This window comes from Methanoculleus chikugoensis (assembly GCF_900095385.1).
GTDB lineage: Archaea > Halobacteriota > Methanomicrobia > Methanomicrobiales > Methanoculleaceae > Methanoculleus > Methanoculleus chikugoensis_A.
On the sequence record NZ_FMID01000029.1, the window covers coordinates 1 to 49,614 of the forward strand.

At 59.5% G+C, this 49,614-nt stretch carries 45 protein-coding genes, 3 tRNA genes and 1 pseudogene; 34 read left to right on the plus strand and 15 right to left on the minus strand.

The genetic code is table 11. From position 1 onward, the window contains the following. Positions 1-397: 397 nt before the first annotated feature. A tRNA-Ser gene (locus tag L21_RS06120) sits at positions 398-482 on the minus strand. Between the two features lie 51 nt (positions 483-533). Between L21_RS06120 and L21_RS06125 the strand changes: the two genes are divergently transcribed. Beyond that, on the plus strand, positions 534-737 hold the full coding sequence (locus tag L21_RS06125) for a thiamine S protein (RefSeq protein ID WP_074369615.1): 204 nt from the start codon (positions 534-536) through the stop codon (positions 735-737). Position 738: 1 nt separating this feature from the next. Here the strand turns inward: L21_RS06125 and thsA are convergent, their stop codons facing one another. From thsA to L21_RS06150, 5 genes are all read right to left on the minus strand, one after another. Further along, complete coding sequence (thsA, locus tag L21_RS06130; protein WP_074369616.1) at positions 739-2,328, minus strand: thermosome subunit alpha; 1,590 nt, start codon at positions 2,326-2,328, stop codon at positions 739-741. Positions 2,329-2,541: 213 nt separating this feature from the next. Beyond that, a complete protein-coding gene (locus L21_RS06135; RefSeq protein WP_074369617.1) occupies positions 2,542-3,156 on the minus strand; it encodes an orotate phosphoribosyltransferase-like protein in 615 nt (204 codons plus the stop codon). A gap of 21 nt (positions 3,157-3,177) precedes the next feature. After that, positions 3,178-3,633: an NOB1 family endonuclease gene (locus L21_RS06140; RefSeq protein WP_074369618.1), complete on the minus strand. Its 456-nt coding sequence runs from the start codon at positions 3,631-3,633 to the stop codon at positions 3,178-3,180. Then, positions 3,630-4,616, minus strand: a complete 987-nt coding sequence (gene rtcA / locus L21_RS06145) for an RNA 3'-terminal phosphate cyclase (protein ID WP_074369619.1) — start codon at positions 4,614-4,616, stop codon at positions 3,630-3,632. Before rtcA ends, L21_RS06140 begins: the two co-directional genes overlap by 4 nt. Beyond that, on the minus strand, positions 4,603-5,460 hold the full coding sequence (locus tag L21_RS06150) for a ribose-phosphate diphosphokinase (RefSeq protein WP_074369620.1): 858 nt from the start codon (positions 5,458-5,460) through the stop codon (positions 4,603-4,605). Before L21_RS06150 ends, rtcA begins: the two co-directional genes overlap by 14 nt. Positions 5,461-5,541: 81 nt before the next feature. On the opposite strand from L21_RS06150, the gene lonB reads away from it, so the two are divergent. From lonB to L21_RS06175, 5 genes are all read left to right on the plus strand, one after another. Continuing rightward, on the plus strand, positions 5,542-7,479 hold the full coding sequence (lonB, locus tag L21_RS06155) for an ATP-dependent protease LonB (protein WP_074369621.1): 1,938 nt from the start codon (positions 5,542-5,544) through the stop codon (positions 7,477-7,479). A gap of 6 nt (positions 7,480-7,485) precedes the next feature. After that, positions 7,486-8,814 carry a TldD/PmbA family protein gene (locus L21_RS06160; RefSeq protein WP_074369622.1) on the plus strand — a complete coding sequence of 443 codons (1,329 nt, stop codon included), beginning with the start codon at positions 7,486-7,488 and terminating at the stop codon, positions 8,812-8,814. Further along, on the plus strand, positions 8,811-10,103 hold the full coding sequence (locus tag L21_RS06165; RefSeq protein WP_074369623.1) for a TldD/PmbA family protein: 1,293 nt from the start codon (positions 8,811-8,813) through the stop codon (positions 10,101-10,103). The genes L21_RS06160 and L21_RS06165 overlap by 4 nt, the downstream gene beginning before the upstream one ends. After that, positions 10,104-10,367 carry a pro-sigmaK processing inhibitor BofA family protein gene (locus L21_RS06170; RefSeq protein WP_074369624.1) on the plus strand — a complete coding sequence of 88 codons (264 nt, stop codon included), beginning with the start codon at positions 10,104-10,106 and terminating at the stop codon, positions 10,365-10,367. A 600-nt stretch (positions 10,368-10,967) separates the two neighbouring features. Beyond that, positions 10,968-11,522 (plus strand): ferric reductase-like transmembrane domain-containing protein, encoded by a 555-nt coding sequence (locus L21_RS06175; protein WP_074369625.1) that lies wholly within the window; start codon positions 10,968-10,970, stop codon positions 11,520-11,522. A gap of 62 nt (positions 11,523-11,584) precedes the next feature. Here L21_RS06175 and L21_RS06180 read toward each other — a convergent pair whose 3' ends face one another. Next, positions 11,585-12,265: a KaiC domain-containing protein gene (locus L21_RS06180; RefSeq protein WP_256712517.1), complete on the minus strand. Its 681-nt coding sequence runs from the start codon at positions 12,263-12,265 to the stop codon at positions 11,585-11,587. Positions 12,266-12,276: 11 nt separating this feature from the next. Continuing rightward, positions 12,277-13,113 (minus strand): RAD55 family ATPase, encoded by an 837-nt coding sequence (locus L21_RS06185; protein ID WP_074369627.1) that lies wholly within the window; start codon positions 13,111-13,113, stop codon positions 12,277-12,279. A gap of 269 nt (positions 13,114-13,382) precedes the next feature. On the opposite strand from L21_RS06185, the gene L21_RS06190 reads away from it, so the two are divergent. The 14 genes from L21_RS06190 (at position 13,383) to L21_RS06250 (ending at position 27,297) form a co-directional block, all read left to right on the plus strand. Beyond that, positions 13,383-14,993 carry a type II/IV secretion system ATPase subunit gene (locus L21_RS06190; RefSeq protein WP_074369628.1) on the plus strand — a complete coding sequence of 537 codons (1,611 nt, stop codon included), beginning with the start codon at positions 13,383-13,385 and terminating at the stop codon, positions 14,991-14,993. A 14-nt stretch (positions 14,994-15,007) separates the two neighbouring features. Next, positions 15,008-16,933 (plus strand): type II secretion system F family protein, encoded by a 1,926-nt coding sequence (locus L21_RS06195; protein ID WP_074369656.1) that lies wholly within the window; start codon positions 15,008-15,010, stop codon positions 16,931-16,933. Between the two features lie 136 nt (positions 16,934-17,069). Further along, complete coding sequence (locus tag L21_RS14080; RefSeq protein ID WP_178377690.1) at positions 17,070-17,222, plus strand: hypothetical protein; 153 nt, start codon at positions 17,070-17,072, stop codon at positions 17,220-17,222. Beyond that, positions 17,206-17,742, plus strand: a complete 537-nt coding sequence (locus L21_RS06200; protein ID WP_074369629.1) for an alpha/beta hydrolase — start codon at positions 17,206-17,208, stop codon at positions 17,740-17,742. Before L21_RS14080 ends, L21_RS06200 begins: the two co-directional genes overlap by 17 nt. Positions 17,743-17,793: 51 nt before the next feature. Continuing rightward, positions 17,794-18,123 carry a V-type ATPase subunit subunit G family protein gene (locus tag L21_RS06205; protein ID WP_074369630.1) on the plus strand — a complete coding sequence of 110 codons (330 nt, stop codon included), beginning with the start codon at positions 17,794-17,796 and terminating at the stop codon, positions 18,121-18,123. Continuing rightward, positions 18,110-20,071: a V-type ATP synthase subunit I gene (locus L21_RS06210; RefSeq protein WP_074369631.1), complete on the plus strand. Its 1,962-nt coding sequence runs from the start codon at positions 18,110-18,112 to the stop codon at positions 20,069-20,071. The genes L21_RS06205 and L21_RS06210 overlap by 14 nt, the downstream gene beginning before the upstream one ends. A 4-nt stretch (positions 20,072-20,075) precedes the next feature. Continuing rightward, positions 20,076-20,324 carry an ATPase gene (locus L21_RS06215; protein WP_074369632.1) on the plus strand — a complete coding sequence of 83 codons (249 nt, stop codon included), beginning with the start codon at positions 20,076-20,078 and terminating at the stop codon, positions 20,322-20,324. An 11-nt stretch (positions 20,325-20,335) separates the two neighbouring features. Beyond that, the gene (locus L21_RS06220; protein WP_074369633.1) at positions 20,336-20,914 is read left to right on the plus strand and encodes a V-type ATP synthase subunit E family protein; all 579 of its coding nucleotides are present in this window, start codon (positions 20,336-20,338) and stop codon (positions 20,912-20,914) included. Between the two features lie 13 nt (positions 20,915-20,927). After that, positions 20,928-21,983 (plus strand): V-type ATP synthase subunit C, encoded by a 1,056-nt coding sequence (locus L21_RS06225; protein WP_074369634.1) that lies wholly within the window; start codon positions 20,928-20,930, stop codon positions 21,981-21,983. Position 21,984: 1 nt separating this feature from the next. After that, entirely contained in the window at positions 21,985-22,287 is a 303-nt protein-coding gene (locus tag L21_RS06230) for a V-type ATP synthase subunit F (protein ID WP_074369635.1), read from the plus strand. Next, the gene (locus L21_RS06235) at positions 22,287-24,041 is read left to right on the plus strand and encodes an ATP synthase subunit A (RefSeq protein ID WP_074369636.1); all 1,755 of its coding nucleotides are present in this window, start codon (positions 22,287-22,289) and stop codon (positions 24,039-24,041) included. The genes L21_RS06230 and L21_RS06235 overlap by 1 nt, the downstream gene beginning before the upstream one ends. Positions 24,042-24,043: 2 nt before the next feature. Next, on the plus strand, positions 24,044-25,429 hold the full coding sequence (locus tag L21_RS06240; protein ID WP_074369657.1) for an ATP synthase subunit B: 1,386 nt from the start codon (positions 24,044-24,046) through the stop codon (positions 25,427-25,429). Positions 25,430-25,435: 6 nt separating this feature from the next. Then, positions 25,436-26,062, plus strand: a complete 627-nt coding sequence (locus tag L21_RS06245) for a V-type ATP synthase subunit D (RefSeq protein ID WP_074369637.1) — start codon at positions 25,436-25,438, stop codon at positions 26,060-26,062. Positions 26,063-26,082: 20 nt separating this feature from the next. Then, on the plus strand, positions 26,083-27,297 hold the full coding sequence (locus tag L21_RS06250; protein WP_074369638.1) for a phosphoglycerate kinase: 1,215 nt from the start codon (positions 26,083-26,085) through the stop codon (positions 27,295-27,297). Between the two features lie 917 nt (positions 27,298-28,214). Here the strand turns inward: L21_RS06250 and L21_RS06255 are convergent. The 4 genes from L21_RS06255 to minD all read right to left on the minus strand — a co-directional run bounded on the left by L21_RS06255 (position 28,215) and on the right by minD (position 30,239). Next, positions 28,215-29,072 (minus strand): damage-control phosphatase ARMT1 family protein, encoded by an 858-nt coding sequence (locus L21_RS06255; protein ID WP_074369639.1) that lies wholly within the window; start codon positions 29,070-29,072, stop codon positions 28,215-28,217. Between the two features lie 42 nt (positions 29,073-29,114). Then, positions 29,115-29,188: transfer RNA gene (locus L21_RS06260), tRNA-Pro, on the minus strand. A 62-nt stretch (positions 29,189-29,250) separates the two neighbouring features. Beyond that, a complete protein-coding gene (locus tag L21_RS06265; RefSeq protein ID WP_143727224.1) occupies positions 29,251-29,457 on the minus strand; it encodes a hypothetical protein in 207 nt (68 codons plus the stop codon). Next, complete coding sequence (gene minD / locus L21_RS06270; RefSeq protein WP_074369640.1) at positions 29,454-30,239, minus strand: cell division ATPase MinD; 786 nt, start codon at positions 30,237-30,239, stop codon at positions 29,454-29,456. Before minD ends, L21_RS06265 begins: the two co-directional genes overlap by 4 nt. A gap of 356 nt (positions 30,240-30,595) precedes the next feature. Here minD and L21_RS06275 point away from each other — a divergent pair, with 356 nt between their 5' ends. Together L21_RS06275 and L21_RS06280 are read left to right on the plus strand one after the other, a co-directional pair. Next, complete coding sequence (locus L21_RS06275; RefSeq protein WP_256712529.1) at positions 30,596-30,958, plus strand: roadblock/LC7 domain-containing protein; 363 nt, start codon at positions 30,596-30,598, stop codon at positions 30,956-30,958. Continuing rightward, a complete protein-coding gene (locus tag L21_RS06280) occupies positions 30,958-31,593 on the plus strand; it encodes a response regulator (RefSeq protein ID WP_074369641.1) in 636 nt (211 codons plus the stop codon). The genes L21_RS06275 and L21_RS06280 overlap by 1 nt, the downstream gene beginning before the upstream one ends. A gap of 78 nt (positions 31,594-31,671) precedes the next feature. Here the strand turns inward: L21_RS06280 and L21_RS06285 are convergent, their stop codons facing one another. After that, positions 31,672-32,103, minus strand: a complete 432-nt coding sequence (locus L21_RS06285; RefSeq protein ID WP_074369642.1) for a phosphate-starvation-inducible PsiE family protein — start codon at positions 32,101-32,103, stop codon at positions 31,672-31,674. A gap of 190 nt (positions 32,104-32,293) precedes the next feature. On the opposite strand from L21_RS06285, the gene L21_RS06290 reads away from it, so the two are divergent. The 12 genes from L21_RS06290 to L21_RS13540 all read left to right on the plus strand — a co-directional run bounded on the left by L21_RS06290 (position 32,294) and on the right by L21_RS13540 (position 46,521). Continuing rightward, positions 32,294-32,367: transfer RNA gene (locus L21_RS06290), tRNA-Lys, on the plus strand. Between the two features lie 78 nt (positions 32,368-32,445). Beyond that, positions 32,446-32,697 carry a DNA-directed RNA polymerase subunit H gene (locus L21_RS06295; protein WP_074369643.1) on the plus strand — a complete coding sequence of 84 codons (252 nt, stop codon included), beginning with the start codon at positions 32,446-32,448 and terminating at the stop codon, positions 32,695-32,697. Between the two features lie 43 nt (positions 32,698-32,740). Beyond that, complete coding sequence (locus tag L21_RS06300) at positions 32,741-34,282, plus strand: DNA-directed RNA polymerase subunit B'' (RefSeq protein WP_074369644.1); 1,542 nt, start codon at positions 32,741-32,743, stop codon at positions 34,280-34,282. Then, complete coding sequence (gene rpoB, locus L21_RS06305; RefSeq protein ID WP_074369645.1) at positions 34,279-36,093, plus strand: DNA-directed RNA polymerase subunit B; 1,815 nt, start codon at positions 34,279-34,281, stop codon at positions 36,091-36,093. Before L21_RS06300 ends, rpoB begins: the two co-directional genes overlap by 4 nt. Before the next feature lie 21 nt (positions 36,094-36,114). Continuing rightward, positions 36,115-38,763 carry a DNA-directed RNA polymerase subunit A' gene (locus tag L21_RS06310; RefSeq protein WP_074369646.1) on the plus strand — a complete coding sequence of 883 codons (2,649 nt, stop codon included), beginning with the start codon at positions 36,115-36,117 and terminating at the stop codon, positions 38,761-38,763. Between the two features lie 8 nt (positions 38,764-38,771). After that, positions 38,772-39,932, plus strand: a complete 1,161-nt coding sequence (gene rpoA2 / locus L21_RS06315) for a DNA-directed RNA polymerase subunit A'' (protein WP_394329527.1) — start codon at positions 38,772-38,774, stop codon at positions 39,930-39,932. 11 nt (positions 39,933-39,943) lie between these two features. Continuing rightward, positions 39,944-40,231 carry a 50S ribosomal protein L30e gene (locus tag L21_RS06320; RefSeq protein WP_074369648.1) on the plus strand — a complete coding sequence of 96 codons (288 nt, stop codon included), beginning with the start codon at positions 39,944-39,946 and terminating at the stop codon, positions 40,229-40,231. A 3-nt stretch (positions 40,232-40,234) separates the two neighbouring features. Further along, positions 40,235-40,684: a NusA-like transcription termination signal-binding factor gene (locus tag L21_RS06325; RefSeq protein ID WP_074369649.1), complete on the plus strand. Its 450-nt coding sequence runs from the start codon at positions 40,235-40,237 to the stop codon at positions 40,682-40,684. A 233-nt stretch (positions 40,685-40,917) separates the two neighbouring features. Beyond that, entirely contained in the window at positions 40,918-42,408 is a 1,491-nt protein-coding gene (locus tag L21_RS06330; protein ID WP_143727225.1) for a hypothetical protein, read from the plus strand. Positions 42,409-42,554: 146 nt separating this feature from the next. Continuing rightward, on the plus strand, positions 42,555-43,139 hold the full coding sequence (locus L21_RS06335; RefSeq protein WP_074369651.1) for a GNAT family N-acetyltransferase: 585 nt from the start codon (positions 42,555-42,557) through the stop codon (positions 43,137-43,139). A gap of 15 nt (positions 43,140-43,154) precedes the next feature. Then, positions 43,155-43,670, plus strand: coding sequence for a GNAT family N-acetyltransferase (locus L21_RS06340; RefSeq protein WP_074369652.1), 516 nt, complete (start codon positions 43,155-43,157; stop codon positions 43,668-43,670). Between the two features lie 403 nt (positions 43,671-44,073). After that, complete coding sequence (locus L21_RS13540; RefSeq protein ID WP_083608829.1) at positions 44,074-46,521, plus strand: tetratricopeptide repeat protein; 2,448 nt, start codon at positions 44,074-44,076, stop codon at positions 46,519-46,521. A 485-nt stretch (positions 46,522-47,006) separates the two neighbouring features. Here L21_RS13540 and L21_RS06355 read toward each other — a convergent pair. Continuing rightward, positions 47,007-48,166, minus strand: a pseudogene (locus L21_RS06355) (IS256 family transposase). Between the two features lie 81 nt (positions 48,167-48,247). Next, on the minus strand, positions 48,248-49,614 hold a 1,367-nt coding region (locus L21_RS13545; RefSeq protein ID WP_218600632.1), incomplete at its 5' end, for an ATP-binding protein.

Sequence of the window (49,614 nt, forward strand, 5' to 3'; positions counted from 1 at the left end):
AAATATCATCTTTTGGAAATATCCCCGGCCGGCAGCGGTACCGGTGTTTCAGGGTATTTCGGACTCCGGGTGCACAGTTCCTGGACCTGTGCCGGAGCGCTCGGGAGGATAAGGCAAAGGAGTCTGAATCTCTCGGGGGGAGCTCGCCCCCGGAAGATCCCGCCTCGTCATCCATTCATCGGACGCTGCCGCTAGATAGATCGGGAATGCCGCACGCCAGGGGATACCGGCGAGATATCCCCCGCTCATCTCAGGGATCAGCACCCCGAACCCCATAGCGGCTGCCTGATAGCCGAACCGAGGACTCCGGCGCGGGCGATGCTGAAGAGGTCTGTCTGCTAATATTGCGTACAGGGAATTGCGATGAACTGCTTGAACGTTGAACTCTCAAAACGGACGCCGAGGGGGAGATTTGAACTCCCGAGGTGCCAGGCACCAGTGGCTTTCGAGGCCACCGCCTTCCCGGACTAGACTACCTCGGCACAGAATCAGCCTAGAGTATTTAGGCTCTACGACTATAATAGTATCGAGATATGCTCTGTCGATTCACCCTTATCCCGGACGGCGACGTGCTGGTCTACCGCGGGCGGCCGGGCGACACGTATGAGACCGCCCTCCTCTCCTTCGGGCTCAATCCGGATACGGCGCTGATATTCCGTCGCGGACGGAGCGTTCCGCAGGACGAAGAAATAACAGGGGAAGAAGCCGGGATCTTCCTGGCCTCTTCGCGCGGGTGACTTATTGTGCGGCCGGCTTTCCGGTCTGGGTGATCATCATGTCGTCGACGCGGACGAGGAGCATGGCCGTCTCGGTCGCGCTCTTAATCGCCTGGGTCTTCACCCGCTCGGGCTCGATGACCCCGGCCTCAAGCATGTCGACGATCTCGCCGGTGTAGACGTTGAGCCCGGCGTACTTCGCGCCGTCGGCGTGGGCCTTCCGGAGAGCGACGACCTTGTCGATGGTGTCGAACCCGGAGTTCTCCGCGAGAGTTCTCGGGATGACCTCGAACGCGTTCGCAAACGCTTCGATGGCAAGTTGGGCCCGGCCGCCGACGGTTGCGGCGTAGTCGCGGATGCGCATCTGGAGTTCGGTCTCGACCGCTCCGCCGCCGACGACAAACTTACCGTCCTCGATGGCGTCCTGGATGACCCGGGCCGCGTCGTAGACCGCCCGCTCGAGTTCGTCAAGCAGGAGCTGGGAGGTGCCGCGCAGGAGGACCGTGACGGCCTTCGGGTTGTCGCACCCGGAGATGATCGTCAGGTCGGCGTCGGGGACCTCCTCGGCTGCTTCGGCGTGGCCGAGCGTCTCCCCGGTGAGTTCCTCGGGCTTGTTGACGATGGTGCCGCAGAGTGCTCTCGCGGCGAACTTCATATCCTCTTCTTTCACGTCCTCGACGGCGTAGACGCCGTGCTTGGCAAGGTAGTACTGCACCGCGTCGGCGATCCCCTTCTGGCAGAGGACGACGTTCGCACCGGCGGCAACGATCTGCTCGGCAAGTTTCCGGAGGGACTCGCGTTCCTGCTCGGAGAACGCCTTCATCTGGTCGGAGGAGGTGATCTTGATCTTCGACTTCACCTGGGTCTTCGTGATCTCGAGCGGCTGGGCGAGCAGGGCGACTTTAGCGTCCGTGACCTTATCGGGCATCTGCTCGAATACGCGCTTCTTGTCGATGACGATGCCCCGGATCAGTTCGGCGTCGTCCATCGAGTCGCCGACCTGCTTCTTGATCTTGATATCGTCCTCGTCCACGGCGTAGGTGCCCCGGCCGGTCTCGGTCGCGACCTGCTGCACCGCGTCCACCACGATGCCGGAGATCCGGTCCTTGATCGCCTCGATGGACTTTCCGGTCATGGCGGTTCCGGCGAGTTTGATGAGGTTCTCCCGGTCGTCGGCACTGATGGCGATGGCCAGGTCATCGAGGATCGAGAGAGCCTTCTCCATGCCGAGCTGGTAACCGTTCGCGATGATGGTGGGATGAACCTCCTGGGCGAGCAGCGTCTCCGCCTCTTCCATAAGGGACCCCACGAGCACGGTCGCGGTCGTGGTGCCGTCGCCGACCTCGTCGTCCTGGGTCTCCGCAACCTCAACGACCAGCTTGCCGCCGGGGTGCTGCACGGACATCTCGTGCAGGATGGTTGCCCCGTCGTTCGTGATCACCACATCGCCGGTGGAGCTGACCAGCATCTTGTCCATTCCCCTGGGACCGAGTGTCGTCCGAACGGCGGCCGCAATTGCCTTTGCAGCCATGATATTCGAGCGTTGCGCCTCGAACCCGCGAGTGCGCTCAACATTGTCCCGTAAAATAATGATGGGCTGTCCAGCAAGCATTGTATAATCCTCCTTTGCTCGTTAGGTTTGTTCAGAGGTTCTATATAAATTAGTCGATGGTGGCCGGCCTTCCCCGGACGTCCGGACCGAACGGCGGTGATGCATCATCCGTCAGCCGCTGCTACGCGCCCGGACACCCCACACGGGGCGCCGTCCGTTTCACCGCTCCCGCTGGAGCGCGATCCGGGCGTATCGAAAAAAGTGGCGGGCCGTTCACCCGAGCCTCGATATCACGAAGAGCGAGTGGACCGGGACCCCCTCGACCTCCCGGACGCCCCGCTTGTCGAAGAGCGACCAGACCGCCATCGGCGTGGCCCCGTGCTGCCGGAGGAACGCAATCGTCTCGGAGAGCGTCGTCCCGGTCGTGACGACATCGTCGACGATGATGCACCGCTGTCCGGTGATCGCGGAGAAGGTGCCCGAGAGCGATCCGGTGGGGGTCTCGCTCCGGCTGTGCTTCGCCGGGAGGTAGACCGCGAGTTTCAGCCCCTCTTCTGCGGCGATGAGGGTGGCGAGCGGGGCGCCCGACGGCGCGATCCCGACGACTGTGTCGGGAAGGTCGTCGACGGCGCGTACGACGCTTCCTTCCGCCAGGTAGAGGAAGCGTTTGAGCATCATCATCGCCATGTCGTTTAAAAGAACGCCGTGGCTCCCTACGGCCGCCCAGTCGATGTGGACGTCTTTTGGCGCCTCCATACCCTTCTGCTGGGTGAGCAGCCAGGTGACCGTCTCCATCGAGAGACCCAGCTCGTCGGAGATCTGGCCCGGGGTGTGCCCTTCTGCCTGGAGCGCTTTTGCCTTCGTGATCAGTTCTTCGAGCGCGGACATGAAGAAAAGATATCCGGGTGATTATTTAAGTTTTCTTTTGATTGGTGCGCCGCAGATCGGGCAGTCTCCCGGCTCCTTCCAGTACCGCCCGCACCCGCTGCACCGGTAGCGCCACCGGATCGGCCGGGCTGGCCGTTGCCTGATGCTCCGGGTCTCGATGCCGAGACGATGAGCGACGTTCTGGACGGCGAAGTCGTCGGTGACGAGGACGGCCGAGAGTTCCAGCGCGAGCGCAAGGATATCCCGGTCGGTTCCGGAGAGCACCCCGGCATCTCCGGTCCGGAGCGCGGCGGCATCAACCCGCGAGAGGTCTTCCTCGCGCGGCTCCCGAACCCTGAGCCCCGCGGCCGAAAGAACCTCGAACCGGCATTTCGCGTGGGTGTCGGAGAGTTCCGCGACGACCGACGGCGTGGTCGCGATCGGGCCGTCGAGGGGGATCTCCGCAAAAAAGGCCGAGGCGTCGAGGACGAGTGTCATGCGGAGAACCTCACGGCATCGTCCTTTCGGCACCGGATCGCGTACCCGAACTCGGAGAGGAGAGAGCCTGCGGTCTCTGCGTGCATCGAGAGGGTATGGGTGCTGTACTCGCCCCCGTAGAGGGCGAGGTAGACGAGGAGCTGGTCGGCGAGATGGACGTCGACCGTGCCGGGGCTGCGGCACTCGTCGGCGAGTTCCCGTGCCGCCGTCCGGCCCACCTCTTCGGCGGGAAGCCCCCGCCTCCCGAGCGCGACGGCTCCCTTCGCACCGTTCCATGCCGTGACCGAACTCCCGACGCTTGCCCCGCTCCCGCGGGAGTCGAGGACGGCGGTGCAGGAGAGCCTGAGTTCCCGGTTCAGGAGATCGCGTGCGGCCGTTGCCTGGCGCTCCACGACGTGCGCGGGGAGGCCGGCCGAAGAGGATACGATCCCGCAGCCCGCCTCCTCCCCTTCCGGGATCGCGATCGGGGCCGGGCGGGACGGCTCCACCCTGACGCGCACCCGCCCCCCTCCGCGGGGATAATACCCCCTCTCGAGCACCGTGATCTCGATCGAGGCCCCGGCGCGGCGGAGCACCGGCGCGAGGACGTGCTCTAGGTAGTCGATGGTCGGGCTCCACGGCACCTCGGTTCCGCCCGAGACGGTGATGCTCCCGCCGGCGGCGAGGGCGACCGGGAGCCACGCCTGGACGATGAGGGGTATGCTCCCGGCGGTGCCGGGGTCGATCGCGAGGTCCGTCCGCCGGATCAGGCCGGGGGTAAACGAGATCTCCCTGCTTCCCGGCGAGAGGCCCGTGCATTCTGCGTCGCAGGCCCCGGCGACCGCCCGGACTGCGGCGATGTGCTGGGGAGCGAGCCCGGGATTCTTCCGGTTCTGCCGGATCCTCGTCACGGTGACCGGTTCGGCGGAGAGCGCCGATAAGGCGACCGCCAGACGGAGGATCTGCCCGCCCCCCTCGAGGTGTGATCCGTCAACGGTGAGCATCTTCTTTGATCGCGGTGACGATAGCGCTTGCAGCCGATATGAAACTTGAGGCGTTCTCGTAGGTGTCGCTGGAGACGACCGAAGAGACTCCCGCCGCCCGCAGGCGGGTGTAGGCGCCGCTCGTGAGCACCCCGTGGACGCAGGCGGCGTGGATGGACGCGGCTCCCTGCTCCCGGAGCATGCAGGCGGCGGTCGCGAGGGTTCCGCCGGTGGATATGATATCGTCCACGATCACGGCGTCCCGGCCGGCCGCATCGATGGTCTTCGGAGCAATCCTGACCTCCTCGCCCGAGAGCCGGGTCTTCTCGAGGTGATCGCAGTCCCACCCGCCGACCGCCGCGACGTCCGAAGCGAAGTCGATCGCGCCCTCGTCCGGGGCGAGGATCAGGGGGTTTTTCAGGCGCAGGTCGCCGATGTAGCCTCCGACGGCCGGGGCGATGGTGACGTTCTTTGCCGGGACACCGAAGTGGCTCAGCACGCCCGGGTCGTGGATGTTGACGACGTAGATCCGCTCGATGCCGGTCGAGAGGGCCCGTGCGACGGCCCGGGCGCTGATCGGTTCGCCCGGGGAGAAACGTTTGTCCTGCCGGGAGTAGCCGAGATACGGAACCACCAGCGTGTTCCTCGAATGATCGGCGGCATCGATAGCGAGAAGAGTCTGCATGAACATATCGTTGTCCACGATGCTGCTGACGATCAGGGTTTCGTCGTCCAGTTCTCCGCACTTAAGATACAGTTCCCCGTCGGGAAATCGGGTGAATTTCGTCTCGACCAGTGAGACTCCCAGTCTTTCGGCGACGCGGGCTGCGAGAACCTGGGACCGTTCCGTGCTGATTATTCTCATGAAACACCTTTGGTAGAAAGTATTTGAACGAGGATGAATAAATTATATAAGTACCAGTGCAGCAAAGAGGTAAACTCGACGATGGATTCGACGCAAACACCAGAAATTCCCAACATTGAGCTCACGAACGACGAACTGGAGGAGACGGATGTCTTTTCCGGCCTTGAGCTGAGCGCATCGTCGGATATCGACGTACCCCCGAATCTCATCGACCAGGTCATCGGCCAGGAGCATGCCGTCGAGGTGATCCGGAAGGCCGCCGTCCAGCGCAGGCACGTGATGATGATCGGCACCCCCGGGACCGGCAAATCGATGCTGGCGAAGGCGATGGCCGAGCTCCTCCCGAAAGAGGAACTACAGGACATCCTGGTCTACCCGAATCCTGAGGATAACAATAACCCCATCATCAGGACCGTCCCCTCCGGCCGCGGCAAGCAGATCGTGAACGCCCACAAGGTGGAGGCGCGCAAGAAGATCCAGATGCGGAGCACCCTCATCATGCTCCTCATCATCGGCATCATCGGCTACGCGATCATCACCTACCAGTGGCTCATGGGCGTCATCGCCGCCGCATTCGTCTTCATGGCGCTGAAGTATTCGATGCCCCGCGAGGAGGCGATGGTGCCGAAACTCCTGATATCCCACGACCCGAACACCACGGCGCCCTTCATCGACGCCACCGGTTCGCACGCGGGCGCCCTGCTCGGCGACGTCCGGCACGACCCCTTCCAGAGCGGCGGGCTTGAGACGCCGTCCCACGATCGCGTCGAGGGAGGGGCCATCCACCGGGCGCACGGCGGGGTGCTCTTCATCGACGAGATCAACACCCTCACCCCCCATTCCCAGCAGAACCTGCTGACCGCGCTCCAGGAGGGCACCTTCCCGATCACCGGCCAGAGCGAGCGCTCGAGCGGCGCGATGGTCCGGACGGAACCGGTTCCCTGCCGGTTCGTGATGATCGCGGCGGGCAACCTCGACGCCATCCAGGGGATGCACCCGGCGCTCCGGTCGCGTATCCGGGGCTACGGCTACGAGGTCTACATGCGCGAGACGATGGAGGACACCCCGGAGAACCGGAAGAAGTTCCTCCGGTTCATCGCGCAGGAGGTCAAGAACGACGGGAAGATCCCCCACTTCGACCGCGCGGCCATGCTTGAGGTGCTCCGCGAGGCCCGGCGCCGCTCGAACCGGAAGGGTCACCTGACCCTGAAACTTCGTGACATGGGCGGGTTGATCCGGGTGGCGGGAGACCTCGCCCGGCAGGAGGGCGCGGAGTTCACCACGGCAAAGCACGTCCTCGCCGCGAAATCGGCATCCCGCTCGATCGAGGACCAGATCTCCGACGAGTACATCCGGCGGAGCCGCGACTACGACATCACCGTCATCGAGGGCACCCGGGTGGGCCGGGTGAACGGGCTTGCGGTGATGGGGAGCGACTCGGGATCGGTGCTCCCCATCATGGCCGAGGTGACCCCGATCCAGGGAGCGGCCGGCACGGTCATTGCGACCGGTATGCTGAAAGATATCGCCAAGGAGTCGATAACGAACGTCAGTGCCCTCATCAAGAAGTTCACGGGGAAGGATATCCGGAACATGGACATCCATGTCCAGTTCATCGGCACCTACGGCGGTGTCGAGGGAGACTCGGCCTCCGTGACCGTGGCGACGGCGGTGATCAGTGCCATCGAGAATATCCCGGTGCGCCAGGACGTTGCGATGACCGGCTCTCTCTCGGTCAGGGGCGACGTCCTCCCCATCGGTGGGGTCACCTACAAGATCGAGGCGGCGGCAAAAGCCGGGATCAGGAAGGTGATCATCCCGCGGTCGAACCTCGACGACGTTCTGATCGAGGAGCGCTACCGCACGATGGTCGAGGTGGTGCCGGTCGATCACATCGAGGAGGTCCTCCAGAACGCGCTCGTCCCCGAGAACCGGGACGGATTCCTCTCGAAGCTCCGGAAACTGGCGGTCAACCCGACCGGTCTCTTCGATCCGAACGTCGGGCGTTCCATGGTCTGATAGGTTATGGCTGAAGTACGCTACTACGATATCCGGTGCGTACGCGGCGAGATCACCCTGGTCGATATCGACAACGGGGTGGTCGAGTCCGCGGGCACTTCATTTTTCGACAAAGCCGTGATCCGGGTGCTCGGATCGAAAGGATGGGGTGTCCTCACCCGCGATCACGTCGATATCGATTCGAAACGCGAGGTTGAGCGTCTCGTCGAAGCGGCATCGCGCCTTGCGGCCGTTACGGAGGATCACCTCGACCTTGCCGACGCGCCGCGCGGCGTGCTCCCGGTTCCTCCTCTCAAGGAAGACCCGCGGGACGTCGATCTCGAGGAGAAGACCCGGCTGCTTGCCGGGATCGAGGAGGCGGCACGCGTCGCCGGGGTGGGAAACACCCGGGCGCGCTACACCGAGGGGATCGACGCGGTCCGGTTCTTGGATTCGAGCGGGAACGAGTACTCTTACGAGGCCGTCCGGTCCGGATTCTCGGTCGTCGCCATCGCTTCCAGAAACGGGGTGATGCAGATGGGGAGCGAACGCGACCACATCACGACAGGGTTCAACCTCCGGAACAAGCAGGAGTTCGGCCGGAAGGCAGGCGAGGTCGCGGTATCCCTGCTCGACGCGAAGATTCCGAAGGGCGGGACGAAACGGGCGGTGCTCGACCCGGAGCTTGCGGGCGTCTTCACCCACGAAGCGGTCGGCCACGCGAGCGAGGGCGACCTCGTCCGCGAAGGCGCATCGGTTCTCGGCGGGAAGATCGGCGAACGTATCGGCTGTGCGGGGCTCGTCATCGTCGACGACCCCTCCCTCCCCGAGTTCGGGTTCATCCCCGTTGACGCCGAGGGCGTCGCAGTAGAGCGGACAGAGATCGTCCGCGACGGCATCCTTTCCTCCTATCTCCACAACCGCGAGACCCTTGCGGCGGTCGGGAACGGGGTTCCCGGCCACGCCCGGTCGGAGCACGGGGCGCCGCCGATCGTCCGGATGAGCAACACCTTCATCGAGAACGGCGACGCGGCCTACGACGAGATCCTCGAGGAGTGCCGGGACGGCATCCTCCTGATCGGATCAAGAGGCGGACAGGTCGACCCCGGCCGCGGCGTCTTCCAGTTCAATGCGGAGTACGGCTACCTCATCGAAAACGGCGAGAAGGCCGGTATGGTCCGGGACGTCTCGCTCTCGGGTGAGATCCTCTCGACGCTTCACAACATCGTCCTGGTCGGCAACGACCGGAAGATGAGCCCGGGATACTGCGGGAAAGGCGGGCAGAGCGTCCCGGTCAGCGACGGGGCGCCTCATCTCCTGCTCGAGAACGCAACCATCGGGGGGCGCGGCGAATGAACGGCGAAGATCTGATCGAGAGGATTCTCCGGGAGGGCGAACGCCGGGCGGACGAGGTCGAGGTCTTCTACGCCCGGGGACTGAGCGTCGCCGCCGAGATCAAGAAAGGGATCCTCGGGAACGCCGAGGAGTCGGAAGCCTGGAGCATGGCCGTCCGGACGGTCAAGGACGGGCGGATCGGGTTCTCGGCCACGAGCGACCCCGACCGGTGGAAGGAATGCCTGGACGCGGCGCTCGCGAGCGGTCGGCTCGCCACCCCGCAACAGTGGGGCGGGTTCCCGAAACCGGCCGATCTCGCGGGCACTCCTTCCGCGGCCGACGGGGATCTCGTCGTCGCGGTGGAGGATGCGGCGCGCATGGTCGCGGAGCTCCTCTCCGGAGCGGCGGAGCACCCGGTGGAAGTCGTCGGCGGGAGCGCTGATCTCGCCCGGTCGTACCTTGCTATCGCGAACTCAAGCGGCGTCTTCTACGGCATGGACCGGACGGTGGCGGCGGTCTCCCTCGAGGCGATCCGGGAGCAGTCCACGGGTTACGAGTTCGACGCCTCCCCGTTCCTCGCCGATATCGATGCCCGGTCGGTCGGCGAACAGGCTGCTTCGCTTGCCGCTCGATCTCTCGGGGGCAGCGATCTCAAGACCGGCCGCTACGACGTCGTCCTCTCCCCGATAGCGGCCGCAAGCCTCATCGGGCAGGTTCTCCTCCCGGCCCTCTCCGGGCGGAACGTGAAGGCCGGCCGGTCGTTCCTTGCGGACAAGGTCGGCGAAGAGGTCTTCGACGAGCGCCTCTCCGTCTACGACGACCCGTTTGCTCCCGGCCTCGGGAGCACGGCCTTCGATGCGGAGGGCGTCCCGACCCGCCGCCTGGTCTTCGTGGAGCAGGGGGTGCTGCGGCGGTTCGCCTACGATCTCAAGACCGGTTACCGTTACGGCGAGGGGAGCACGGGGAGCGCCGTCCGTTCCGGGAGCGAAGGGCCCGGGATCGGCGTGCACAACCTCTTCATCGACGGGCCGCGGGTGAAAGAGCCCGGCGACGAGCGGGCAATCTGGATCCACGACGTCGTGGGCGCCCATACCGCGAACCCGTTCTCCGGCGACTTCTCGGTGGAGATCTCGAACCCCTTCTGGATGGAGGGCGGGGAACCGGTCGAACCCATCCGGACGGCGATGCTCTCCGGGAACGTCTTTGAGATGCTTGCGGGTATCGGGGGGCTCGGGAATGACTCAAGACGCGTCGGACGGTTGACGATTCCATCAATACGGTTAAATAACCAGCAGATCATTGGTAAATAGATGATGGAAGAGATCCTTGCCATCCTTCTCGCGGTCGCGATAGCCGCGACGCTCTACTACCTGATGAAGAAGGCCATGACGCTCGTCATCAACGCCGTCGCCGGGCTCATCACGCTGGGGCTCCTGAACCACTTCGACGTCCTCAGCTGGTTTGGGGCACCCGACATCCAGATCAACCTGGTGACGGTTCTCATCTGCGCTCTTGCAGGGCTGCCGGGCGCCCTGGTTCTTGTCCTGCTCCACCTCGTCGGGATTGCGATCTGAGAAGGTTATCAAGGTCCGCGGGGTTTCACTCGCTTTTTGGAGGCCGGAGTTTTTCTCCAGCCCCCGTTCCCTATCTGGCCTCTACTTAAAGGGTGTCTGGATATCCTATTTCATGTGTCACGAAAGGCAAAGCGAGTAAAATCCCATTACTGTGGACCACGGGGATATTGCCCGGGGGAATGACTGTCCGAAGGACAGGAGCAGGAGTTCGAGCACTGTCAGGAGCGAGTTGGGGACAGGAGAGGGGGGGCACGCCCCCCTCCCCGTCAGCCCCACCCCCCATGGCGATACTCCCACGGAATCCGTGCCGGGGGCGCAACCAAAGGGAGGGCAGGCCGCGCGATGTGAGGGGAGCGCCCATGACTCTGTGGAATTACGTGGTCTCATGCGAGGTGCGACTGCCTGAAGGGCGAGAGCAGGAGCACCGAAAGGGCGACTTGCGACAAGCAGGATGTCTACTCTGGAGCCGTAAGATCCTCCCGTCCCCATCCGGGCCGAACCCCTTATCCCTCACCGTGAGTCTTCTGGAATTGTGGCCCCGACCCGGGCGGGTGCGCTCTTTGCAGCCGTCATCATGGCCCTGTATGCGCTTGTTGCGCGGTGGTTCTGACAGAACCCGCGGATGACCTGTTCAACGTCCTAGCGCGTCTTGCCGCCCTGTGGGGCTTTCTTTCCCTCGGCATCGCAACCCTTCTAACGCCGTTCCTCCGGGAGATCATGAAGGTCCTCGGCGGACCGTTTCTCCCGGTGCACCATACCTTCGCCGCCGTCCGTCTTCTCCTCCCCACGCTGCACCCGGTGATCATTGCCATAGGAGCGCTGATCCCTGTCGCGTTCATCCCGGTCTTCTCCCCGCGGGAGCGGTCCTGGGCGCTCGCGGGCCGGCCTGCCCTGTATCTCCTCTACATCGCGTTTGCCGGCGTGCTGCTCCGAAGAAGCATCCCGAAGTACTGGCGGTGGGTGCACGGGCTGATGTACGTCGTGCTCCTCTTCGCCGTCGTCCACGGGAACCTGATCGGGACGGACTTTGAGAACCCGATCATACGGGTGCTCTTCAATACGCTCATCGTCCTCGTCGTCGTAGCGTTCGCCCTCAAACGCTGGCGGATGGCGCAGAAGAAGAGGGCCGCGTCCGGCCGGAGGTCGAGAGCGTAGAGCCGGCCCGTCGCAGTTCGCACCTGCCGGTGCTCATGCTCCGCTTCTGCGAAGCATCGCACCTAGAACAGACTCGCCTCTGAGTAGACCGTGATCTCGTCTTCGTGGATCTCGAACGGCTTGATCTCCCGGGAATGGGCCGACCGGCGCATCTTCACGACCTCGAGGACCAGGTACACCTCGGTGAGTCCCCGGGAGCGGACATACCGGAGGAGAACCACCGTATCCGCCAGGTACTCCACGAGGCCGTACCTGCTCCCGTACTGATTTGCCGGGCTGGTCTCGCTCGTCAGCACAAGGGTGCAGTCTTCGTCCCGCATCACCTCGATGAGCCGGAACATCTCCTGCCGCCTGTCGGCCTCGTCCTCGAAGAGCCCCTCGAAGAGCGATATCGGGTCGATGATCACCCTCGAGGCGCCCGTGCTCTCGATGAGAGCGGGGAGCTCGCTCTTGATGCTGCTGACCGCGAGGTTGAAGTCGGTCGGGTCCAGCCGGAGAAGGTAGAACCGGTCGTCGAAGGCCTCCATGTCCCACCCTTTCTGCGCCATGGTGGCCTGGAGAAGTTCCTCCCGTTCTTCGAGGCTGATGTAGATCACCTTCTCGCCACGGCAGAGTCCTTCGTATGCGAACTGGAGGGCGAATGACGTCTTCCCGGTGCCGTAGGTGCCGACGATCGCGCAGATGCTCTTCTCGAGAAGTCCCCCCGAGAGCATCGCGTCCAGCCCTTCGACTCCGAAACTCACCCGGTTTGCCGTTATATCACCATCCTGATGTTCTGCACCTCGAATCCTTCCGTCGCCGAGATCGAGACGGCGAACTTCACCAGGTTCCTGGCCTCGAGGCGGGGCATTACGCCCCGGAACTTCTCGAAGTACATAACCCGCTGCCGGCGCTGTGCACCGCTCTCCTCCCAGCGGAAGAGGGCCGTGGCGTCGACGCAGTCGGCGATCTCAAGTTCTCTTCTTCTCTCCAGGATGCCGGACGTGAGCAGAAGATAGATCGTGGAGTTCCGGCGCTTTGCGGCGCGCTGCAACCCGCGCAGGAAGGCGATGAATGCATGCCAGCGTCTCCCTTCGTTGAGCGGCGGCGCGATATCGGTGAGCGAATCAAGGATAATTAAGCTGTTCCTGGGGCACTGATCGATCGCCCGGGCGAGTTCTGCAAGGACATCGCCGTTTTCTTTGCGTTGTTTCTTCTGCAGTCGTTCGATAACGCTTCCCTCCCCGTACCAGTCGGGGGGAACGATACTGGCGTCGAAGTAGAGCTCCGAGAGGTCGTGGAAGACAATCTCCTTCCCGAGGCGATCATAGAGAGCAGGATTGAACGAGAGGGCTATCTCCTTCAGGATATCCTCCTGCATCCTGGTGAACGTCACGTACGAGATGCACTCCGGGAGCAGGAGATGCTCGCCGGCCACCCCGTCCCGCTTCAGCCGGGAGAGCCGTATGAGCGACGTCTGCACGAATTCGACGTTGCCGGCACCAGGTTCCCCGAGGAGCAGCACCGCCGATCCCGGCGGAACGCCCCCTTCCAACACGGGATCGAGCGAGGCGATACCCGTCGGCACCCGTACCTGGAGAGCGTCGTGCATATCACATTGTCTATATAAGGAAAACGATTAAAGCGTTCTGGTTCTGCGCAATATCCGGAGAATCTATAACCCCCCGGGGCGCCGTCGCGAAGAAAAAGCATATTTATATTATTCGCCGCCACATTCCCTAGTATCTCAGGCCGCTCCGGGGCATCGCGACCCCGGATGGGAACTCACAACAGATGGGTCACAGAGAACATGCAGAAATCCGTCAGTAATCCAGGGATTGCGAAGATTTTTACGGACATGTTTCAGGTGCGGATGTCGCGATGATATCGGAAAGCGATAACCCGGCTTCCCGTTTTCTTGAACGCGTTCTCCGTTCCCGGAGACGCGACGTCCCTCCCGGCGAGTATAACCCTGAGGCGCACGGATTCCTCGCGGAAGCGGAGCTCTCTTCAGCTTACGAAGAACTTGAGCGCTACTGGGTCACCGAGGGCCTCGCGCTCGTCGTGATAGCCCGCAACAGAGAGACGAACCACGTCGAGTATCTTCTCTTCGAGCCGGTGCTCTCGGACCTCGAGTACGAACTCCTTGAGAGGCTCTTTGCGGACCTTCGCGACGTCCTGATCCTCGACGATCACGACCCGGCCACCGACCGCCGGGCAGTCCTCGCGAGGAAGATACAGGACCTGCTCGCGGAGTACGGCCTCGCTCTTCCCGACACTTCGATATTCCGGATCCGCTACTACCTCGAACGCAACTTCCTCGGCTGGTCGCGTATCGACGCCCTGATGAGAGATCCCGGGATCGAGGATATCTCCTGCGACGGCACGAAGATCCCCCTCTTCCTCTACCACCGGAAGTATCAGAACATCAGGACGACGATCCGGTTCGACGAGCCGGCCTTGAACTCACTCGCGATCACGCTCGCCCAGCGTTCGGGCAAACACGTCTCCATAGGGAGCCCGCTCGTAGACGCGACCCTCCCCGACGGTTCGAGGCTGCAGCTTGCGTTCGGCAATGAAGTCACCCCCCGCGGGACGTCGTTCACCATCCGGAAGTTCCGTGAGACGCCGTTTACGCCCGTGGAACTGATCGAATCGAACACCTTCGACGTCGACCAGATCGTCTACTTCTGGATGGCGATTGAGAACAACAAGAGTCTGCTCTTTGTCGGCGGCACGGCGTCGGGAAAGACCACCTCACTCAACGCGGTCGCCCTCTTCATCCCCCCTCTCTCAAAGATCGTCTCCATCGAGGACACCCGGGAGATCACGCTCTACCACGAGAACTGGATTGCGAGCGTCACGCGGGATACCGTCTCGGAGGGAACCGGCACCACCGTCATCGAGATGTTCGAGCTCCTCAAGGCCGCGATGCGGCAGCGCCCCGAGTACATCCTGGTCGGGGAGGTCAGGGGAAGCGAGGCCCAGACACTCTTTCAGGCGATGAACACCGGGCACACGACGTTCTCCACGATGCATGCAAGCGACGTCGATGCGGCAATCCATCGCCTGGGGAGCGAACCGCTCAACGTGCCGAGGAACATGCTCCAGGCGCTCGACGTCATATCGGTTCAGGCGCTCACCCACCGGGGGCGCGACCGCGTGAGAAGGTGCCGTGAGATCGTCGAGCTCACCGGGATCGACCCCCTCACCGGGAACTTCCAGGTGAACACGGTCTTCGAGTACGACCCCGTGGCCGACACGTTCTCCTATTCCGGGCGATCCCGGATATTTACCGAGATCATGGAGTATCGCGGCTGGAGCCGGAGCCGGCTCGAGGAAGAACTCCGGATCCGGCGAACCGTCCTGCTTGCGATGCATGAGCAGGGAATCAGGGACTACCGGGCGGTTGCCCGGATCATCCAGACCTGGACGGTCCAGCGCGACCGCGTGCTTGCCTCCCTTGACGACCTGGGTGAGTTGATCCGGTGAGGCCGCCTTTCTGCGTGCAGTTCCGCCGCTTCATCCGCCGTAGGGTGGAGGGGGATCCCCTGCGCTACCGCGACCTCCACAACGCCCTCGTCGCGGCGAACATGGGGATCACGCTTGACCGCTACCTCCTGCGCACGTTCTTCGCGTCCGGGCTTTTCGGCCTCTTTTGCGCGATAGCGGGATTCTTCGTGATGAATCTCCTCTCGCTCCCAGAGTTCCATATCGGGATCCATAACATCTTTCGTCTCGGTATACCGGCGCTCGAACTGACCGGGACCGCGGTCATGATCCTCCAGGTCGTTCTAACCGCAGTCATCTTCGTCCTCGCTGCCGACGCAGCCTACCTCTTCTTCCTGTATTACCCGTCTCTCGTGAAGAAGAACCGGGCGACCCGGATCAACCTGCTGCTGCACAACGCGGTCTCCTACATGTATGCCCTGCGCCGGGGCGGCGCACAGATGGTGACGATATTCCGGTCGATCAGCGAGAACGCGGCGATCTACGGCGAAGTGGTTCACGAGTTCAGGCGGGTCGTCCGGGACACCGACTACTTCGGCTACGACCTGATCACGGCGCTCCGGCACCTGCAGGAGACGACCCCGTCGGAGAAACTGCAGGAGTTCGTCCAGGATCTCATCTCGGTGATCGAGAGCGGTGGGGACGTACTCGCGTTCCTTGAAACCCGGGTGCGGGTGTACCAGGAGGATGCCCGGTTCGAGCAGAAGACCTTCCTCTCCACGCTTCAGATGGCGGCCGAGTCGTATGTGGTGCTCTTTGTCGCGGCCCCGCTCTTCCTCATCATCGTCATGGTCGTCATGGGTTTTGTGAGCACCGCTCCCGTGATGCAACTCTCGATCGTCATCTACCTCCTCGTTCCGGTCGGATCGCTCTTCTTCATCCTCGCAATCGATGCCGTCTCGATCAAGACCGAGACGGTCGAGAAGTATACGGAGACGAGATGGCTCCATGAGTTCGACGACGTCCGGGTCGATAAGCAGGCCGGAAACGAGCCGCTTTTCCGGAGACTGGAGCGCTACGATAAGATGAAAGCGTTCCGATCCTTCCTGCGCCACCCCCTCCGGGCGTTCCTCATCGAGCCGAACCGGACGCTTTACGTGACGGTGCCGGTCGCGCTCGCGTACGTCCTTCTCACCCTCCTCGCGACCCCGGCCTATCCCGATGTCGAGATCCTCATCGACGTGCTGGACGACCACCTGATCGTGGCGCTCCTCATCGTCCTCCTTCCCTTCGGCATCTTTCACCAGCTCTGGAGAGAGAAGGTGATGGACCTCGAGGCGAGCATCCCCGAGTTCCTGCACCGTCTCTCCGGGATAAACCAGGTGGGTCTGACCCTCGCGCAGGCGATCCAGGTCCTCGTAAAGGCCGATCTCGGTGTATTGACCTACGAGATCAGGAAGATCCAGCGCGACATCGATTGGGGTGCGAGCGTCCAGGAAGCGCTTGTCCGGTTCGAGGTCCGGATACGCACCCCCACCATAGCCCGGGTGGTCACCCTGATCACGACGGCGAGCCGGATGACCGGCGATATCGGCGAAGTGCTGAACATCGCAGCCCGCGATGCAGCGATCTCGGAGAACCTCAAACGCGAGAGACGGTCCGAGATGTTCATCTACACCGCCATCGTCTACCTGGTCTTCATCGTCTTCCTCTTCGTCGTGGCCGTCATCGATACCCAGTTCCTCTCTGTGCTCGCCGAGATCAACGCCCTCGCCGCCGGCGACCCGGTCGCCGGCCCGGTGCCTCTCGGGAACACCCCGATCATAACCTTCGAACGCCTCCTCTACCACGGCTGCCTCATCCAGGCGCTCTTCTCCGGCCTGATCGCCGGGCAGATGGGGGAGGGATCGCTCCGGGCGGGCGTCAAGCACGCGGCCGTGATGCTCATCATCGCGCTCGTGGTCTTCACCGTCGTCATCTAGGGCCGCGACATCTCACGACATCCGGGCAATGCGGCGCTCCCTCCGCCGGGCCAACCCCCTCTCTTCCGCTACCCGCCCGGGGTGCCGCGATAGGGTTTTATCCTCTGCCCGCCACTCTCTCTTCTGGTGATGCCAGATGTGTACAGTCGGTGGACCGGTCGACATTGAGTTCAACGAGCGGGTGAAAGGCAAGAATTACCGCTGCAAAGAGTGCGGCGAGCGGTTCAAGGGCATAGGAAAGCGGCCGATGTGCCCGAGTTGCCAGTCCGAAGATGTCGAAGAACTCTGAAAACAGCGCTTCCGGGGTCTCCCCCACCGGGGCGGGCGCGATCACCGTCCCCCTCGGCGGCGAACCTCTCATCATCCGGGGAGAACGCTCTTTTCTGCTTGTGGCGAAAGCCGGCTCACGGTTTACGCTCTTCATCGAGGCCCCGGACGACGAGTACTGCCAGGGGGTCGACCCCGACGATCTGGTCGCGGTCTCCATGCCGGAAGGCGGACCCATCGAGCAGGCACGCATGATGCTCGAGCTGGTCCGGCGCTACCATATACCGCTTGTTGTCCTCCCGAAAGGTCATCCGGGTTCGAAGCGGCTCTCGATGGTCGTTTCTGTCGCCCCGGCGATCCTTTTAGCCTGCGATATTCGGCGCGGAACCCACCCCGAGCAGCACCTGCTCTGCTCGTCGGCAGAGTTCTCCGGGCTCTCGCTTGCGGGGGTTCCCGGGGGTCTCGCGATTGAAAACCTGCCTCCCGGGGCTGAGGTGAAGCATCTGAATGCGGAAAAATCCTCAGCGGACAAACAACAATAAATATATGCTCAATTTCATCAAATATTCATACGCCGTGAGAAGGAGGGTTTGATGAAGACCGATGTCCTGAAAAGCATCAGGGAAACTGAAGAAGAGTATCAGGCGATGATCCGTGATGCGCAGGCGGAGAGGAAGAAGAACCTCTCCGATGCCGAGCTGGAGGCTGATAACCTGATCGTCAAGGCACAGAAAGGTGCCGAAGATTATAGGAATCAGCGCCTGGCTGAGGCACGAGCCCAGGCGCAGAACAGATACGCGGAGATTGTCAGGGAGGGCGAAACGCGCGCAGAGGCGCTGAAAGCGTCCGGGAACAAGAACCTTGCAGAAGCTGTAGATTTTATTGTCACACGGTTTAAGGAGCATCTGCATGTTAAGGCCTGAACGGATGCGCCGGCTGCTCATCGCGGCCCCGAAGAGTGAGATCGACACCATCATCGGAGAACTCTACCGGCACAACGTCTATCATATCGAAGACTTCGTGCCGGAGAGTACACCCGGAGCGCTGTCGATCGGTCACCCTCTTTCCGGGGCGAGCGACGCGGCTTCGGCGCTCATCAAGGTCAGAGCAATCGAGAATGCGTGCGGGATCGACTCCGAGAACGTAGAGATCAGGGAGCGGCTCCCCGCATCGAAGGTCCGGGAGATGATCCGGACGGATCTTCCGTCTATCCAGAAGGAGACGGAAGATCTCGTCGGTTCCCGCTCAAGGCTGGAGACGCGGCAGAAGGAGCACGAGCAGCGGGCGAGGGAACTCGAACCGTTTGCTGCGGTTCCCCTGGATCTGGAATTTTATCGCGGTTATACACGGTTTACCGTCTTTACCGGACACATGAGCCACGACGTCGAGATCGACGTCCCGAACGAGAAGTACTTCTCCGACAAGGTGGCCGGCAACATGATCGTCGTCGTGGTGCAGAACGAGCACCGCGAGCAGGTCGAGCGGACTCTCCTCGATGCCGGGTTCCAGGCAATTCCCGTCCCGGAGGAGACCGGGGCGCCGGCCGACCGTATGAAGGCCCACCTGGACGAGGCCCGGCGGATCGAGAGCGAGATCGTTGCAATCAACGAAAAGATTGCAGGGATCCGGGAGAGGCACACCGACTTCCTGGTAGCATGCGATGAACTACTCACGGCTGACGTAGAGCGGGCGGAAGCCCCGTTGCGGTTTGCTACCACGGAAGAGACCTTCATCACCGAAGGATGGGTGCCTGAAGACCGGGCAGACAGGATCCAGGCCGCGCTGGAGAAAGCGACCGGCGGCAGGATCTATATCGAGGAGTTGGAGATCGACGACGACACCGCAGTTCCGGTGGAGTACGAGAACCCGTCGTTTGCCAGACCTTCACAGTTGCTCATGGACCTCTATGGCCGGCCGCGGTACTCCGAGTTTGATCCGACACTGTTGCTGGCTATCGCGTTCCCCATCTTCTTCGGGATGATCCTTGGCGACGTGGGCTACGGCGCTGTTCTGCTCGCCCTGAGCCTCGGCCTGCGGAAATTCCTGAAGGGTGAAGGCGGAAGAGCCCTTCTCAAGGTGCTCAGTATCTCAAGCATATCAAGTATCATCTTCGGCGTGCTTTACAGCGAAGCCTTCGGGTTCTCGCTCCCATGGCCGACGCTGATCTTCTCCCGCCACCTCAACATCGGAGGAGCCGCGACCGGTCACGGTCCCCAGGTCGTCGAACTGATGATCGTTGCAATCTGGATCGGTATTCTGCATATCACGCTTGGGCGTCTTATCGGCACACGCAACGCACGGAGCCTTTACCACGGCAAACACGCGATGAAGGCGATGCTCTCCAACCTCGGTTGGCTGGGGGTCATGTGGGGTATTCTGCTCATGATCTGGGCGTTCTTCCCCATACCGCTGATGCCCGACCTGACGGGTCTTCCCGTCGTTGCCATGGGGTTCAATGTTGCCGCCGTAACAGGGGTTGTCCTCCTGGTGGCCGGTGTCATCGGGATCGCGCAGGAGAACCCGCTTGAGGTCGTCGAACTTCCGACGATCATCAGTCACGTGTTGTCTTATGCTCGTTTGACGGCAGTAGGCTTATCCTCGGTCGCAATCGCGATGGTGGTCAACTACATCTCGATTGGGATGATGATAGAGCCTCAGCTTGAAGCAATCACACCCGTCGGTGTGGTCCTTATCATCGTAGGCATTCTCGTCTTCCTGATGGGGCACGTGCTGAACACGGCACTCGGCCTCCTTGGCGGCGGTCTGCATTCGATTCGTCTTCACTATGTTGAGTTCTTCACCAAGTTCTACAAGGGTGGAGGCAAAAAGTACAATCCATTCGGTATGAAATCAAAGTTTACGGAGGAATAAGGAAATGGTAGATGTTGCTACAACTCTTGAAATGGTACAGGCATCGCAGGCAGGAATGAGCGCAGTCGGCGCAGGGCTCGCAGTAGGCCTCACCGGCGTCGGCACCGGCCTTGCCGAGATGGGCATCGGTGCGGCGGCCGTCGGTGCAACCGCAGAGAACAGGGATATGTTCGGTCTCGCACTGCTCTTCACGGTGATTCCGGAAACCATTGTTATCTTCGGTCTTGTGGTTGCACTGCTGCTTCTGTTCTGATGGAGTGAACCATGGGACTCGAAGCAGTTGTCAACGAGATCCGGGAGAAAGGGCGAAAGGAGGTCGAGGCGATCCGGGCAGAGACCCGGACCGACGTCGAGGAGATCCTGAAGGACGCGCAGACCCGCGCCGCCGGGATCAAGGCGTCGGCACAGGAGGAAGCGGACCGGGCAGCCACCCACATCACCAACCAGGAAGCCTCGGCGGCGAACCTCGTCGTCAAGCGGCAGGTCCTGAATGCCCAGAAGACGCTCCTCGATCAGGTCTATTCGGCCTCGCTTGCCGCTGTCGGTGATCTGCCCGCCGAGTTCCAGGAGAAGGCGCTCACAGCCCTGCTGAAGAGAGCGGTAAAGGAGATCAAGAAGGGCGTCGTCCATGCGAACGAGCGGGACACCCCGGTTGTCGAGGAGATCCTCTCTCAGCTGAAGATGTTCTCGGGCTACACCGTGGGCGCCCCGCTCGATATCCCCGGCGGGATCATCGTCGAGAGCAACGACGGCGAACTGCAGATCGATTACAGTTACCGCACGTTCCTGGACGAGATCTGGGAATCCGGTCTGAAGGATGCGTCAGATATTCTGTTTACATGAGGAGGGTTCATAAATGGCAGGGGTAAGTAGCGGATCGGCCCAGTACATTTACGCCTGTACCCGCCTGCGGGTGCGTAAATCGCTGCTGATACCGCGCGAGGACTATCTCCGGATGCTGAATATGAGCCTGCCTGAGATCACCCGGTTCATCGGCGAGACCGCCTACCGGTCGGAGATCGATGAACTCGGCACCTCCTTCTCCGGAATCAACCTCGTCGAGGTGGCCCTGAGCTGGAACCTCGCGAAAGAGTACCAGAGCATCCTGGAACTGGTTCCGGGAGACCTGAAGCACTTTACCGCCAGTTACCTGCGGCGCTGGGATATCCAGAACGTCGTCACCGTCCTGCGCGGCAAGATGCAGAAGATGCAGCCCGGCAAGATCAAGGAGGTCCTGGTCCCGGCCGGCCGACTCGATCGGGTCGTTCTCGACCGCCTCGTCGCGGAAGAGTCGCCGGAGCGGGTCGCCGAGGCGCTCAAGGGCGAGCGGTTCTACCCCGTCATCGAGCGAGAGTTGCCTGGCGCACTGGAGACCGGGTCGTTTGCTCACCTGGAAAACGAGCTCTACAAGAGTTACTACGCACGGCTCATCGCGGACGCAAAAGAAGGCGTCAAGGGTGGGGATATCTTCCTCAAGTATATCCAGCTTGAGATCGATATCCGGAACATCCAGAACCTCTTCCGGCTCAGAGCCGGACATGTCCACGAGGACGTCAGGGAACTGATGATCGGTGGCGGTTCGTTCACGGTGGACGAGTTGCAGCGGCTCTCGGGACTCGAGAGCCGGGACGAGTTCATCGACGCCCTGAAGCGGCAGGTGAAGATGGTCCCGCTCTTAAACGCACTTGAGGAGATCCGGGGCAAGACCGCGCTCCACGGGATCGAGGTTGCGCTGACCCGGGTCCAGCTGGACCAGATGGAGCGGATGTCGAAGCGGTACGCGTTCTCGATCCTTCCGATCCTCGTCTACCTGGAGAAGAAGAAGTACGAGGTCGCGAACCTTCGCGCCCTTGCCCGGGGCAAGGAAGCCGGCCTCCCCGGTGAGCGGTTACAGGGCTACCTGGTGATGTAGAATGGAGATCGCAGTTGTCGGTACCGGTGAATTCATCCTCGGTTTCAGGCTCGCGGGTGTCAAAAAGACCTATGCGGCCGAGACCGACGAACGGCTGGTCGAGCATATCAACCAGGTGCTGGATGACAAAGACGTCGGCATCCTCGTGCTGAAAGGCAGCGACATGGAGCGGATTCCCCTGCGGCTTCGCACCATCCTCGAGAACTCCGTCAAGCCGACGGTGATCGCGATCGGCGGAGAAGAGGGCGGCCTGTCGATGAGAGAGAGAATCAAGAGATCGGTGGGTGTTGATCTGTGGAAGTAATGGAAAAAACAAATGAAAAAAGGGCTCAGGGAGTCCTGAAACGGATTTCAGGGCCGGTCGTCACTGCCGTCGGTCTCGACGCACACATGTACGACGTGGTGAAGGTCGGCAATGAAGAACTGATGGGGGAGGTCATCAAGATCCAGGGTGAGAACATCATCATCCAGGTCTACGAAGATACCGCCGGCATCAGACCCGGTGAGCCGGTGGGAAACACCGGTCTCTCGCTCGCAGTAGAACTCGGGCCCGGGCTGCTGACCAGTATCTACGACGGGATCCAGCGGCCGCTCGAGGTGCTCGTGGACAAGATGGGCAACTTCATCGAGCGCGGCGTCTCGGCACCCGGCCTCTCCCACGAGAAGAAGTGGGAGTTCGTGCCCACGGTGAAGAAGGGCGATGAAGTCAAGGCCGGCGATGTCATCGGCACCGTCCAGGAGACGAACATCGTTCATAAGATCATGGTCCCGCCCCGGTCGAAGGGCGGTAAGGTCAAGGAGATCTCGGGCGGAAGTTTCACGGTCGACGAGACCGTCTGCGTTCTTGAGGACGGCACCGAGATCGTGATGCTCCAGCGCTGGCCGGTCCGTGTGCCCCGTCCCGTGAAGGAGAAACTCAACCCGGACATCCCGCTGATCACCGGTCAGCGGATCCTGGACGGCCTCTTCCCCATCGCGAAGGGCGGAACGGCGGCCATTCCCGGCCCGTTCGGGAGCGGCAAGACGGTCACCCAGCAGCAGCTGGCGAAGTGGTCGGACGCCGAGATTGTCGTCTACATCGGCTGCGGCGAACGCGGCAACGAGATGACCGAGGTTCTGACGGAGTTCCCGGAACTCGAGGACCCGAAGACCGGCAAGCCGCTCATGGAGCGGACGGTGCTGATCGCGAACACCTCGAACATGCCGGTCGCGGCCCGTGAAGCGTCCGTGTATACGGGCATCACGATCGCCGAGTACTTCCGCGACATGGGCTACGACGTCTCGCTGATGGCCGACTCCACCTCCCGGTGGGCTGAAGCCATGCGTGAGATCTCGAGCCGTCTTGAGGAGATGCCCGGTGAGGAGGGTTATCCCGCATACCTTGCGGCACGCCTCTCGGAGTTCTACGAGCGTGCGGGCCGTGTCGTCTCCCTGAACGGCGAGGGCGGTTCCGTCTCCGTCATCGGCGCGGTTTCGCCGCCGGGCGGCGACTTCTCCGAGCCGGTCACCCAGAACACCCTGCGTATCGTCAAGGTCTTCTGGGCACTGGACGCGAAGCTCTCCCAGCGCCGGCACTTCCCGGCGATCAACTGGCTGAACTCGTACTCGCTCTACCTCGACGCACTCAACGAGTGGTACGACAAAGAGGTCTCGCCCGAGTGGAACCCGCTCCGGGCGTGGGCGATGGGCGTCCTCCAGAAGGAGGCCGAACTCCAGGAGATCGTTCAGCTGGTCGGCTCCGATGCCCTGCCCGACGAGGAGCAGGTCACCATCGAGGTGGCCAGGATGATCCGCGAGATCTTCCTGCAGCAGAACGCCTACGATGCGGTGGACACGTTCTGCCCGATGTCCAAGCAGTACGACATGATGAAGGCGATCAAGCGCTACGCCGACCTCGCGCGTACCGCCCAGGCGGGCGGCGCGACACCGCAGCAGGTCATCGGCGTGAAGAGCAAGAACGAGCTCCCGCAGATCAAGTTCATCAGGGACTACGAGCCCGAGCTTGAGAAGATCATGAAGGATATGGAAGCTGAATTCGACGCGCTGAGGACGGTGTGACCATGAAGGAGTACAGAACGGTTGCACAGATTGCAGGGCCGCTGGTCTTCGTCGAGAAGACTGAGCCGGTCGGCTACAGCGAACTCGTCAACATCGTGACCGCCGACGGCACGGTCAAGCGCGGCCAGGTGCTGGATACGAGCGACGAGATCGTGGTCGTCCAGGTCTTCGAGACCACCGCCGGCATCGGCAGGGACTCGGGCATCCGGTTCACCGGCGAGACGATCAAGATGCCGGTCGGAAAAGACATGCTCGGCCGTATCCTCTCCGGCGGCGGCAAACCGATCGACGGCGGCCCGGAGATCGTGCCCGAAAAGAGGCTCGAGATCACCGGTGCGGCCATCAACCCCTACGCCCGCTCCTCGCCTGAGGATTTCATCCAGACGGGTATCTCGACGATCGACGGGACGAACACCCTCGTCCGCGGTCAGAAACTCCCGATCTTCTCGGCATCGGGTCTGCCCCACAACGATGTGGCGCTCCAGATCGCCCGGCAGGCAAAGGTTCCCGGCTCGACCGAAGAGTTCGCCGTGGTCTTTGCGGCGATGGGCATCACCCGGGAAGAGGCCAACCAGTTCATGGCCGACTTCGAGAAGACCGGCGCTCTCGAGCGCTCGGTCGTCTTCTTGAACCTCGCCGACGACCCGGCCGTCGAACGGACGATCACGCCGCGTCTCGCGCTCACGACCGCCGAGTACCTGGCGTTCGACCTCGGCTACCACGTGCTGGTCATCCTGACGGATATGACCAACTACTGCGAGGCGCTCCGTCAGATCGGCGCGGCCCGTGAAGAGGTGCCCGGCCGGCGCGGTTACCCGGGTTACATGTACACCGACCTTGCAAGCATCTACGAGCGTGCGGGTATCATCAAGGGCGTCAAGGGCTCGGTGACCCAGATCCCGATCCTGACGATGCCGGGCGACGATATCACTCACCCGATCCCTGACCTGACCGGCTACATCACCGAAGGCCAGATCGTGGTCAACCGTGATCTGCACCGGAAGGGTATCTACCCGCCGATCAACGTGCTGCCGTCGCTGTCGCGTCTGATGAACCTCGGTATCGGCGAGGGTCACACCCGCGAAGACCACAAGAAGGTCTCGGACCAGCTCTACGCGGCATATGCGGAAGGTAACGATCTCCGGGGCCTCGTCGCCATCGTCGGGAAAGACGCGCTCTCGGAGCGCGACCGGATGTTCCTTGAGTTCGCCGACCTCTTCGAGGACCGGTTCGTCAGGCAGGGCCTCTACGAAGACCGGTCGATCGAGGAGACGCTCGATCTCGGCTGGGAACTCCTTGCGACGCTGCCCGAAGAGCAGCTCGTCCGTATCGACCGCGAACTGATCCAGAAGTACCACCCGAAGTACCGGAAGAAGGCACAGGGGTAAGTATCCATGGCGCTGCGAGATATCAAGCCGACCCGATCTGAGCTGATCAACGTCAAGCGACGGATCAAGCTCTCGGAGCGCGGCTATAACATCCTCAAGATGAAGCGCGATGGGCTGATCCTGGAGTTCTTCAAGGTGCTGCAGCAGGCGAAAGACAGCCGCGGCGCTCTCCTGGAGCGCTACGAGCATGCAATGGAGATGATCGCCCTTGCGGAGACCGTCGAGGGCGCGATCGGGGTGAAGGCCGCCGCCTTCTCGGCAGCGGAAAGCCCCGCCATCTCCCTCAAAAGCAAGAACATCATGGGCGTCGTCGTCCCGGAGATCCAGGCGTCGTCCGTCAGGAAGGGCGTGCTCGACCGCGGCTACGGGATGCTCGGCACGTCCGCCGTCATCGACGAGACCGCGGAGGCGTTCGAGGATCTGCTCGAGGCGATCATCGAGGCCGCCGAGATCGAGACGACGATGAAGCGGCTGCTCGACGAGATCGAGAGCACCAAGCGGCGCGTGAACGCGCTCGAGTTCAAGGTGATCCCCGAACTCTCCGAGGCCCGGGACTTCATCAAGATGCGGCTCGATGAGATGGAGCGTGAGGAGCTCTTCCGCCTGAAAAAGATTAAGGCACGGAGTGCCTGAAGAGAGACTGGTGATACCCGGTGGAGATCGGTACGCTCGCAGATACTGGGAAGTTGACGGGAACGGTGATGCTGCGGGTTGATTTCAACTCGCCCATCGATCCCTCTTCGAACCAGATCCTGGACGACAAACGGTTCCGGGAACACCTGCCGACGGTGCAGGCACTCGAGGACGCGCGGCTTGTCGTCCTCACCCACCAGAGCAGGCCCGGCAAGAAGGATTTCACGACGCTTGAAGCACATGCGGCAAAACTGGAGCGGCTGCTCGGCCGCCCGGTGACGTATGTGGAGGACATCTTCGGGCGGTGCGCCCGGGATGCAATCCGGAACGCGAAGCGCGGGGATGTCCTGATGCTCGAGAACCTCCGGTTTGCCGCCGAGGAGAACCTGACCCTGAAGCCCGAGGAGGCGAAGAAGACCCTCCTCGTCCGGCGGCTGGCATCGATGGCCGATGTGTACGTCAACGATGCGTTCGGCACGGCGCACCGGTCGCAGCCGTCGATCGTGGGGCTGCCGCTCGTGCTCCCGTCGGTGGCCGGTCTCCTGATGGAGAAGGAGGTCGCGAACCTCTCCCGGGTATTTTCCGGCGCCCCGCGTCCCGTCACCTTCGTGCTCGGCGGGACGAAGGTGGACGACTCGATAGCGGTCGCAGAGAACGTCCTCGCGCGAGGAACGGCCGACCGGGTGATCGTCGTCGGCGTGGTGGGGAACGTCTTTTTGCTTGCGGCGGGCCACGATATCGGGCGCCCGTCGGCCCGGCTGATCGACGATCTCGGCTACCGGGCCGAGATCGATAAGGCGAAAGACCTCCTGGAGTCCTACCGCGACCGGCTCTCTCTCCCGCACTCGGTCGCCGTCCGCGAAGACGGTGAGCGGGTCGAGTACTCCCTGGACGCCGTCCCGGAGGAGGCCCAGGTGCTCGACATCGGGAGCGACTCGATCGGGAGCCTCACCAGGACGATCTCGGACTCGGGAACGGTCGTGGTGAACGGACCGGCGGGACTCTTCGAGGAGGAGCAGTTCGCCGTCGGCACCTTCGAACTCCTGAGGGCGGCGTCGACCGTGGAGTTCTCGGTGGTGGGCGGCGGGCATTCAGGCGCGGCCATCGAGCGGCTCGGTCTCGAGAGCGAGTTTACGCACATCTCCACCGGCGGAGGGGCGGCGATCGAGTTCCTGACCGGGAAGAAGATGCCCGCCATCGAGGCGCTGGAGATGTCCCGCAAGATCTTCGGTTGAGGGGCACGAGCACCATCCGGGTGCGAACTGCGGCGGGTCGCCGGAGCAGAAGCACCGGAGGTGCAAGCCGCCCCTATCTTTTCTCCGGTTTTCTGTTTTCTGTAGTCAGGTTCCTGCTTCGAAACCCCTCTGGAGATTGTAAATTGAGGGCGTGGACTGTCCAGAGGTCCAGCAACAACGCAACTGAAAGAAAGAAAAGTCCCCGTGCAGTGGACCGTGGGGGTATCGCCTTAGGGAGGAGGGGACAGGGGAGGGGGGAGCATCCCCCCTTCCCACCTGACGGTGGTCGAACTCCCCGTCAGCCCCACCCCCAATGGCGATGCCCCCTCGGAATCCGTGTTTGGGACACAATCCAAAGGTCACGCGTGAGCACCGGCAGGTGCGAATGAACGGAGTTAGAGAAATAGCCCCTCAACAGAGCCTGAATCCCGTTCTTTCAGAATGCGAAGCCACGAAGCACTGATGCTCAGGCTGCCTGCGATCCGGGTACTGATAAAAACGAGGTGAAGTTTGGCCTTTATGAAATGAGGGTGGGGGGGCCACACCCGAATGTTTCGTAGCCCGGTGTAATCTCGCTTGTGGTTGCTGAACGCTGGTTCAGGAACGCCCGTGCCCTGAACCGAACCCTTGCATCGTTGGTTGTAGAGCTTGATTGTGCAGCTGGTTGTGGTGATTGCTGATGGAATTGATTGACTGGTGAATGCTGGGTGTGGTAGTTCCCCGCTTCAGTGTTATCACGTCGCTTATATATTATTTTCCAATAAATATCTAAACGAATATATGTCTTGAAATATTAAACGGGGATTCTATAAATCATCGTTAACCGAAAGAGCCGTTATTATTCCATAAAAAATTTGCGTGGGTAGTTATATGGTCGACTGTCGGATGACGCCCGGATCCGGTGCGGGTGCCGGTGTTCACTCCCGAAGGAGGGCGACCCGGGAGCCGACCGGGATACCGATATCCGCGCCGATTGGGGCGCATTTCACCGACATCAGGTAGGCGACGGGAGGGAGATCGCGGCCGTCGGAGAGCGACTCGTAGTTCGCCATGCCCTTCGCGATGACGAGCGTCGCGCGGTCGAGAGCGTCGGCGAGCGCCGGCGGGGCGTGCTCGCGGTTGAGCCCGAGTTCGGCGATGCCGTCCGTGGTGGGGGTGAGCAGGTCGACCCGGCGGTCGAGCCCGAGCGCCACGGCATCCTCCATCGTTGCGTCGTTTAAGATCGGGGCTCCCCGGACGGCGAACGTGACGTGCGCGCCGTTTTTCTTGAGATAATCGGCGAACAGGGCGTCAAAGACGATCTCTCCACAGTTGTCGGCGAGGTAGACCACCCGGGAGGCGAGCCCCTCGATCGCGGCGGTGTCGTCGACGGTCAGCCCCGCCGCAAACTCCCGGCGGAAGAACTCGACGAAGTTATCCGTGACGGTATGCGCCTGTGAGCCGTAGTCCAGCGTGTTGCCGATGACCGATGCAAGCGCAAGGTCGCGGAACGTCGCAAGTTCCCCGCGCACTGCTCGGCAGACAGCCGCCGCGTCGGCGTTGTTGCCCTTCTTCAACGACCGGTAGGGGTCGGGATCGCCGATCATCCGGTAGGCGAGCCGGTGCACCCGGCTCGCGATGACGGGTGCGGGAACCGGGTCGGCAGCGATGCGCTCAAGAAGGGTCCGGCACGCATCGACGATCTCGGAGACGCGCAGGGAATCGTCGATGCAGAGCCGGCTCTCGTACTCGACCCGGCTGATCAGGCAATCCGTGCAGTCTGCAGTCAACTTCATGCTACGGATAATTCTGTCGGGGACAGAGAAAAAATGGTCAGATGGGGCCACTGCGATTTGAACGCAGGTCAGAAGACCCCCAGTCTCCTAGGATGGCCAGGCTACCCTATGGCCCCTTCCTTACTACATACGCTCGAATTACAGATATATCTTCGCTTTGCGGGGGAGGAGTGATCCTCTATCCGCGCGCTTTCTTGTACTCCTCGACGCTTTTTGTCAGTTGTTCCAGTTCGGTGCCGGTGATCTCCATTCTGCCGGTCAATGCTTCGACCTCTTTGAGAAGTTGCTGGATGCGCACGTACATCACGTACATGATAAACAGCAGACAGACGATGGTTACCGAGAGCAGGACTATCATGACTGCGTTAATATCTATAGGTATCATGGTTCCCTCCTGAATAGTGCGCGGGCGAGCCGCTCGACAAATCCTTCCTGCACCTTGTGCGGCTCCTCCAGAACGGGGATGCCCGCCAACGTGGCTGCAATTCTTCTGAACGCTTTCGATGATTCGGAGCCTGGTGAACTGACGACGACCGGTGTCTTTGCCGCCGCCGCCCTTCGGACGCTGGGGTCTTCGGGCACCGTATCGATGATCGATACGCCGAGAGTCTTCTCGATCTTCTTCCGGCTCATGTCGGTCTCTTCCAGTATCGCCCGGTTGAGGATGGCCCCTCCCATGGTGCCGCCGACCGTCTCCGTCAGGATCTTAATCTTCAGAGCATCCACGATCGATGAGATCTCGGGGTTCACGACCAGCAGGACCTCGTCTGCCACGGTGAGCGGTATGACGCCATCCGTGCCGATGCCGGCGGGTGCATCGAGAAGCAGGAAATCGCAACGGTCGGTGAGATCGCACATCACGTCCCTGAGCCGTTCGGGGTTCGCGTTCTGGAACCCCTGGAGCGAGAGACCCGAAGGTACTACCTTGAGGCCGTACGGCCCCTCGTAAATTGCATCCCGGATGGACGCCTCCCCTGCCAGAACCTCGTGGAGCGTGATCGGGGTCTTGCCGAGCCCCAATACCAGTCCGAGGTTGGCCATCCCGACATCCGTGTCGACGATGCACGTCTCCCTGCCGAGCTGTGCCAGTGCTGTTCCCAGATTTGCGGTGACGGTCGTCTTTCCGGTTCCGCCTTTTCCGGAGGCGATAGCGTAGGCCCTGATCATCCAAAACCGTCTCAAGGATAGATCGTAGTTCCAAAACATAAACTTATTTATTTGCCTCGTAAGATTGGAGAGCACAAATATCGTTTTTGAAGGCAGAGGTACTTCTTATGGGGCAATTCTGACTGGAAACGGGCCGGAACACCTTCACGACCCTGTTTCATGGTTATACCGCGGAGACGGGCGGCTCCGCGGCAACAGAATTTTTCCCCCTCGGAGACCGTGATCCCGTGTTATGCGTGGCAAAAGCGAGTTAGCAACGCGATTTGATGCAATGCAGATTCGATATTCATATATGATGCGAAGAAGATATCTCACTGAGATATTTTGGGGTTAGCATGATGAGCCGTCATCCCTTTATGGAAGAGAGTGCCCGGAGGTACATCGGTGAGATCCAGTCGGTCGTCGGTGTTACCGCATGCGCTCTCGTATCCAGTGAGGGCAGAATTCTGGGCAAACATTTCCCGGAAGGTGACCTTACATCGTCGCTTTTCGCGGCGATGTGCGCAACGGTCCTCGCGTCGGCGGAGGCGGCTTGCGGCAGCGTTGACGTAGAGAGGCCGTGTCTGGTCGCCGTTGCCTCGGCCGACGCTGCAATCCTCATCGTGAGCGCCGGGGAGGCCACCCTGATCACGGCGGTAATTGATAAGTCAGCAGATCTCCCAACAGTACAGAGACAGTTATTGGACATAGCAGCCAGGATCGGAGAGGAGGAGGCATAATGTATACGATATTGGTTGTCGACGATAGCCCCATGATCGTCGATGTTTTTGTTACCATGCTGGAGCGTGGTGGCTATCGGCCGATCACCGCCTTCAGTGGCGGGGAGTGTCTTGAGGTCCTGAATGCGACCCCTCCCGACCTGGTCCTTCTGGACATCATGATGGAGCCGATGGACGGCTGGGAGACGCTCGAGCGGATCAAGACCAGCCCCGCGCTGCGGCATATCCCCGTCCTCATGCTGACCGCAAAACCCCTCACGCCCGAAGAGGCGAACGAATACGGGCCCTACATCGAGGACTACATCCTCAAGCCCACCACCCATCACCAGCTCTACGAGGCCATCGAGCACGTGCTGGCACGCCGGCACTCCATCGCCACCAATATCGAGCGGGCGCGCGAAGCCGGCGTGGACCAAAAACTCGTCGACGAGTACGAACGTCTCGCAAAGAGCGTCGATATCAATCGCCGCCTCTTAAAGATCCTTGAGACCACCTACAGCATCAAAGATACCCGGGCGGGCATGGGCGAAGACATCACGAGGGCGATCAAGAGCATGGCGGCGAGCATCAAGATCCAGGAAGAGCGGCTGAATCAGGTTCGCGCCGAGTTTGAAGGTCTTTTCGAGGCGCGTTGATCGACCTCGCTCTCCGGTTTGACGGCTCTGCCCCGGTATAACGGATTTTAAGCCCGGTCAGGGTCCCCTTCTTTCTCCCTAGTAACTATCCGCGCGTTCCTGCTTCCCGATGTAGACGATCGCGATCGTCAGCACGAGAATCGCCGCGAGCGTCATCCCGATATCGACGGGGTCGAGGTGTTCGACCCCGAAGGTCAGCACCCGCCGCACCATTGCGGTGATGCCTGCAATCAGGATCGGCGTCACGAGCACCCTGTTGGTCCTGAAATACGCCGTCACCGTCTCCAGGATCTCCACGATAATGAGGGTCAGAAGGAGCGCGTGCAGAACCTCGAGTATGCCCTGCGTCATATTATCGGTATGGATGAGCGCCGCTACCTGAATGATGACGTCGTAGAACGAGAATATCGCGAGCAGGGAGAGCGAGGCGGCGATGAGCAGGTATATGCTCAGCGTTACCCATGATATGGCGGATATGGCCTTTTCCAGGCGGTTTTTAGCGGGGATCATGGGGCACCCTGATTTGCGGGAATATGTATGTAAACAGAATCTTTGAGGAGCATTAAACATTCCGGTAGGTCTGCAGCGGGTTGGTAATTGAAAGGTTTATATCGTTAGACTGCGAATGATATGATACGCCCGCAAGTAAGTTATTTATACTATTCTCGCATTGTAATAATGCTGGATGGCAGTACGCGCGGGGCCTATAGCTCAGTTAGGTAGAGCGCCTGGCTTTTAACCAGGTGGTCGGGGGTTCAAATCCCCTTGGGCCCGTTGCCATGGGCGATGTCTATGGGTTTTAACAAGGTGATGTATCTGATACGCAACTTTTTCGTCGGTGAGGTGTAGGTGATGGGCACTTCACTTGACGTACGCAACCACGAGATGGTTCCGGACCATCAGATTATGGACGAGGAAGAGGTCGCCGACCTTCTTGCGACGTACCATATAACTCTAGAGCAATTACCGAAAATCTACCACGACGATCCTGCAGCGAAGGCTATCGGGGGCGAGGTCGGGAACGTCATCCGGATCATTCGCGACAGCCGCACCGCAGGCAGAGCCGAAGCCTACAGGCTCGTTGTGAAGAGACCGAAGAAATAAATTCAAAGGCCGGGAGCTGATCCATCTGTTAGATAGAAGTGTTTTGTCGAGAGCATATTTTGCGCGGGAGCACGTAGCACGCCACCAGCTGGACTCCTATAACAACTTCCTCCTGCACAACCTTCAGAAAGTCGTCGATGAGCAGCGCGTCATCGAGACCGATATCGAGACCCGCGGGAAAGGGAAGGAGGCCGTGTGGGTCGAATTAGGCACAATCGAGGTGAAAAAGCCTCTTGTCCGTGAGGCGGACGGGTCGCAGTCCGAGCTCTTCCCGAGCGAGGCGCGTCTCCGAAACCTCACGTATGCGGCACCCATTCAACTCGAGATGACGCTTGTCCAGGGTGAAGAAGCGCAGGACCCGATCGTCACCACCATCGGGCAGTTGCCGGTGATGGTGGGTTCGGCCGCCTGCAACCTCTACAACATGAGCGATCCCGAGCGGATCGAGCACGGTGAAGACCCCCTCGATCCCGGCGGCTACTTCGTCGTCAACGGCACGGAACGGGTGCTGATGACGCTCGAAGATCTCGCCTCGAACAAGATCATGACCGAGTTCACCGAGCGCTACAACGAGCGGATCTACGTAGCGAAGGTCTTCTCGCAGTACCGGGGCTACCGCGCGCTCGTGATCGTCGAGCGGAACCGCAAAAACCTGCTCGAGGTCTCGTTCCCCTCGGTCGCCGGGCACCTCCGTTTCATCGATCTGATGCGGGCGCTGGGGCTGCAGGGCGACCACGACATCGTGGAGGCGGTCTCGACCGACGAGGAGATCCTCACCTTCATGATGCAGAACCTGGAGGAGAGCGAGTGCGACACCGTCGACGAAGGCGTCATGTACGTCGGCAAGAAACTCGCGCCCAACCAGACGCGGGACTACCAGCGCAAGCGGGCGGAGTTCGTCCTTGACAACTACCTCCTGCCGCACCTGAATTATCTGATGCCGGTGGGCCTGAAAGAGGAGGACCCCGGCTACCGGTCGGCGGTCGAGGGTGTCCGTCTCGCAAAGGCGCACTTCCTCGGCCGCATGGCGGAGGCCTGTTTCGACCTGGTGCTTGACCGGCGCCGGATCGACGACAAGGACCATTATTCGAATAAGAGGCTGAAACTTGCCGGCGACCTGATGGAAGATCTCTTCCGGATCTCGCTCAACCGCCTGACGCGCGACGTGAAGTACCAACTCGAGCGGGCGAGCATGCGCCACCGCGACCTCTCGATCGGGACCGCCGTGCGCGCGGACGTCCTGACCGAACGGCTGCTGCACCCGCTTGCCACCGGCAACTGGGTGGGCGGGCGCACGGGCGTTTCGCAGCTCCTCGACCGGGTGGACCACATGGCGGTGCTCTCGCATCTCCGGCGCGTGATCTCCCCGCTCTCCCGCTCGCAGCCTCACTTCGAGGCCCGTGACCTGCACCCCACCCAGTGGGGCCGGATCTGCCCGAGCGAGACGCCTGAGGGCCCGAACTGTGGACTGGTGAAGAACTTCGCCCAGATGGTCGAGATCAGCAAGGGCGTCATGAACGAAGAGGAAGTGAAGAACATTCTGTATGATATGGGCGTCATCGCCCTCCGGAGAGAGACGGCATGAGACAGTCACGTGTCTTCGTTGACGGAGCCCTTATCGGGCTCGTGGACGACCCGCGGGAACTGGTCGAGCGGATGCGCGAGATGCGCCGGCGCGGCGAGATCTCCTCCGAGGTCAACGTATCCTACAAGGAATTCAACAACGACGTCATCATCCATACCGACCGCGGCAGGGCGCGCCGGCCGCTGATCGTGGTCAAGGACGGCGTTGTGCAGGTGAGCGACGACGACATCGAGCGTCTCCGAAACAACGAGATTAACTTCGAGGATGTGGTGCGGAAGGGCGCTATCGAGTTCGTCGACGCCGAAGAGGAGGAGGATCTTTTCATCGCGATCAACGAGGGGGATCTCACTCCCGAGCACACGCACCTCGAGATCGACCCCTCGCTCATCCTGGGTATCGGTGCGGCGCACGTCCCGTTCCCCGAGCACAACGCCAGTCCCCGTGTCACCATGGGCGCCGGGATGGTCAAGCAGGCGCTCGGGTTCGGGACGGCAAACATGAAACTCCGGCCCGACACCCGGGGGCACATGCTCCACTACGGCCAGAAGCCGCTCACCTTCACCCAGACTTCGGATGCGATCGGCTCCGACGACCGGCCCGCAGGCCAGAACTTCGTCGTTGCCATCATCTCGTATGAAGGGTTCAATATCGAGGACGCGCTGATCATCAACAAGGCCTCCATCGACCGCGGCCTCGGGCGGTCGCACTTCTTCCGCACTTACGACGGCGAAGAGCGGCGCTATCCCGGCGGCCAGGTCGACCGGATCGAGATCCCGGACGAAGAGGTCTCCGGTGCGCACGGCGCCGAGTTCTACGCGAACCTGGACGTCGACGGCGTCATCAATCCCGAGACGGTCGTCCGCGAGAAAGACGTGCTGATCGGGAAGACCTCCCCGCCGCGGTTCCTCGAAGAGCCGACGAGCGAGCTCATCGCCGTCGAGAAGCGGCGCGACACCTCGGTCACGATGCGGAGCAACGAGCACGGTATCGTGGACACCGTCATCATCACCGAGGGCGAGAACTCTTCGCGGCTGGTGAAGGTCAGGACCCGTGACCTCCGGGTGCCGGAGGTCGGCGACAAGTTCGCGTCCCGGCACGGTCAGAAGGGCGTCATCGGGCTCATCCAGCCATCGGCGGATATGCCGTTCACCGAGTCGGGCATGACGCCCGACCTGATCATCAACCCCCACGCCGTCCCGAGCCGTATGACCATCGGGCACATGCTCGAGATGCTGGGCGGCAAGGTCGGCTCGCTCGAGGGCCGCCGGATCAACGCGACCGCGTTCCGCGGCGAGCGCGAGGCAAACCTCCGGAATTCGCTCAAGGAGCTCGGGTTTGCGCACAACGGCCGCGAAGTCATGTATGACGGCACCACCGGCCGGCAGTTTGCGGCCGATATCTACGTCGGTGTCATCTACTACCAGAAGCTCTATCACATGGTATCGAGCAAGATGCACGCGCGGTCGCGCGGTCCCGTGCAGGTGCTCACCCGCCAGCCGACCGAAGGGCGTGCCCGCGAGGGCGGTCTCCGGTTCGGTGAGATGGAGCGGGACGTGATGATCGGCCACGGTGCGGCCATGGCCTTGAAAGAACGTCTCCTCGACGAGTCGGACAAGGTGACCCAGTGGGTCTGCGCGAAGTGCGGTATGGTGGCGATGGTCGACCGGAAACGGAAGGTGACGCGGTGCCTTGCCTGCGGCAGCGAGACCGATATCTACCCCGTCGAGATGAGCTACGCCTTCAAGCTCCTCCTCGACGAGATGAAGAGTATGGGCATTGCTCCCCGCCTGAGACTCGACGATATGGTGTAAGAGAGGGGGCACAATCAAACTATGACCAGTCCAAAACGTGTTGGAAGGATCGAGTTCGGGCTCTTCTCCCCGAAGGAGATCCGCAAGATGAGCGTTCGAAAGATCATCTGGGCGGACACCTACGACGACGATGGGTTTCCCTATCCGCAGGGTCTGATGGACCTGAACCTGGGCGTCATCGACCCCGGTCTCCGGTGCAAGACCTGTGACCAGAAGGCGGCCGACTGTCCGGGCCATTTCGGGCACATCGAGCTCGCAAAGCCCGTCATCCACGTCGGGTACACCCGGCTGATCCGGAAACTGCTCCGGGTGACCTGCAGGTCGTGCTCCCGGCTGCTGATGACGTCCGAAGAGGTCGAGAAGATCATCGGCCCCGAGGACAGCGAGCTCGCGGGCGAGTTCGTCTCCGAGAAGGACATCAAGAAAGAGCGGGTCTGCCCCCACTGCGGGGAGCAGCAGCTCAAGATCAACTTCGAGAAACCTACCACCTTCTCCGAGGTCTTCGTGGAGGAGGGGCGGAAGGTCGAGCACAAACTGACCCCGGCAGACATCCGGGCGCGCCTCGAGAGGATCCCGGACGACGATCTCCGGGCTCTCGGGGTCAACCCGGACGTCGCGCGCCCGGAATGGACGATCCTCACGGTTCTTCCGGTTCCGCCGGTCACGATGCGCCCCTCGATCATCCTCGAGAACGGGCAGCGGTCCGAGGACGACCTGACCCACAAACTCGTGGATATCATCAGGATCAACCAGCGGTTCAAGGAGAACCAGGACGCCGGCGCGCCCCAGCTGATCATCGAGGATCTCTGGGAACTCCTGCAGTACCACGTCACCACCTACCTCGACAACGAGGTGGCGGGATGTCCGCCCGCCCGGCACCGGAGCGGCCGACCCTTAAAGACCCTCTCGCAGCGCCTCAAGGGGAAGGAAGGGCGGTTCCGCGGCTCGCTCTCCGGTAAGCGTGTCAACTTCTCCGCCCGTACGGTCATCTCCCCCGACCCGAACCTCTCCATCGGCGAGGTCGGCATCCCGCTCGCCATCGCAAACGAGATGACGCTTCCGATCCGGGTGACCCAGTTCAACCTCGAGGAGATGCGGCAGTACGTCCTGAACGGCCCGGAGCGCCCTACTACCCGGTCGCCCTGCGGTGCGAACTACGCCATCCGGCCGGACAACCGGAGGATGCGTCTCTCGGACGCGAACCTGGAGACGGTTGCCGAGATGATCGAACCGGGCTGGACGGTGGAGCGGCAGTTGAAGGATAACGATATCGTCCTCTTCAACCGGCAGCCCTCGCTGCACCGGATGAGCATCATGGCCCACCGGGTCGTCGTGATGGACGGGAAGACCTTCCGGCTGAACCCGGCCGTCTGCCCGCCCTATAACGCCGACTTCGACGGCGACGAGATGAACCTGCATATCCCGCAGACCGAGGAGGCGCGGGCCGAGGCCGAGATCCTGGTCTCGGTCTCGTCGAACATCCTCTCGCCGAGGACCGGCGGCCCGATCATCGGGGGCATCCACGACCATATCTCGGGTATCTTCCTCCTGACGCACCGGATTCAGCACTTCACCAGGGAGGGCGTGCTCTACCTCACCCAGCACCTGGATCTCGAGCACCTGCCCGAGCCGGACCGGATGGACGAGAACGGCAACCCCCTCTGGACGAACAAGCAGGTCTTCTCGCTCGTTCTCCCCGACAACCTGAACATGGTCTTCCGGGCCTCGTCGTGCCAGAACTGCGAGACCTGCAAGCAGGAGATGTGCGAGAACGATGCGTTCATCCGGATCGTCAACGGAGAACTGGTCTCCGGAACCATCGACAAGAAGGGGATCGGTGCGTTCGACGGCCAGATCCTGCACCGGATCATCAGGCAGCACGGCATGAAGCGGGCTGCCCGGTTCATCGACGACGTGACCAAGCTCTCGATCCGGGGCATCATGCTCGAAGGATTCTCGTTCGGTATCGACGACGAAGACCTGACCAAGACCGAGTACGGCCAGATCGATGAGGTGCTCAAGGGCGCCATCAGCGACGTCGAGCGCCGGATCAAGATCTACAACGAGGGGCAGCTCGAACCGATGCCGGGCCGGACGCTTGAAGAGACGCTCGAGATGCAGATCATGCAGGTGCTCGGCAAGGCCCGTGACCGCACCGGTGAGATCGCCGGCCGGCACCTCGGTATGGACAACAGCGCCGTGGTGATGGCGGTCTCGGGCGCCCGGGGTTCGATGCTGAACCTGACGCAGATGGCCGGGTGTCTCGGGCAGCAGTCGGTTCGTGGCGAGCGGATCATGCGTGGCTACGAGGACCGGACGCTGCCGCACTTCCGGCGCAACGACCGCGGTGCCGAGGCGCACGGGTTCATCGCCAACAGTTACAAGAGCGGGCTCTCCCCCACTGAGTTCTTCTTCCACGCCATCGGTGGGCGTGAAGGTCTTGTGGACACTGCGGTTCGTACATCGCAGAGCGGGTATCTCCAGCGGCGGATGATCAACGCCCTGCAGGACCTCAAGGTGGCGTACGACGGCACCGTCCGGACGACGGGCGGCCGGATCATCCAGTTCCGCTACGGCGAGGACGGGACCGACCCCGCAAGGAGCAGTTACGGCGCCCCGGTGGACGTGAAAGGTATCGTTGAGAGCGTGCTCAAGGAGGAGGTCAAATGAACAGCGATATGGAGCAGCGGATCGATGCCCTCGATCTGCCTTATCGGACGCAGGAGGACCTCAAGGCCAGTCTCACGGACCGGGACGTCACCGAGGAGCAGTTCGAGCAGATACTCGCGATGGTCTTTTCAGAGTATCAGAAGAGCCGGATCGAGCCCTGCGAGGCGGTCGGTGTCGTGGCGGCGCAGTCGATCGGCGAGCCCGGCACCCAGATGACGATGCGTACGTTCCACTACGCGGGTGTGGCCGAGATCAACGTTACCCTCGGTCTCCCCCGCCTGATCGAGATCATGGACGCCCGGCGCGAGCCGAGCACCCCCACGATGGCGGTCTACCTGCTGGACGACTGGGCGTTCAACCGCGACCGCGCCCGTAAGGTGAGCTGGCAGATCGAGGCCGCGCCGCTTCACGAGTTCGGGGATATCACCATCGACATGGAGAACATGCAGGTTCTCGTCATGCTGAACAAGGCGGTCTGCGACCGGCGCAAAATCTCGATCGACGAGATCCTTGAGACGGCACCGAGAAAGATCCGCGAGAAGCGGCACTTCCGCGACTTTGACGTTGAAGGCGACCCGAAGAGTGTCTCGCTTACGTTCACGCCGAAGAACCAGGAGAGTTACCAGAACCTCTTCCAGCTCGCGGAGCACGTCAGGCATGTCATCGTCCAGGGTATCGACGATATCGAGCGGGTCGTCGTCAGAAAGGAGGGCGGAGAGTATATCCTTTATACTGAGGGCTCCAACCTAAAAGATGTCTTCGAAGTCGAAGGAGTCGACATCTCCCGCACCCGGAGCAACAACATCAGCGAGATCGCCGATGTGCTCGGTATCGAGGCCGGCCGGAATGCGATCATCCAGGAGGCCTTAAGTACCCTGAACGAACAGGGTATCAGCGTCGATGTCCGTCATATCATGCTCGTCGCGGATATGATGTGCATGGACGGCGAGGTCAAGCAGATCGGCCGTCACGGCATCGCCGGTGAGAAAGAGAGTGTCCTTTCCCGGGCTGCATTCGAAGTGACGGTCAACCATCTGCTGGATGCTGCAATCGCGAACGAGGTGGACGAATTAAACGGCGTCACCGAGAACGTGATCGTGGGTCAGCCTATCCAGCTTGGCACCGGCGATGTGAAACTCATCGCAAAACCCATGAACCTGAAAATCTAGGAGAAATCATAATGGACTTTAATGCTTCACTACGCAAAGCCGTGAAGACTGGTACCGTATTCCTGGGCCGGAACAAGACCCAGGAATCCATCGAAGAAGGCAAGGCCAAACTTATTGTGGTGGCCAGGAACAGCCCGGAATCCGTTAAAAATCTGGTGAATGAGATCGATATCCCGGTCTACGTCTACGAAGGTTCGAGCGTCCAGCTCGGGAAAGCCTGCGGCAGACCGTACGTCGTCAGTGCGCTCGCCGTGATCGAGCCGGGCGAATCCGATATCCTGAATGCTGCGAGAGTGTAGACGATGCCACAGGTCACGCTGACTGAGGAGTGCATGCGCCTTATCTCCCAGTTCGAGAGCCTTACCGGCGCAGGCAGCCGCGATTGCATCGTCGATAACCGCAACGAGCGGATCATCTTCGTGATCAATCCCGGCGATATGGGACTCGCTATAGGGAAGGGCGGGTCGAGCATCAAGAAGGCCTCCGACGTGATGGGGAAGCGTATCGAGGTCGTGGAATACTCCGCCGACCCCGGCCAGTTCCTCCGGAACTGCTTCCTGCCCGCTCAGGTCACCGATATCGACTTCGATACGGACGAGGAGGACCAGCAGGTCGCCCTCATCGAGGTCCGGGACGAGGACCGGGGCCTTGCCATCGGCAAAGCGGGGAAGAATATCTTCAAGGCGAAAGTTCTCGCACAGCGGCAGCACGACATCGCCGATGTCCAGCTGATGCAGAACGATTCTGCCTGAAAACTTTTTTTACCGTCGTCCGGCAATATCCCGGCCGGCAGGTAGGCAGTTTCCCCCCAGGCGATTTGCAGGGGGGTTTCGAGCGCGCTCCCGCCAGTAAATTATTTATATCGGCGTGTGCTCCATGAGACTCCCATGAACGGAGTTCCCGGCCGGGTAGTGAGCCCCGTGCCGCCTGCGGCAGAACCGGTGATCGGGGTGCGTGGGGTTCCCGTATGCCCGGGGTGGTATCGTTGAGAGGATACCTTCTCATTGTCGGGGCCCTGGTGCTCTGTATTCTCATGACCGCCCTTCTCACAGTTGCTCTCGCCGGGTCCGACGAGAACGGCACCGTCGATCTACCGGGCGAGAAGCCCGTTGCCAATAAAGTGCCGGTCACGCCTGCGGTGAGTCCGGCGCCTGATGAGGGGGAGGAGAAAACCGTCGAGGAGCGGGAGCCCGATTCCCTTGCTACCGGGGATGCCCCGCCGCCACACGAAGAGGCAGCGGATTCGACGGAGACGGTTCCGGCAACCTCCACATCTTCCCCGGACACATCGACCCTGTCGGATTTTACCGGGGAGACGGTTGCAAGCGGCAACGATACCGCCGATGCGGAGGGCCCATCCCTGAATACAACAGAGATCTCTGAGCCCACCGGGACGGAGACCGACGTTACCCTCGACGACCCGGGTGACGAGATCGATGATGACCTCGCCGACGATGAAGATGCGGAGGAGGAGACGAACCCGGAACCGACCCTTGAACGGTATGCCCCGCCGCGGCCGGGCGCGACGATGGCGAAGGCGCACTACTCCCACGATCGTCCGCTTGTCCAGAGCGGCCATAACCTCGTCAACCCCTCCTCGCCGTATACCGCGGAGGAGAACGGGGCCGCGGTACCGACTGGAGCCGTCGCGCCGCACGAAGGTCTCTTTGTCCGGGGTATCGGGGTGATCCTCGACCGGACCCCTGAAGACGTCGCTCTCACCCGGAGCGGGGTGGAGATAGCGAACCTCGACTGGCTCCTCGATTCGGCGATGCGTCTCGGCGGGCGACACCCACGCGCGGTCTTTGAGGGGGAGACGTTCACCGTCACCGTGACGGTGGAGGCAAGGAACGTGACGATCACGGAGGATGACCCGGCCTACGTCGTCCTGGTGCCGCCGCCAGACGAGACCGGGGTCTACGAGATCACCCGGACCCGTGAGGTCCGATCCCTCGGGGACGGGGAACGCGGTGTCTGGGAGTTCTCGGTCGCTACCCGCACCGGGAGACTGACGCTTGAAGACCTCACCCTTGCCGAGGAGCGGCTGGTCACCAACCTGACGTCGAACCCGGACCTCTTCGCCTTCCACGCCTACGCGCTTGCCGGCGGCCAGGAGGTGCCTTCGGTGGGCGTCTCCGACCCGGTGATCGCCATCCGGCCCGATGGGGATGCGGTGACGGTGGAGGCGTCGTCGCTTCCCGGCCTCTACGCAGTTCTGGGCGTCGAGAACTCGACGCTCCGCCCGTCCGAAACGGTGATGGGGGCGTGGGCGCGGGGCGTCGATCACGAGACGATCGCCGCCGCGGCGGTCGGGCATATCGAGGCCCTGCGCGGTCTCGGGAAAGAAGATGTGGCGGCTTTCTATGCCGCGGAAGGGGGCGCCGGGACGGAGGGGCCGAATGCGTCCTCGCCGTCGATACTCGACCTGATCGTGGGATTCTTCCAGGGGCTGCTGGGCGGGGCGCCTTCCTCGTAGGGTGCGAGATGCGCTCTTGTGGAGCCACACGCCCCTCCCCTCTCGTTGAAGAGTGATTCAGATCTACACGTATCCAGAACAGTCGAGGAACTGCCCGCCCCGGTAGCAAGATATATTCCGCCCGCTGCCGCAAAGGGATATAGCCGATGGCAAGAGAGGATACCATAGACCGGCGAATCTACATCGAGAGAGACGGGACTACGCTACTATACGCCGAACCTTCAGACAGGCGCTTCATCTATGAGATGGCCTTTGAGGACCCGGGTATCTGGCGGTCCATGCTCGAGAAGAAGGATGATTTTGATTGGTCCGAGTTGAGGGACGAGGAAGAGCAGTTCTTCGGTAGCGTTCCCGGCAAGAGCAAATATCTGCTGATACGGTATCAGGGCGAGATCGTCGGGACGATCTCGCATACGCACAACGATGGGCGGATAGAGAACCTGGAGCTCGATATGTGGCTCCGTTCAGAGAAATATACCGGGAGAGGCATCGGCTCCGCCGTGATAGCGATGCTGATAGACCGGCTGGTCGAAGAGCACGGTATCCGAACCTTCATCATCCGGCCGTGGGTGAAAAACTCCCGCGCCGTGAGGGCGTACGAGAAGTGCGGCTTTCGGCGGCGTAATGACTTTGATCCCGCTGACTATTACGGAACATACCTGGAGCGGTACGGCGAGGGCGATTACGGTAGACTGGAGACCGCAAACATGGTCCTTGAGGTCGGCTGCTGATCCCGGGGGATTAGTATGTACACGATACGGCAGGAGCGGCCGGCGGATTATGAGGACGTCTATCAACTCGTAAAGAGGTCGTTTGCCACAACCGCCCATTCGGATGGAACCGAAGCGGATTACCTGAACGAACTGAGAGGAAAGGAGACGTTCATCCCCGAACTCTCGCTGGTGGCGGAGGATGCAGAAGGTAGCATAGTAGGACAGATTGTGTTGTATGCAACCGTAATTGCCACGAACGACGGCCCGGTCACCTCCCTGGTGCTATCCCCGATCAGCGTCCGCCCGGACCGGTTCCGGCAGGGCATCGCCCGCGCCATGATGGACCGGGCTTTCCAGATCGCCCGCGAGATGGGATATACCGCGGTCTTCCTCTGCGGCGAATCCGAGACCTATCATGGACTGGGGTTTTGCGCATCGTGGATGTTCGGCATCTTCCATAAAGACGACCCCCGGGCCGGGTGGTGCATGGCAAAAGAACTGATCCCCGGTGCTCTGGAGGGCATCCGGGGGACGATAGAGATCGTTTGATGAGAAGTACCTCCGGGTTTCTCCGGTTTGTTTGGAGCGTATTGGTGTTCTTGCTGCCTAGAAGCAAGGGTATCTGGAGTATGAGAATACCTGAATGGCCTCGCGTAACGACGCATATCCAAGGTAGGTGGAGTTTTTGCATCGTTAAATGCGAGCAACGGTGGATAGAGCGCCTGAAGTTTGAGAAGCCAGAAAAATTCCAAGATGGAAATGGGAGTGAATGTGAATCTAATTGTAAACCGCGCCGAAAGCGTCCTGGTAGAGATAAAGGGAACAAGAAAAGGGAACCAGAAGATCAGTACACTATTTGAGAGTGAATATCAAGGGTGTATATCTGCGCGCCTCTACTTGAAGACCTTTCCCTATCTAAATATTTATCGCAAAGTAGGTCAATAGACACTCAATGGTATTCCATATTTTAAAATGTCCTAAGTGTGGGATCCCACACGAGTGGGATGAAAGTCCCCCTTTGTATTGTAAGAATTGTGAAGCTGCTTTCGACGTTAAACGAGGACCTGAACAACCCATGAAATTAAATCCAGCGTCGTTAACACACCCTACCAGTAAGGAAGAAATTTCAACAATGTATGACACTAATGCATTCAGGATTTTTGGAGTTGAAAGCAATACTCATAAAAAAGAAATAAAGAGTGCTCAACAGGCTTCAAAAACTCGGGCGAAGTTAGGCGCTCCGATTCTAATATCTGATCCACTGGACTTCCTGAATCGAATTCCAAGGGATGAAAGATCACTTCGTGATGCACAAAACTGTATTGAAACACCAAGGTTGCGCATTAGTGAGAGGCTTTTTTGGTTTATTAACGTTAATCAAAATGATGCTGAAGCTCTTGATAAATTAAAAAAAGGCCAATATACTGATGCAATAAGTGTATGGAGTACATCTGAGGAATTGTCAGCATCAATCAATCTTGCGATTCTCTGTCATGCATACTATCTTAAACAGGATATAAACGCAGAGAATACTAAACAATGGGCGCGTATTTTTGAGCGATGGGCGAAACTCTTTAAAGATGAGAGATATTGGGTTTTTTTTGAGGAGATCGAACAACGGTCTGACTTTGAACCTCTCGCTACGCTTGATGATTTTAACTCACTAAAAACCGACATTTGGGGAATGTTAGTAAAGCCAAATGTCAGTTGCATGAAGAGAGCAATAGCTACGAACTCAGAGGATATTTTTCAGCGACATCTTGAGTTGATCCGCACATCTAATATTCCTCCCCGAGTAGTCTCTGAAATCGAATATGATATTCTCGCACCTCTGGAAGAGAAACTGATAGAAAGTCTCGATGAGGTAAATAGATTAGTTTCTGAAAACTGGGAATCATCATGCTCCATTTCTGAGAAAAAGACAGGTATCGATCGGATTTTAGAATCATTTAAGATGAGCACATTAAATAAAGCTGAAGAATTGTTGCGGTTAGCGGGAGAAAGTTCTGATTTATCAAAGAATATACGAGAAAAAATCGCTTTCTGTCTTCGGAATATTGCTATATGTTATCATAATGAAATTGAATCTTCCGAATTAGCAGCTGTTATTTTAGAGGAAGCAAAGGTTTATGCTAAAGATATGCCTGTTTTAATGAAGATAAATGAAGATTTAGCAGTAATATCTAAAGTTATAAACGATGCCCATGAATTCGAAGAATTTGCGGAATATTATGAAAAGATAGGAAAATATGATCTGAATATCTCTAAAAATCAGATCTCTTTTAAAGACCAATGTTATGAAATACAAGATGTCACTGGCATTAAATACGGCATACTCGAAGAAAGTTTTAATGGAGTTCCAACGACTCGTTCTTATGCAATTTGGTTGAGATTTGGAAGTGACAATTGTCCTATTAACTCCTCATCGAGATGTGTTTCCTCTTCTGATGAAAGAATTATGATGATTGAATGCGCTGATAAAACTTGGTTTGGTATCGATAAAATCCGAAATAGATTTGATGAGATTATTAGTAGGCTGTTCCATTTAGTTCAGATCCCTCTGATTAATAAGATGATTCAGGATTTTGAATCTGGGCGAAGGATATACATATCTGATATTGCTATTGATTTTACAGGATTTTATAAGGATTTCAGTTACAACCCTGTATCAAAAGGCCTAATCTCGTTATCATCGAAACTGTTAGGTACTACAGATTTGGTGACGAAAGAGGGAAAACATAAGCATTTGTCCTGGGATAATTATCGGGGACATAACACGTCCGATGGAAAAATTAGGATATTTGATGATAAAGGTCCTTGGTTCAGTCTAAGCGCCCGTGACCACTGGAATGCAGTTAACCTCCCTTACTTTCTCGATCATATGCATGAAGATGGAAATCTCGTCCGATCTATTGAAAAATGTATTTCCGGCGTCACTGCTGTTAAAGACGAACAATCCGAAGTAATAAATACTCTTGACAATTCCCTTAAGATCGATCCAAATAATTGGATGACTTGGTTGCAGAAAGGGCGAGCACTAAGGCATTTGGGACGATTGGAAGAAGCTCTTGCTGCATTTGATCGATTAATAGAGATTGTACCGAATGATCCTGATGCTTGGAATTTCAAAGGCCTAACTTTACTTGAGACAAATAAAGAAGTTGAGGCACTTGATTGTTTTGAGAGAGCACTCGAAATTAATTCACAACTCGCTCATGTATGGTGTAATAAGGGAATGGCGTATTCACAACTCGCTGATACGCAGAATAATGGTGGAATGACATTTACAGCACTCACGAATTATCAAAATGCTGTGTGTGCATTAGATAGGGGTTTAGCAATAGAATTTGATCAAGACATTAAGGAGATAAGAGATCAAATTCAATCGAGTATTCAATAAACACATGAGGCCGGGGTCACAATTCCGCAGTAAAAGTTTCTGGAGAATGGCTTTGTTTAATCCCCAACTTGCTTTTGTGGGGGTCATCCCTAAAATCTCTGATATCCGTGAATAGGGCTTGCTCTGATAAGATAAGCCCATCATCTCGAAGGCCGAATGCGGCTGGATAGAGTGTGGCTTTGAGTACCGCATTTTGGAGAGAGGTTTTCCCTGTTGTGATCTCTATGTTCCACTGCATAAGAAATCTGGGTTCGGTTCCCCCCCATTAGTAGTCGGGGCGCGACCATCCGGTCAGGGCGTGGGGATATAGTTTCCATTTCCACCATGACTGGAACAGGGTTTCAAAAAGGGAAATCGGTCGTTTGGTAACAATTTGGACAAATAAACTATTGTCATCCACTTTATGAGTTGCCTGGGTAATCGACTCAGTTACGGTAACGTCTCAGATCTTCTGTAATTTGCCTGAGCCCTGTCTCCTTGCTTGATCATTCCTTCTCCATCGTCAAATACCTTCTGCCGATAACCCACTCCTCGTTGATGTCCATCAGGATGGATCCGACCAGCCGGAGAAGGGATGCCTCGTTCGGGAACACGCCTACAACCTTGGTTCTCCGTTTCAGTTCCCTATTGACCCGCTCCACCATGTTCGTCGTTCTGAGCCGTTTCCCGTGCGGTTTTGGGAATGCCGTATAACTCATGAGCCCCGAGAGAAATCGCTCGATGGTGTTGGCTGCTTTCCGGTATCCCCGGGCATTCAGGTCATCGGCAAGATCCTGGAGTCTCTGCTCACTCCCATACGCTTCCTTCAGCCCCTCTACAACCTCCTTCTGGTGTTTCCGGGGAATATTCCTCAAGACGGCGCGGGTACAATGAACCTGACACATCTGCCAGGATGCACCGAGGAAGGCGGCTGAAGCCACCTTCTGGATGCCGGTATGCCCATCAGAGATGACCAGTTGAACCCCGGTGAGTCCCCGTTCTTTGAGGTTCTCGAACAGTCCCGACCAGAATTCTTCGTTCTCACAATCGGTGACTCTCGCACCCAGAATCTCCCGGTAACCATCCTCGCGCACCCCGGCGACTACCAGGACCGCCTTGGTGACGTACCGTGCTCCGTCCCGGATTTTGTAGTAGGGGGCATCCACGAAGAGATACGGGATAGCCTGTTCGATCGGCCGCAGGAGGAATGCCTGAACCTAGTCGTCAAGATCCTTGGCCATCCGGGAGACCGAAGCCGGAGAAAGCTGGTCGATCCCTAGATGACTGACGATCTCCTGGATCTTTCTCGTCGAAACTCAGCGAAGATCGGAGATTCTCTCGACTGACGTCCCTGGAAGTAGGATTCTACGATTGCGTTCACCAGAGCTTTCTCCACCCGGGCATAGCGCCCGAAGATCTGCATCTCGAACGGGAACTCGCAGAACTGAGGTTTTCGGAGGACTGTCTCCCCATATCGGGTCTTGAGGGATCAGTCCTTGTAGCCATTCCGATGCGCCTTTCGCGCGCCGGTTCGCTCGTATGAATCAGCTCTGGTCTGCTGGAGGGCCTCTGCGAGCATCACCTGGTTGAGGAACCCGGTGATGAGGTTCTTCATGCCATTCTCCTGATCGGAAAGATAATCTTCGATTAACGCTAAGGGATCCATGGCCCTGTTTCTCCTTTGTCCAAATCTAGGTTGGATCCAGGGCCAATTCAATTTTACAGAAGATTCGTTACGCTACCTCAGTTACTTAGGATATCGTGGCCTTGGGGCAACCCCTCTCTGTTGGATGTTATCGTATCTGGAAGACATTTCCATTGATAAACTGGATGGATTACGCTTGATAGAATCTGTTATATGATCACAATTTATGGGCAACCCTTCTTTCATTGCAGCTCGCGCTGCATCATCAAGGATATATTTCACATCACTACATGAATATCCGTCGAGCTCGAGAGCGATGCCCTCTAAATTGAGCGGATCTTGTGGTCGGCCCTTTAAATATACCTTCAGAAGTTCTATCCGCGCCTCAAGATCTGGGGGTTCGACATAGATCAACTTGTCAAATCTCCCAGTCCTTAATATGGCGGGATCAATCCTATCCGGTTCGTTTGTTGCAGCGAGTATAACTATTCCTTTATTTGAACATTCATTGAGTTGATAGAGAAATTCATTCACTTCTTCTGATTTGAATTGTTGATGACCCCCTAACAACGAACGAGGTGGAACAAAAGCCTCGAACTCATCAATAAAGATGATAGATGGAGCATGCTGTTCAGCGTCATTGAATATGTCACGTATTTTCGAGACGCTATCATGGATGAACGGACTTGCTATTTCCGAGGGAGAAATCTCAATAAAGTAATGATTCAATTCTTCAGCTAATTGTCTTGAAATGAACGTTTTCCCACAACCCGGCGGGCCGTAGAGAAGAATTCCGTTCGGAATGTTTACCTGATATAACTTGTAGATCTCTGGGTTCAGGATAGGGTGAATTACCTCTTCTAATAGTAGTTCCTTAAGTTTCTTCATTCCAGCAACTTTTGCCAGACCCCGTGGTTTCGAAAGACAGCATTCATCTGCTTCTCCTAACGATTGTGGGATATGTGGTAATTCTAAACTAATGTGCTGGTCAAATAATGCCTTTTTTAGACTATGTTCAAGCGTTTCTAATGAAGATTCTATTTGATTATTCTTTAGCAGCTCTGTTTTCAAAAAAAGGGAAAATCTTTCACTTATATCTGGGTTCCATTTATGTGGTAGGGGGATATCGTTTCCCTTTAATCTCGATGGTTCTTCTTCAATGTTGATGCCGGTTGCAAATCGATATACAATTTTGAGAAGTGATCTGTTTGAATGTAAGTATTCATGATTTTTGTAGTTAAATCGATTTGCAATGAATAATGGAATGATGATAGATATGTCGTCAGTTGTCGCCAGAATAAACGATCCTTCATCAACCATCGGAATTAAATTGTTTTCTTTTGCATGTTTACATAGCCGTATCAGATCTCTTAAGAGAGATATCGATTGGTTTTCAGTGAGTAATTTTCCACCGTTTTTTATCTCTTGAAAATTATGAGCGATCTGAACTGTTGCTAAAAAAAGAAAGT

Coding starts and splice junctions, on each gene's coding strand:
- L21_RS06125 (WP_074369615.1), top strand. CDS start 534: ATGCTCTGTCGATTCACCCTTATCCCGGACGGCGACGTGCTGGTCTAC.
- thsA (WP_074369616.1), bottom strand. CDS start 2,328: ATGCTTGCTGGACAGCCCATCATTATTTTACGGGACAATGTTGAGCGC.
- L21_RS06135 (WP_074369617.1), bottom strand. CDS start 3,156: ATGTCCGCGCTCGAAGAACTGATCACGAAGGCAAAAGCGCTCCAGGCA.
- L21_RS06140 (WP_074369618.1), bottom strand. CDS start 3,633: ATGACACTCGTCCTCGACGCCTCGGCCTTTTTTGCGGAGATCCCCCTC.
- rtcA (WP_074369619.1), bottom strand. CDS start 4,616: ATGCTCACCGTTGACGGATCACACCTCGAGGGGGGCGGGCAGATCCTC.
- L21_RS06150 (WP_074369620.1), bottom strand. CDS start 5,460: ATGAGAATAATCAGCACGGAACGGTCCCAGGTTCTCGCAGCCCGCGTC.
- lonB (WP_074369621.1), top strand. CDS start 5,542: ATGGATTCGACGCAAACACCAGAAATTCCCAACATTGAGCTCACGAAC.
- L21_RS06160 (WP_074369622.1), top strand. CDS start 7,486: ATGGCTGAAGTACGCTACTACGATATCCGGTGCGTACGCGGCGAGATC.
- L21_RS06165 (WP_074369623.1), top strand. CDS start 8,811: ATGAACGGCGAAGATCTGATCGAGAGGATTCTCCGGGAGGGCGAACGC.
- L21_RS06170 (WP_074369624.1), top strand. CDS start 10,104: ATGATGGAAGAGATCCTTGCCATCCTTCTCGCGGTCGCGATAGCCGCG.
- L21_RS06185 (WP_074369627.1), bottom strand. CDS start 13,113: ATGCACGACGCTCTCCAGGTACGGGTGCCGACGGGTATCGCCTCGCTC.
- L21_RS06190 (WP_074369628.1), top strand. CDS start 13,383: ATGATATCGGAAAGCGATAACCCGGCTTCCCGTTTTCTTGAACGCGTT.
- L21_RS14080 (WP_178377690.1), top strand. CDS start 17,070: ATGTGTACAGTCGGTGGACCGGTCGACATTGAGTTCAACGAGCGGGTG.
- L21_RS06200 (WP_074369629.1), top strand. CDS start 17,206: ATGTCGAAGAACTCTGAAAACAGCGCTTCCGGGGTCTCCCCCACCGGG.
- L21_RS06205 (WP_074369630.1), top strand. CDS start 17,794: ATGAAGACCGATGTCCTGAAAAGCATCAGGGAAACTGAAGAAGAGTAT.
- L21_RS06210 (WP_074369631.1), top strand. CDS start 18,110: ATGTTAAGGCCTGAACGGATGCGCCGGCTGCTCATCGCGGCCCCGAAG.
- L21_RS06215 (WP_074369632.1), top strand. CDS start 20,076: ATGGTAGATGTTGCTACAACTCTTGAAATGGTACAGGCATCGCAGGCA.
- L21_RS06220 (WP_074369633.1), top strand. CDS start 20,336: ATGGGACTCGAAGCAGTTGTCAACGAGATCCGGGAGAAAGGGCGAAAG.
- L21_RS06225 (WP_074369634.1), top strand. CDS start 20,928: ATGGCAGGGGTAAGTAGCGGATCGGCCCAGTACATTTACGCCTGTACC.
- L21_RS06230 (WP_074369635.1), top strand. CDS start 21,985: ATGGAGATCGCAGTTGTCGGTACCGGTGAATTCATCCTCGGTTTCAGG.
- L21_RS06235 (WP_074369636.1), top strand. CDS start 22,287: ATGGAAAAAACAAATGAAAAAAGGGCTCAGGGAGTCCTGAAACGGATT.
- L21_RS06240 (WP_074369657.1), top strand. CDS start 24,044: ATGAAGGAGTACAGAACGGTTGCACAGATTGCAGGGCCGCTGGTCTTC.
- L21_RS06245 (WP_074369637.1), top strand. CDS start 25,436: ATGGCGCTGCGAGATATCAAGCCGACCCGATCTGAGCTGATCAACGTC.
- L21_RS06255 (WP_074369639.1), bottom strand. CDS start 29,072: ATGAAGTTGACTGCAGACTGCACGGATTGCCTGATCAGCCGGGTCGAG.
- L21_RS06265 (WP_143727224.1), bottom strand. CDS start 29,457: ATGATACCTATAGATATTAACGCAGTCATGATAGTCCTGCTCTCGGTA.
- minD (WP_074369640.1), bottom strand. CDS start 30,239: ATGATCAGGGCCTACGCTATCGCCTCCGGAAAAGGCGGAACCGGAAAG.
- L21_RS06275 (WP_256712529.1), top strand. CDS start 30,596: ATGGAAGAGAGTGCCCGGAGGTACATCGGTGAGATCCAGTCGGTCGTC.
- L21_RS06280 (WP_074369641.1), top strand. CDS start 30,958: ATGTATACGATATTGGTTGTCGACGATAGCCCCATGATCGTCGATGTT.
- L21_RS06285 (WP_074369642.1), bottom strand. CDS start 32,103: ATGATCCCCGCTAAAAACCGCCTGGAAAAGGCCATATCCGCCATATCA.
- L21_RS06295 (WP_074369643.1), top strand. CDS start 32,446: ATGGGCACTTCACTTGACGTACGCAACCACGAGATGGTTCCGGACCAT.
- rpoB (WP_074369645.1), top strand. CDS start 34,279: ATGAGACAGTCACGTGTCTTCGTTGACGGAGCCCTTATCGGGCTCGTG.
- L21_RS06310 (WP_074369646.1), top strand. CDS start 36,115: ATGACCAGTCCAAAACGTGTTGGAAGGATCGAGTTCGGGCTCTTCTCC.
- rpoA2 (WP_394329527.1), top strand. CDS start 38,772: ATGGAGCAGCGGATCGATGCCCTCGATCTGCCTTATCGGACGCAGGAG.
- L21_RS06320 (WP_074369648.1), top strand. CDS start 39,944: ATGGACTTTAATGCTTCACTACGCAAAGCCGTGAAGACTGGTACCGTA.
- L21_RS06325 (WP_074369649.1), top strand. CDS start 40,235: ATGCCACAGGTCACGCTGACTGAGGAGTGCATGCGCCTTATCTCCCAG.
- L21_RS06335 (WP_074369651.1), top strand. CDS start 42,555: ATGGCAAGAGAGGATACCATAGACCGGCGAATCTACATCGAGAGAGAC.
- L21_RS06340 (WP_074369652.1), top strand. CDS start 43,155: ATGTACACGATACGGCAGGAGCGGCCGGCGGATTATGAGGACGTCTAT.
- L21_RS13540 (WP_083608829.1), top strand. CDS start 44,074: ATGGTATTCCATATTTTAAAATGTCCTAAGTGTGGGATCCCACACGAG.